Below are 48,610 nucleotides of genomic sequence, written 5' to 3'. Positions count from 1 at the left end.
TAAAATAAAGCGGTGCCTATGTATGCAACGCTTTATAAAAGAACTTTTATTTAACTAGAGGAAAAACATTAGCATTACATTTGTTGCACTCACTTAATAATCGTAGCTAACTCATGAAGGCTATGTATAGTAACGATTTCTGAGCGTGTCATGGTGTTTTTTCGATTTAGCCAAATTCCTCTCATTCCTGCTTGTGTACTAGCGATTGCGTCGGTCTCCACTCGATCCCCTATGTAGTAACACTCTTCGGCTTTTACCTTTGCGAGATTGCAAGCCTCGATAAATATCGTAATATTGGGCTTTGATATTCCGACTTTGCTAGAAGTAACAATACAATCAAAATACTTCCGTATCTTTATTGTTTCCAGTTTTTCCATTTGTTGATTCTCATCACCATTGCTTATAATCCCAAGACGTTTTCCTTGCTTCTTCATTTGCTCTAAAGAAGGAATAACATCTTCAAATACTTTCCAGTTCTTTTTATAATACGTAATATATTCATTGAATTTCTCATCTGCTAGATCGTTACTTATATGACTACCTAATAATTCTTTCATTCTCATTCTTCGCTGTTCTAAAAAGGACAGTTCCTTTTCTAAATATTTCTCAAAATACGTATCAGATAAGTGATGCCATAACGCCACAAACTCATTGGTGTTACATTTAATGTCTTCTTTGTTTTCTTCAAAGAACTCTATAGCTCCGAGCTCCTCAGCTTGTTCATGGTCCAGCAATGTAGAATCTATATCAAAAAAAATCAATGTTGGGCCTCCAAACTTTTTATATTTCCATATTATAACATAGGTTTCTTTTTAAAAATGAACATTAAAAGGAGCTTGTGTTGTACAAGCTCCTAGTCCCCGTAAGTCTTCGTGTATGATATTAGAATTCATCATTGTTCCAATTCCAATCAATCATTTCACCTAGTTGAAAGCTATGTAACCCATTTACTTCTTGTAACTTTAACAGCTCTTTTACAGGTCCTGTCACGACAGCTCCGTAAACTTGGAAGCCTTCATTTTGTAGATAATCATAGCGATCTTGAAGATGATTGGTTACTAGTAATTGTTCCGCTAAACGTTTATTTTCTCCGAGCATTTTTTCCATATTATCAAGCATGGCGATCTTGCTTTCTTCTATACTTTGCAGATCTAATAGGTGGATAAGTGAACCGCTCATAAAATCATCTTCCATTTGTCTTGCTCCAGATAAACCCCACTCTTGTGCTAACGTTATGGAATTTCCACTACCAGACCAACCCCACTCTGTGAAGTTTTGCATTTCCCCCATATACAACGGCATCCAAATCACATCAAGATCATATTCAGCAAGCATCTCTAGCATTTCTTCTGGTGAGAAATACTCAGTTGTAGAAAAGGCAAAATCAGCTACTTTACCTTCATGGACCCTCTCTAACGTCTCAAATACACCTGGAGCTTGATTTCCCACTAAGGACCGATCATTTTCAGGATGAAAAGGAAGGTAAAAATGAAACCCATTGTTTCCCGCTTTTTTTGGGTAGTTTCGATCCATCTCCATATACATTCTTGCATTTATTATTGGCTTTGTTAATTGGAGTTGAGACACAACATAATTTTCTTTTCCAATTCTTCTTTCAACAGAGAATTGTATTTTCTGTGTCCAAAACGGAGTAATCTCCCTATGAGCTTATTGCTAGATCACTAGTTAATTCTGGGTACGTCCAATCGATCGCTAACTTTTGATAAAATTCAGTACGAGGACCTATTTTACTAAAATCATAAGACACCGTTAGGACAAATAAATAAACCCAATACAAGATTACTAAACTTACAATCACTCTAATTACTTTAAATGACAATCGAAGGTTAAATCTATTTTTGTATTTATTAACCATTTTCTGGGCTTTTCCCTCGTTCCATTCCACACTGTCACCCCTTTAAAAATGTTTTCCTTGTCGTTCTGATGACGATTTAAAACGCAGACTAGTCCTATATAAATTCATTTTCACCTGTCTCGAGAGAAAGTTGTATTATTCCCCCGAGTTACTCATATGTAAATTTTTCGATGTTTATTTATTTCACCTTAAACAACCCTGTCTCAATTAAGCCAGGGTTGTTTAAGGTGAATAATATGTATGGAATCAGAAGAAGAGAGAGCTTCATCCTCTCCTTCTAAGCACGTTTCCCAAAAGGATCTTCTCTATAATCTGCTTTACGCTTATAAACAATCGTTGCTGATTCTTCACCCTTTTTAGAAGTTATGATGGTTTTAATACCTGGTACAGCTTTTCCGACTTTATAAGAATGCTTTCCTAGAATTGCCGTTTTGGCTGTTTTACTCATGATCAAACACCTCCAAAAAGATAGTTTATTATACCTAACAACTTGTGATTATCTAAGAAAATTTGATCCATTTCAGCCTCACTTAATGAGACTCGACCAGTTAAGGCAACAGTTAAAACGATTTCGTTACCAATAGGATAACATAGCACATATTTTTTATCAAAAGAGGTATTATTTTTTAAGAGCACCAATTCTTCGCTATTTAACAAACAGTCTACTACGACAATTCGTTCCGATTGATTCTTACCAGTGTTAACCCCAAAATCGTAAAATTTACCCTGACCTTCGTTTCCGGCAATTTGTCTAAGGCCTGTATAATCTTGGTTTTCTTCCTTTAACCAAACACCAATACCTTCAACGAAATAAGATGGAGGAACCATGTATGTACTTCTAACAGCTTCAGATAAGTACTCATATTTGTTTGAGGCATCTTTTAATAAATGCTTTGATAAAGTTCTCAGCAACCTTATGATCGCGTAATCCTGTTCAGACGTTTCTAATGCTTCATGCAACAATAAGGCTGGATCTTCAAATGATCCAAGTTCCTCAATAATTGTTTGTATTTTCCCACAAGCAACATTAACTGCCGCATTATAATTGTTATCGCTACGTACCTGGTAGGTTAAAACGGTTAATGCAGCTAAATCAGAGGGGATACGCAAACCTCCTACCCCATCAGTATCAGGAGTGACATCAGGTACAATAAAGAAAACTCTCTCCCTTTTTAACCTTCCCCAAAACAATCCCATTTCAAATAACGTGTTGTCTCTTGTTATAAAGGATTCAGAACCACGTATGGTAGCAACGTCATCTGGAGAAAAGACAAAAATAGCGAAATCATTTTCGTTTAATTGTCTTTCGAGCGCCTCCATAGGATACTCCATTGTGAGGAAGCCACCAGCAGACCACGGTGTGACTTCAGCACAAAAACTTAATTGTTCTTGAATCGCATTGACATAGTTTATTGATTCTCTAGCGCTTCCGATAAAAACATGTGGTTTAATAGCCTTCTCCTCCTTCCAACTTGTGTTTTCGAATATCTATGTTTCATTATACCGAACGTACATTCTGTAAATCTAGGAAAAAGTTAATCTTTTACTAAAAAGCTAGCAAATTTCACTATTTTTCTAGTAATGTCAAAATATAGTGTCGTTATCTGTTAAAAAACTCACCTTATTTTAAATAAATTTGAAACCTCGTCTGGGGCTTATGTATCTAATGAATAGATCATCACGAAAGGAGCCGTATATTGAAACAGATCAATGAAGTCAAAAAAGCGAAAAAAGGAAATGTTACCTCATTTGAAAAGCTAATTCTTATGCAAAAAGTAACCATGTACCGAGTAGCAAAATCTATCCTAGCTCGTGACGAAGACTGCGCCGATGCGATGCAAGAAACGATACTAAAAGCATTTCAAAGTATTCATACATTACGTGAACCAGCTTATTTTAAAACTTGGTTGATTCGCATCTTAATCAATGAATGTAACCAATGTATTAGAAACAGAAAGAATTTAATCCCGTTTGAAGATTTAATTGAACCATATGCAAGCGATAGCGGGTATGAAAAAATAGAAGTCGAACAAATGCTTGCTTCTTTACCAGAAGAACAAAGACAGCTCCTAAAGCTCTTTCACATTGAAGACATTTCCGTTTCTGACTTAGCACTTATTTACGATGAACCAGAAAATACGGTTAAAACAAAACTTCGTCGAGCAAGAGAAAAAATGCGTGTCATATTAGAAAAACAGGATAAGGAGGTTTCCGGATGGAAAAATGGGAACAAAAGCTAAAAAATGACGTTAACGGCTCTTTGCCAAACCATATTGATCAGCGAATCGCAGAAACGTTACAGCAACTCCCCCGCAAAAAGCGGAGAGCAACGATTTATTATAGTGTTGCTGCAGTCGTCGCTGCCCTATCTATCACCTTTGGCTTATCTGTTCTTTCTCCTGCATTTGCTGAAACGATGAAAAGAATTCCAATTATAGGTTCTGCTTTTGATTTTGTCGGGGATATCAGTGTGAAAAAAGGAACAGAAATCGGACTAACGACAACCCATGAGGAACAAGTTGAAGTAGACGGACACATCATTACCTTTACAGACAGCTTTTATGATGGGGCTAGGATCCATCTTGGCTATATCATTGAACCTGCTCATAATAGTGATTTAGGTGAATTTAACTATTTAGACGTAGAATTTACAATCAATGGCCGAACAATTGGAAGTCATGGAATGGGACAGACGGAAAAAGAATTAGAGAATGGTCTTTATGCTGGTGCCATTAGTCTTCAAATTCGTGATGATCTTCCAGATTCCTTTACGCTTGGAGTACGTCCGTTCGGGGGAGGATCTTGGTCTGTTAACCTCCCAATAGAATTGGTAGGAAACAGCCATGAGTATCCGGTTCATATCATGAAGGAAACAAGTGACTTTACGATGCACTATGAGACGATTTCCTTTTTGCCTACATCTACTGAATTAGCTCTTCAGTATGATATGACTGAGGAGAAATATGAAACGTACGCTGAACAAATCATTCAGTACCAAGTAATAGATGACAAAGGACGCGTACTACAACCAATTAGCGGAGGTGGTGGCGGGGGTGGCGCTGTTAATGGTATCATCACCTCACATTATAAGCACTACTTTGAACCTCTTGACAACATACCGTTATACGTAACAATTAAACCGTTTTCTATAGCGATGAATACAAATTCCCCTGAGAAAGTAAGAAAACAATGGGATGGAACGGAGATCGTGCTATCTCAAGGAGATCTTGGTCAGTTAACGATTTTAGATGCTAAACAGGAAAACGGTGTGATTACTTTCACTGTCGAAGCGGTTGGCCAAAATGCCCATGAACAAGCGAGTACATTTTGGCTTGAAGACACCGAAGGAAAAATGCTTGAACGCGTTGAATTTGCTTCAAGGCTAGAAGGATCCGTTAATCAATATCAAAGTTCATTTAAAGCCCCTTCAACTCAAACAGATATTTATGTAACAACCTTAAAAATGAACTCTTTGAACTACTTTGAAGAATTAGAAGTAACGATTGAACTTAAATAAATAGACAAAGGACCAGAGCTTGAAACGACAGCTCTGGTCCTAAATTATTATTTAAACGCCACTTAGCAGTATAACCATGAATTCACCTACTTAACACCATTCTTGCTGTAACAGGATAGTGGTCAGAAGCTTCACTTTCTATTACTTCCACATCATTCACGAGAAAGTCTGAACTGTGGAAAATATAATCAATTTGCCAATCTTCACTATAATACGTTTGAAAAGGAATACCTTCGTTGCTTTTTGTTAGGTGGTCATTCCAAATTTGATATTCTTGATCAGATGGAACTGAATTTAGGTCTCCAGTTAATAGGATAGGTCCATCTATTGTTTTTATTTTTTCATAGATTTGTTCAATTGCGTTAGCTCTCTCATCTCTATTTAGTCCTAAATGGGTATTGATTACATGAATGGTCTGATCTTCTGTTACTTGTAGCTCTATAACGAGTGCCGTTCTGTTTTCTATTTTATTTTTGAACGTTACCGTTTTTGTTTCGACAATCGGAAAATAAGTCAAGACGGCATTTCCATAGTAAAGGCCCGGGTACGCTAATGAAGGAGTAAAAAACGCATTCATGTTCAGCTCTTCTGCCAGAACTCTAATTTGATCTGTAAAATTAGAGCGATAACTATTTCGTTCCACCTCCTGCAAACTGATAATGTTTGCTTCAACTGATTGTAACGTCTCTATTGTCCTCTGTAGATCGATTTTTTGATCTTGCCCTCTACCGTATTGAATATTATAAGATGTAACCGTTATCAAACCGTTGTTTATTAAGTATTCGCTTTTATTATGAATTAACTTTATTTCTTTGTTAGTTTCATGGTAGAGATGGAGAGAGAAAACAATAATTCCAGTAATGAATAAATAGAAAGATATTCGTCGCATAGTTCTCTCCTTTTTAATCAATTATAACACAATATTCAGAATTATCAGGTCGGTAAATTATCCACCTCTTTTACACAAAAAAAGAGTGTCAAAATGGCCAAATGACCTATTAAGACACTCTTTAAAGTAAGTATTTATCTTATTTTCTTAAAGTTCAAAATCAACGCCAATGCTGTCGACTCTTCCTACTTCTTTAATAAATGCTGCAACTGCTTTATGTTCCTCATTGTTCACATAAGCTTCAAGTGCAGCTTGATCTTCAAAACGAACAGTCAAAACGACTTGATAATCCTTGCTTCTCTCAGCAAAGTTTAAACCAGCTTGAAGATCGACAATTCCAGTTAAATGGTTTTTTAACGCTTTGAATCGGTCAACTACCTCTTGTAATTGCTCTTGTGTCGTTGTGTCTGCAAATTTTACTAGTACGGTACGATTAATCATGACATAACCTTCTTCCTAATTTTCTTGTTCAACGAATTATATTTTAACGAACTCGCTCTCGAGAAGCAATTATTTTGGATTAACCAAATAATACACAGAAATTGGATGAAGTTTTATTTCGAGAGGCGAAATGGCTGTTTTTGTGGTACAATTTTTATATCTTTTTTAAAGGGGTTTTATACTTATGAGAATCATCGAAACGGCGATAGTTGGATTTATTGGCGGTTTTTTATTTGCATTCTTAAACATTCCTCTTCCTTGGGTTCTAGGGCCATTAACGTTTGTTATGCTTTGGCAAGGGCTATCCAAACGTCAGGCTTATTGGCCAGATTTTGTTAAAAATTGCGGTCTTGTTATACTTGGAATTTATTTTGGGATGTATTTTACTTTGCAAACATTTTCGACAATGAGCCCTTATTTCTTTTTATTTTTGCTTTTGACGCTCGGATTAATTGCAGCAAGTATCATAATAGGGACACTGATAACGAAATGGATAAATGTTGATAAAATCACCAGTGTATTTGGAGTGATTCCAGGTGGTTTAACAGAAATGGTTATCGCTAGCGAAGCCCTCCATGCGAAATCTTCATTGGTTGTCATTTTTCAAACGGTTCGGTTGGTTACTGTTTTGTTTGTTGTTCCAACAACTATTATTTTTTATTTCTCTCAATCTAGTTCAGCTTTAATTAGTGTAGTTGAAACTCCGGCGTTTAGTTTTGCTGGTTGGAGTTATTTATGGTTGATTCTACCTATCATTGCAGGAATTCTAGTTCGCGACCTTCTACCGGCTGGGATTGTTATTGGACCACTCATCATAACAACGATTTTAAACATAAGTTTTATCGAAATACCTACCGTCCCTCCTCCCTTTTTAATAGCCGCCCAAATAGCAGTTGGAATCGGTCTAGGTAAAAACATATCGTTTCGTGATTTAAAGATGGGCGGAAAGTATAGCCTTGTTTATTTCGGAGTATCAATTGGTTTGATTTTGATTTCATTTCTTTTCGGGATGGTATTAGCAAACCTAACATCATTAGATTTGGCAACAGCGATGTTAAGCTTAGCTCCTGGTGGACTGATTGAAATGGTTTTAACAGCTTCGATTGTCGGAGCGGATCCTGCTATTGTGAGCGCCTTTCAACTAGTGAGGATCATTCTAATCATTGTATTTGTCCCCCCTTTTTTAAAATGGTATTTTAAGAAAAAACAGAAAGAAAAAGCTGCCTAAAAACACCATTAGCCTATTGCCAATGGTGTTTTTATTTTTAAAAAAGGAATTTGTACTCCTCGTAGCCTTCCTTTTCGAATTGTCGTACTGGAATGAACCGAAGCGCAGCAGAGTTGATACAATATCTTCTTCCACCCTTGTCCTTTGGTCCGTCTTCAAACACATGCCCTAGATGAGAATCTCCTAGTTTGCTTTTTACCTCTTGCCTAAGCATCCCGTGACTATGATCTAATTTCTCTTTAATGTTTTGGTGAACAATTGGCTTTGAAAACGTAGGCCATCCACATCCTGTATCGTATTTGTCACGAGAAGAAAACAACGGCTCTCCTGATACAACGTCAACATAAATCCCATCCTCATTATATTGATCATATGGATTTACAAAGGGAGGTTCTGTCTTATTGTTTTGTGTTACCTCGAATTGAATGGGTGCTAATTTTTTCATTCGCGAATCATTCGATTTGATTTGCCAGTGCTTAGTAAAAAAATCTTCCCTACCCGATTTTTTGTAAAGATAACGATAATGAAACGGGATTTTCAAGAAATAAGACTGGTGCTTTTGCTCAGCTGGATAGAAATTTCGATAAGGGATTATATCCGTTACAATTGGATGTTCAAAAATGGTGCTTAGGGATGCAACGGATAAAACAGCTTCCTGTTTTTGCTGTTGATGATGATAAAAAATGGCTGGCACGAATGGGTTTCCTCTATCAGTAAATTGACCTAAATGATCAGTTGGGTCAATCGTCTTCCAATAAGCATTTAGCAGTTTTTCAAAAGAAAGAACCGTTCGGTCAAACTCTACTTGAACGACAAACCGATGCCCAGTTTGTCCTTTCAAGACCTCATCATAGGATGGGTCTATTTCTTCCCCTCCAGAATAACCAGCTGTCACCTTAAAGACACCAGGTAGGTCAACAAAAGAGGGAAACAAAAACCAAAAATGGCCCCCTGCAAATGTGGCAAGTTCTTTCATTTTCATCCCTACCATTTTAATTTTTTAATTGTTTCAATCAACAGAAGACGATCTTTTTCGTCTAATCTCCATTCATTTATTTCATTTTTTAGATCGTGCAATGTCCCAAACTCACGGACAAATCCATTTAACCGTGCTGCTATTGTTGAGTTTACAAAGTCCTCATGGGTAGAAAAGAGCTGTAGGATCATTTCGTATGCTTTCTTTGACCGTTTGAAATAATACTTTTGATGCTTATCCTCAGCAAGCGTAAATTGCTCAAAGGGTTTAATCTCTGTCTCTAATCTTTGGTTGGTCTTAGCTTCCCATTTTACTTTAACCTGATCAATGATCTTATTTTGTTTTGAATTATGAAACAACAACAGTGACATATACTGATGACCACCATATCCATCTTTGCGCGGGGTGTGGTTTCGCCAAAATGTGTCCAATAGTTGCTCGAGACTTATAAGGTCAGAGTCAAAATCAACTTGAAGCGTTTCGGTATGATCTCCCATTTGCCGGTATGTAGGATGGTCGGTTGAACCACCAGAGTAGCCGACTCGTGTACGAATCACCCCTTCTAAATGCCCGAACCGAGCATCAGGTCCCCAAAATCATCCCATTCCAAATGTAATCGTCTCAATCTGTCGGGCTTTACGCGAATAATCGTATTTCATTGGTTCCCCCCCTTTTTATGAATGGTTGAACACAAAATTTCTCATAATGAAAAGATAACATATTATCGAGTGAGTAGGTGAAAACATGTACTTTGGTAGTCATGTCAGTATACGAAACGGATACTTAGAAGCAGCAAAGACAGCTCACCAAAAAGGGGCAAATGCTTTTCAATTTTTCCCAAAAAACCCTAGAAGCATAAGTGTGAAAGAGTTTAATCAAGAAGATGCAAAAAACTGTAAGGAATATTGTGAAGAACATAACATCAAATCAATTGTTCACTCACCATACCCTACCAAACTTATTCCTGAGACCAAAGGGGCAGAAGAGCAAATCATTTCTTCTCTAGTGAACGACTTAGAAATTGCAGACGCTTGTGGTGCAATAGGGGTTGTCGTTCATTTTGGTACAACGAAGAAGCTTGAACTTTTAGAAGGATACAAGAAAATGATTCGTGTATTAAATGACGTTGTTTCAAGATTTCATGGTCAAACAATGGTCTTAATTGAAAATAACGCAGGGGCAGGATCGGATATGGGAATCACACTAGAAGAAATGGCTCAAGTTCGTCAATTAACGGACAACCGAGAGAAAATCGGCTTCTGCTTTGACACGTGCCATGCGTTTGCTAGTGGATTGTGGAATGGCGATAATTGGAATGAAGTTGAGGAAAAAGGATTAGAACTTGATTATTTTCCACACTTGAAAGCTATTCATCTTAACAATTCAAAATACCCTTTTTCTTCAAGAAAAGATCGCCATGCTAACTTAACGACTGGTCACCTTACAAGTGAACAAATTAACACTTTACTAAGTTCAAAAGTTCTAAAGGACATTCCGTTTATATTAGAAACACCAAAAGATGAAGGAATCACACATGAAGCTGAAATCCAATGGTTAAACGATTCCATTCATACATAAAGACCCCTATTTCCAAAGCTGTTACAATACAACTTAGTAAAATAGGCAAAAAAATACAAAATATATTATAAAACAGTATTGATTAATAAGTTCTGTTATAATACAATAAGTATAACAAAAACATTTGGAGGGATTAAGAATGACACCTACACCTGAAACTTTTAGAAATATTGAACCTAAAAAATGCACAGATTGTGGCACTAGCATCGTTGAAATGCATGAATCCTATTTAAACCAATGTGACAAATGTTTAAGCTTGATTGATCACAACTAATAACATAAACCTGTAATAGTACAGAAATTCTTTCTAGACTGACATTCGTCAGTCTTTCTTTATATGAGGGCACTGAACAAGGTCGGATATCAGCTTTTTCAATGCCCTCTGTTTAGATGTGGGAGGCGATAAAGAAATGGGGATTTATACAGCTGATCTTTGTGATCAACATAGTGACAAGCTTGATATTGTTGATAATATTTTTAAGCTTTATGGAGCGAGACGGTGTTTTTCTGGTACTATACATACCGTCAAGGTTTTAGATGACAACGTTCTTGTAAAGGAAGCTTTGCAAACCATCCCTAGTGGAAGTGTTCTCGTTGTAGATGGTGGTGGTTCGCGCAATTGTGCCCTTATCGGAGATAATCTGGCTCATATTGCCGTTAAGAGAAAACTAGCTGGAATCATTGTAAATGGTTGCATTCGTGATAGCGCTCAAATTAATGAGATGGATATCGGTATTTATTGCATAGGGACACATCCATTAAAAAGCATTAAGCGAGGAAAAGGAGAACGTGGGATCTCCATCCAGTTTGCTGGTGCCCTATTTGAACCTGGGGCCTATTTATATGCGGATGAAGACGGAATTGTCCTATCACAGGAAGCATTGGATTAACCAAAAAAAGAAAGCGATCTGTTAGGATCAGCTTTCTTTTTTATTTATTAACCTGGGTCGCACCATAATTGACTTTAATAAAAGATAGTAGATTCAACAGAAGGCATCCTGCGGCAAATACAGCTAAGAATACAAATCCTAAACTATATGTCCCTGTTAATTCTTTTACCATTCCCATCAATAAAGGTGGGAAGAACCCCCCGATTCCTCCAACAGCACTGATGATACCTGTTACAGCTCCTGTATTTTTTGGAGATACCTCTGGAACAAGTTTAAAAACAGCCCCATTGCCAGCACCAAGTAGCATCGCCATGATTAAGCAACTAATACTAAAATAAGAAAACTGCTCTAACGTCAAAGCCATTGTTGATGCACTTAAAATAATTCCTAAGAAAAGAAAAGCAATCACCTGGTTTGCACCAACTTTATCTGCTAAGTACCCACCTAATGGTCGAATAAGTGTTGCCGCAACAACAAAAATGGCAACATAAAATCCGGCATTAACGGCTGTCATTTGAAACGTCTGTTGCAACAAGGTCGGCAAATAAAAACCGAATGCCACAAAGCCCCCGAAAGTTAAGAAGTAATATAGAGACAACTGCCACGTAGCCTTGTACTTCGTCACGGATAATGCTTCTTTTAATGTTTTCACTTCTTTTGGACGTGGTAATTCTTTAGTTCCAAACCAGAAAATGACGGTCATTATGCTTAAGGCTATTCCCAGTCCCCAAAAAGCCCATTGTAACCCAAATACGTTTACGATTGATGGTATGGCGAATGATGCAACGGCCGTACCTAAATTTCCCATCCCGATGATTCCTAGCACAAGTCCTTGTTTCTCTTGAGGAAACCATTTTGTTACATAAGTAATGGCGATTGTAAAAGTTGTACCAGCCATACCGATTAAGAAAGCCCAAAAAAGCAATGCTGCAAATGAATTTGCAAAACCAGCAGCAATCATGGGAAATACACTGAAAAACATTGTGAATGTATAAACTTTCCTCGCTCCGTATTTATCTGCGATGATTCCCATTGGAATACGCATGATGGATCCAAGTAATATAGGAATGACAATGATTAAACTTCGTTGAGTCTCACTTAAACCGTATTGCTCCTGTATCGTAGAAGCAATCGGTGAAAAAACAGACCACACCGCGAACGAAATAATCATGGCTATTGTCGATAAAAGTAATGCACTTGTTCTTCCATTGGTTTGCACTTTTGGTCCTCCTTCAGTTGTTGAAACAGCTATTTCAAAAAGCTTAAATATGTATTTTGGATATAGCTTAGAGTTTAGTGCAAATATTTTTAATAATCTATAACCTTGTCACATAATGTGACGAGGTAATATATATTCCAAATGACGGAAATAGGAGTTATTACTTGATGTATCAGGCAATTTTCATATGGTTGAAAAGATGTATCTTAAAGATGTGTTATTTTATGTACCATTCTTTTCATAACTAAAATAAAAAAGCAATTATTAAGATGACTTAATAACTGCTTTTTTTCTATATCGTACATATTTCAACGGGGCAATCACCGCATTGTAAAAAATCCTTGAGAAATTGAAGATCCCGAATGACAATCCGGTTGTTTTCATTATAAAAGATAATGTTTTCTTTCTTTAACTCGTTCATCATCCGATTGACACCTTCACGAGTTGTTCCAATATAATTCGCAATCTCAACATTTGTTAGGTTAATGTTAATAAGAATGCCTTCCTTGTGTTCTACTCCATAGGAATTGCTGAATCGAATGAGCGTTGAGTAGAGTCCGCCCTTTTTGCCACAAAGAATCAAATCACGAAATTTAGATTGTGTAGATTGGTTTTGTATCGAAGACCATTTCATAAACGTCACTGCTAATTCTCCATTTTCCTTAAAAAGAGACTCAACTGTATCAAGATCATATCGTATTAATATGGCATCTTCTTCTACTGTAGCTGTTACAGAAACAGACAACTCGTTAAACATTCCTGTTTCACCAATTAATTCATCTTTTTGTAGAAGGCTTACTGAGAACTCTTTTCCATCAGCCGTTAGTTTGCTTAATCTGACTAACCCTGACAAAATCAAATATATATACGTAGGGGCATCTCCTTCTGAAAAAAGAACAGAACCTGTTTGCGCAGTAATCCTCGTACCCTTTGAAAGCATAAGTTCCTGGTTTTTGTCACTAAGCTGCTCAAAAAAACGTATCATCTTATGTTCTTTTTTTTCCAAAATTTAATCCCCCATTCTTAAAGCTTAGTTCATCCTACCACCGAATTTATACGAAGTAAATCGGTATTTACTATTATGACTATGTTAATGTTCTCTATAGTATGGAACAGTTATAGAAAGAGCGCAAGGAACTCATCCTTGCGCTCTTTACTGTATTATTTATACTCAATTTTTCGCCATTTAAACATCGTTGCTAATGCGATAAGTGACGAGACTAAAGCAACGGTCGTATATCTGTAGATGAGTTCGAATTCATGTCCTAAATAGGCTTCGATCGTCCATTGTAGCATCACAACATTTAAAGCGAGTGCGACAAAGATGATAATCCAGCATATGATTTTAGCCATGGCGAATCTTCCTTCCTGCTGCATACACGACTCCATCCATTACTTCTAGCTCAATTAGAGGCAATTCTCTTTGTGGTGGCCCCGCAATGGGGTGCCCGTTGTTTAGGTCGAAGTAACCTTGGTGACATGGGCAAAGCAATACTTCACTTTCCTTTTCGTAAAAAACAGGGCACATTAAATGCGTACATGCGCTGTTATATGCTTTTAGTTCACCTGTTTTCGTATGAATTAAAAGTGCTGGATCCTTTTCGGTAGGATAGTTGAATGTAACTGATGTTCCTTTTGGTAAATCATCTAATTTCACAATTTTAATCAGTTCTCTCTCTTCATCAAAATCTCCTAAAAACGCTTTAACAGAGAAAGGCAGTGTTGATAGCCTAATGCGACGGTTGCTCCTACAGCTGTCTTCAAGAACGCTCTTCGGTTAAATTTTAAATCGTCAAAACGACTTACGTTATCTGTTAAATTGATCATATCATCCTTACTTTGATGTTTTTCACGTTTGCATTTCATGTCAGACATTTTTTTGCCTCCTCTCTAATCTGAATAAACTCCAAAAAATTCAGGTACGTATTTCCATTTATCATGTTCACTTGGTTTTTTTCCTTCAATTAAATTCATTTGAGTCCGACGTCGGCGAAGGGATTGCATTTCGTCAAAATCAATGAACCGTATAGCTTCACTCGGGCAAACAGATGCACACATCGGAGCTATATCGTATTTCGAACGATCGTAGCACATGTCACATTTATACATCTTGTTCTCCTCAAAATCGAATTTTGGAATACCGAACGGACAGGCGAAAGTGCAATTTCGACAACCGATGCATTTTTCATCCATTGCAGATAAAACGACACCTTCTTCTGTAATTTGGATGGCGTTAGCTGGGCACACTCTTGCACAGGCTGGATCTTTACATTGCATACACATCATCGGGAATGTTTGTCTGCTCTCTGTAAAATCAATATATTCCACATAGTTTCGTTCTTTTGCATCATGGTCTCCGCACTCGCGGCAGGCTGCTTGACATGCGCGGCAGCCGATACAGCGTTCAAATTCGAGATACATAATTTTATTCATACGATGAAACCTCCAGTTGAATTTTTCATTAGGCTTTTTTAAGTTTACAAGCAGCTACTTTGAACTCCGGCATTCTAGAAACAGGATCTAACGCAGGATTCGTTAGTTGATTAACCGCCAACTCTTTCCCCCAGTGATAGGGAATAAAAACGGTATCCTTTCGAATTGCTTTTGTAATTCTTGCTTCGACCGTCATTTCAGAACGCGGGCTAATAATTTGAACTTTATCTTTGTTCGCGATGTTATATTGACTTGCTAATTCAGGATGAATCTCAATATATGGAAGTGGACATTGTTCCATTAAGAAATCAACTCGTCTTGTCTGAGTACCTGATAAATAATGGAAAACTACTCGGCCTGTCGTTAAGATGTGAGGATATTCTTTGGTTGGAACCTCACCTGGCTCTGCCCAATCAACGGCTGCTAAATTGGCTTTCCCATCTTCTGTACCGAACCGTTCCTTAAACATTGTCGGTGTCCCCGGGTGATCTTCTGATGGACATGGCCAAAATACACCATCTTCCTTATCGATTCGCTCCCATGTAATTCCGTGATAATCGGCTTTTCCACCTTTTGATGCAAGACGTAATTCTTCAAAAATCTGTCTAGGGTTGTCATAATTGAAGAACTTTCCTTTGCCCATTCGTTTTGCAATGTCACTCATGATTTGCCAATCTGTTTTCGATTCCCCTAAAGGTTCAGATACTTTACGGATTCGAATCACACGACCTTCTAAATTAGTTGTCGTCCCTTCATCCTCTGCCAAGTTGTAGTTGGCAGGATCACATCAGCAAACTCAGCTGTTTCGGACATAAAGAAATCGCTGACAACTAAAAATTCTAGTTTTTTTAATCCATTCCAAATATGTTCAAGGTTCGGTGCAGATACGGCAGGATTGCTGCACATAATATGCATCGCACGAATGTTCTCATTTTGAATTTCATCAAACATTTCATAAGCAGAAACCCCTGCTTTTGGCATGTCTTCTGGTTTGATTCCCCATACTCCAGCAACGTATTTAACGTGTTCTGGATTATCGATTTTGCGGTAGCCAGGAAGCGCATCTGCTTTTTGTCCGTGTTCACGACCGCCTTGACCATTTCCTTGACCCGTAATCGTTGCAATTCCTGATGCGAATTTTCCAATTTGCCCGCGAATTAAAGCCATGGACGTATAAAGAGTAACATTGTCTACCCCTTTGTTTTGCTGCTCAACACCGCGACAAAAGGTTACGATGGAACGAGGTGATTTTCCGTATATATGTGCTGCTTTGATGATTTTTTCTTTATCGACCCCCGTAATTTCTGCTGTATATTCAGGGGTGAATTTTTTCACCATTGCTTTAAGCTCTTCATAGTTATTACAGCGTTGTTTAACGAATTCTGTATCTACGTACCCTTCTTCAATAATGACGTGCATCAACCCATTTGCTAATGCTGAATCTGTTCCTGGTTTCAAATCTAAATGTACATCAGCCACTCTAGCTGTAGGTGTTTCACGCGGGTCAGCGACGATTAATTTGGCTCCTTTGTCTTTCGCTTTCCATAGCCATTGAATCATTGTCGGATGACATTCAGCAGTATTGGAACCTGCCATGAAAATACAGTCTGTATGTTCAAATTCTGGCAGTGGTAAACTTGAGCCACGGTCAATTCCTAGCGTTTTCATTAATCCTCCTGCAGCTGATGACATGCAGAATCGACCATTATAATCTAGAAATCTCGTTCCAAGTCCAACACGAGCATATTTTCCTACTAAATAGCACTTTTCATTGGTCATTGATACACCGCCAAAGACACCGACCGCATCGTTTCCATGCTTCTTTTGAAGTCTTTTAAAATTCTTTTCGATTAAGTCATACGCTTCTTCCCAAGATGATTCAACAAACTGTCCATTTTTTTTAATTAATGGTTTTAAAATTCGTTCTTTGTGATTAACTGTTTGATAGGCTGTTACTCCTTTTGGACACATCTTCTAATGTAACGGGCCAATCATAACGTGGTTCAACCCCGACAACTTTACCTGATTTTTCATTTACGCGAATGTGCATTCCGCATTGCATTCCGCAATAACAGCAGTGGGTTGTTACTAATTTCTCGCCAGGTTTTTGTAAGTTTTTCACACCATCTTTAACTAGAAATTCGCTCATTTTATTCGTCCCCCGTTTTTTCATAGTATGATTCTTCTCTTTTTTGTCCGAATCCTGGAATATGGATTCCGTTGTTCGTTGGAACTGGTCCGTTAGGAGAAGGTAGATTTGTAGAAATGTTTAATTGTTTCATAACACGAATCTTCCGACGACAGCTCGGGCAATAATCTGCAAGGTAGGAGCCATCTGCTAATTGAAGATCAAAACTTTGAGCTCCAAGTATTTCTTTAACATCCGCTATTTGATCATCATTGCTATAAGGAGCTTCACAAGACTTACAGCTTCTTGTATCTATCCCTACCACTTCTTGATAGTTCATCGGTACAGCAGTAGCCAATGGTCTGACAGGAAGGTGAAATAGTTTTCCAAATGGGAAATAGACTAAGAAAATGACGACCGTAATCTGGTGAATTAATGCTAAATAATTGTGCATCCAGCCACCTAAGAATTTATATGAAACTGTAAGCAATAAACCTGATACAGTCACCCATAACAAGATATATAAAGGAAATAAATCAAATTCAATACGCTGTGTTACCTTTACATCTTGGTTGCGAGAACGTCTGATTAGTGCCATTGTTACACCAATTAACACCATCATGGCTGTAATGTTCAGTCCATTGTAGACGAGCTCAGCGAAAATACCATTTGCTTCCATCGTAATAGTCGGAATTCCCATTACGACTATTTGATATGTTACTGGATCAATGAGTTTAAAATGCATCCATCCAAACGTTAGACCAAATGTAATAGCAAATGACCCGATACAGCCCCACGCAATTAACCAGTGCATAATTCCTCGATAAATGCCTCGTTTGAATATGAATTTCTGAAGAATAATATTGTCAAAAGCGGTTTTCGCGATGGCTTTCCAATTTCTCTTCACTCGATTTTTCTTTTTCATATTTTTGATACTTCTTTTTAATACTTGATGTGTTGCAGGTCGAACAGCCCATGCACATAATCGTATGGTCATCCCAATTGCAAAAACAAAAGATGAAATTAAGTAACCAAATAACATCATGTCAACATGTGAAAATTGCCCGGTCCCGATCCACATTAATAAAATTAAAATCATTACTACGACAAAAGAATACATACTTGCTTTAGAATAAAACGATTTTTCTATTTGGTTCATTTCTGCCACTCCTTATTCTGTAGCTCTTTGTTTGATAGGTTTATTGTAGGTTTTCTCAAAACGTTTAACTGTGAGATACGTCACATTTCCTCACATTTGATGTGACTAAGTATTGAAAACCCTCAGAAATAAAAAAGAAAATACAAAAAAACGAGATCCCATTTTATTGAACAGTAGTGAGGTATCTCGTTTTCAAGCTAATCCTATTAATAAGCATGATTGATATTTAGTTGAAGTGCTCTATCGTAATCATCTTCATTTTTTATTCGGTACGAAAAATCAATAGTATCTATTGTCGCGTGACTTTCATGTAAATTTATGACTTTAAAGGAAGCTCTTTCGATTATCTTCATCAAACTATGATTCTCTTCATCTATTAATTGCTGAGTTAATTTAAGACAAGACCGGTCATACAAGCTATGATACAGTTGTAAATCTCCACTTAAACCAGGAATTACTATTTGAACATCTGTTGTATTGTTTTTTACATTCATCATTTCAACCATAACCTCAGAATTTAGAAAAGGCATATTTGAAGTAGCAAGCCATAATGATTGATTCTTTGATAAAGATAAGGCTGCATGCATACCACTTAATGTCCCTGCTCCTCTATAATAATCTGTGATGATCCGTATGCTGTTTCCAAACAACGGCAAATATACATATGGATCATTTGTAACTAATATCACTTCATCACAAATCTTTTTCATTTCTGACACCTGTTTTTCAATGATCGTCTTCTCACCAAATGGAAGTAAACCAATTAGTTGTTCGTTCTTTAATTTATAGCTCTCACTATCTAAGATGACGCCTGTAAGCTGCATCTCTTTCACCTCCTTTGACTTTAACTATAAAACTAAAAGCAATTGAAAACTGTTAAGTCTGTCACAGTTTAAAATTTTAATCGTGGCAAGCCTAATTTAGTTAAGTGTGATTTTTATCACATTTTTCAAATTCAATTTCTTTTATAATAAGGATAATCAGTGTTAGGGGGATTTTACTATGACAAACTTAACGATAGAACGTAGCATTAACCAAAATACATTTCACCTTTCAGAAAAGACATTAACGGCTTTAACTGGTATTATGTATGAGCAACAAGTCGAAGCAGGAACGTATTTATTTTGGGAAGGCGATACAGCCGATAAGCTGTTTTATATAAAAGAAGGCAATGTTAAACAAATAAAGGGTACATCAGATGGCAAGGAATATATTTTAAACATGTTTGATCGTGGAGATTTGTTTGGAGAAATGAGTAGTTTCATGTCTATCAAATATAGTTACAATGCTGTTGCATTAACAGATTGTACAATTGGAGTTATCCAACAAAAAGACTTAGAAATTCTATTATGGCAGCATGGTGAAATTGCGGTTGAGTTTTTAAAGTGGACGGCTCTTTTAAACCAAATTACACAATCAAAATTGCGTGACTTAACGTTCCATGGCAAGCTTGGGGCATTATGCTCAACGATGATTCGAATGGCTAACTCCTATGGTGAGGAAGTAAAAGATGGAATTCGTTTAACGAAAAAGGTGAAAAACGGTGAATTAGGCGAATATATTGGTGCGACTAGAGAAAGTGTAAATCGAATGTTATCTGATTTACGTTCCAAAAAAATCATTAGTCAAGAAAAAGGGTACCTCCTTATACACGATCTAGACGCATTGAAAGACATATGTCATTGTGAAAACTGTCCGTTAGAAATATGTAGAATGTAAGCGAAAATGAGATTGACTATATGTCAGTCTCATTTTTTTGTTTCCCACTCAATTATATGTGATACTCATCACAGTTTGTTTGAAATAAACCAGTTACACTAGTAGCAAAGGAGTGATTATATGTTATCTGGAAACGTAATAGCTATCACAAGTGGAAAAGGCGGTGTTGGTAAATCAACGGTTGCCGTTAATCTCGCATTATCTTTAGCCAATCTTGGAAAAAAGGTCGCCCTGATTGATCTAGATATATATGGATACAGCGTCCCTAAAATATTAGGAATTAAGTCAAAACCAAAGACAATGAACAACAAAATCATTCCTGTTGGTCATGAAAATATAACGGTTATGTCCATGGGTTTTTTACTTAAAGGGAACGGTCCTGTCGTCTGGAGAGGACCGATGCTTGGGAAAATGATTGACCATTTCTTCGATGATGTCATATGGGGCAAACAAGACTATTTCATTTTAGATTTGCCACCAGGTACGGGAGACATTGCTCTTGATCTTCATCATAAATTACCAAAATGCCAAGAACTTATTGTGACAACTCCTCATCCTAATGCCGTTCATGTGGCTGAGCGTGCAGGAATGATGGCAAAACAAACAAATCATACGATTGTCGGCATAATTGAGAACATGTCCTACTTTGCCCCCCCTCATTCAAATGAAACTTATCACCTTTTTGGTAAGGGCGGAGGCCAAACGCTAGCAGAACGGTTGGGAACGGAATTACTTGCTAACATTCCTATAACGAATCCACAAGAAAATGGTGATCCTGCAGTACTAATTACCGAAGACCACCAATTGGCTCAAATATACAATAGTTTAGCTGAGAAGCTAATTCAAAATATAAACATGGTAAAAGTGTAATGAAAAGATAAGCCTTCCTGAGTTGATTTCTCAGGCAGGCTTATTATATAGATTCTGCCATTTCTATGAGTTGCTCTAAATGATAATTTTTTGAGCTTTTAGTACTTCCCGATAAGAGATATCCCCATCCCTTTTTTGCGAACGCTAATGTATGACCTTCTTCACTTTGATGAAAGTAAGCTTTTGTGCCGTCCTTTAGTGTGACTATTTTATCTTCAGGTGAAATGTGTTTCTCAATTTTGTTTTCTGGAGACATAATTGAAAATAAAAAGTCTTGATGAGGTTTATTCAGCACTCGTAAATAATGTAACCTCAAGTCTCCATCTTTTGTGAGTTGTCCAAATTTATGTGTTGGCCGAAAAGGCATCTTTTTTGGTAGATTTACTTTTCTTCCTTGTTCTCTTTCAAACTGCTTGATCGCTTTTTCAGCTGGGATGTATTGAGTTCCTTCAGCAACATCTTCTTTTTGGGTATGGTTTTGTAATTTGGCATGAGCATCACCATCGCTTACTAGCACAACAGAGTGAACCACAATGAGAAAGATAAGCATAGCTTTAGCTAATTTGTTCAGCATTTTCGTTACCCCCAAATTGGATTTATCTGTATTATGTGTCATTTCAATTCTAGTTATTTGTTTTTCGCGTGAATTAAAAACAGGAGCAAAGAAAAGTGATTGTACTCCACTTCCTTTACTCCTGTTATATTATTTAACGGTAGTTGATAAATTGAACATCAATGGATAGATCGGCTCCCCTTATAGCAGCGATAATAGCTTGAAGATCATCGCGTTTTTTGCCAGTTACACGAATTTGATCGTCTTGAATTTGACTTTTTACTTTTACTCCACTGTTTTTAATAATCGTATTAATTTTTTTCGCTTGTTCCTTATCAATTCCTTGAATTAACTTAGCACGTTGTCGTACAGTACCGCCTGATGCCCCTTCTATTTTCCCGTAGTCTAAATTTTTGATCGAAACATCGCGCTTAATTAATTTTGATATTAGGACATCTTTTAACTGTTCCAATTTGTATTCATCATCTGATACTAACACCAATTCCTCATTGTCAAGTGAAATGGTGCTTTTGCTTCCTTTGAAATCATAACGCGTTTGTATTTCTTTCGTTGCCATCGTTACGGCATTTGTAACCTCAGACATATCAATTTTTGATACAATATCGAATGAACTCTCTTTTGACATTATGTACCTCCACCAACTAGTATTTCCTTTATTATAGAGGAAAAGCAATTCCTGCTTCAAGCTTCTAGTACCGAGAGACTTGTATTTAAGTCGTTTCGGGTTTTAGATTAACCGGATAATTAGCATGAGTAATCCAGTCACTCCAGCTGCCACTATACAGTTTGACGTTTGAAAAACCAGCTTTTTTCAGTGCGATCACATTAGGACAAGCCGATACACCAGAGCCACAATATACAATCATTTCTTTGTCATTAGGAAGGCTTGAGAAAAGATGTTTGAGTTCTGCTTCTTTCTTCCACTCCCCCTTTTCGTTTAAAACCTCTTTCCAAAAGTAATTCAAAGCTCCTGGTATATGTCCAGCAATCGCATCAATGGGCTCTTCTATCCCTAAATACCGGTTTGGTTCTCTTGAATCAACTAAAATTGTATTTGGATCAAATAGTTTTTCTTTTACTTGACGAGCATCTACTGTACTCCACTCAGGATTTAATTTGGCTCTGAATGTCTTTGGAGATTGGGCTGGGGTGTCTGTTGTTACTGGAAATCCTTTGCTGACCCAATTGGAATAACCTCCATCTAGCAAGGCAACATGTTCATGGCCAAAATGCTTGAGTAACCAAAAAAAACGTGAAGCAACCATGCCACCCTGATCATCATAGACAACGACGCTCGTCTTTTCTCCTATCCCCCACTGCCCAAGCTTTTTCACTAACTCGTTTTTGTCAGGGAGAGGATGACGTCCACCATGTAATGTCACCTCTGAGGATAAATCTTTATCTAAGTCAACATAAATTGCCCCTGGTAAATGACCAACTTTGTACAAATTCTTGCCTGCTTGAGGATCTGCTAATGAAAAACGTGTATCAATTATTATATAATCTGAACTTCCTTTTTGTAACTGTTCATGAAGCCATTCCGCTTTAACAATATCCTCCATATGCACACTCTCCTTCTGAAAAAGAAATCTTTTTTCCTTATCCTAACTATCTCATAATCGCTCTATATTTTCTAGAAAATGTTAAAAAGGCTCAAAAGGAATTAACCTTTTGAGCCACTCTTTATTGCACATAGGACGGTATCGTTTTTTTCGCTTCAAAACAACTTAATAAATAAGCACAAAATGTCCCAGCAACAAGAGATAGGACACTTACTAGGAATAACGGGATATTCGCCTCTATTCCAGGATAAATGACTACAATTGATCCAAAAATAAACCCAATCATAACCGCATATGTGGCTATTTTAAATTTAACTAACATGATCGAAATCAATTTGCTCGTAAGAACGAGTCCTATTGCAATTCCCGACCCAATTGTTATAATAACCGGTATGTTAAAGGTAGATAATGCATTAATAACCGTTGGATATACACCTAGTAATAAGAAAATAAAAGATCCGCTAATTCCTGGCAAGATCATCGCTGAACTAGCTAGCCATCCTGCTGCAAACAATAACGCATAATCAGTCCAACCTAAATGGCTCATGACAGCTGTAAGCTCATTTCTGTTAATTAATACAGTCGATCCTACAATGACAGCACCTATAGCTAACAAAACGTAGTGAAGCGGACGAAACGATTGCCTGTATTGAATTTCCTTTAGTAGTAGCGGAATAATTCCAATAATTAACCCTAAGAAAAAGAAAAAGGTAGGTTGAGGGTATTCAGCCAACAGCCAGTCAATAACGTGGCTAATCGATAGTAAGGCAACGCCAATACCCAGCCCTAAAGGCAACAGAAATAAAACATGTTTCTTCCACTCTCTTGAAAACAAACCATTAATGGCTGAAATTAGCGAATGATAAATACCAAGTACTAACGCGATTGTTCCACCGCTTACCCCTGGAATCAAATCACTAATACCCATTGTAAAACCTCTAAGAATATTACTCCATCTAAACAACGTTCATTTCTCCTATCAGTTATACTAGTTGTTATTTGCAATGATAATCATATGTCTTAACAGAATCAAAAAGCAACAACTTTCTCTATTATCTCTAATTTTAATGCATTTTTCTACAATTGCTTTGTTTTAATTTCTTGTAGTTTTTTCAACGGGATTATTTCTTAAAAATGTTATATACTTTCAATTGGATCCGAATTTTTACTAAAGGAGTGTTTGTGATGTCAAAAATGAATGAATTTGTATTAGCATGGATGTCTCATCGTAACGTGTTGATTCAGTTGCTAGAGAAAATGGAAGACGAACAAATTAACTATAAACCATGGGAAGATGCCATGTCTCTTTCTGAACTCGTTCTACATATTTCTGGATCAATGGACATGTTTGCCAAAACAGTACAAAACGGTGTGTTTGTTCCTCCAACGGAAGTCGTGACTGTCCAATCCATCGGTGAGTTAAAAGAAATCGTCACATCTCAAACAAATGAAACAAAAACAATCCTAGAACAACTTACTCCAGCGCAATTAGATAAGCATATTGAATTTGCTGGGATGAATTTACCCGGTCATGCTTTACTCAATAGTGCAAAAGACCACGAAATTCATCATAAAGGTCAATTGTTCACATACGCACGTTTACTTGGGATCGATGAATTACCGTTCTTTGTAAGTCGTTAGTAATAATTGGCTCTTTTCATGTGAGGCCATCCATGGTATATTTAATTGGCGATGAGCTAATTTGCATAAGACGAGATTGACGCGCCTTTTAGGCAATGCACTATGTGGAGTGCTGTCTCTCGCAGCAATACGCACAAAAGACGTCCTTAAGGGCGTCTTTTTTATGTTTATTTCCTTTTTTTACTTTAGTGGTCAGAAATTCAGAAACAAGAGAATCACATTTCTACATATTCACGTTTAATTAAATCTCTCAATTTTCCGCCACTTTTCTCCGGTTATTAACGTTGTTTTTCTATTGAGTTCATTGTTGAACCTTTCGTATCGTGACCACTAGCAACCTCATTTTCATAACTATTTAAACAGAATTTCTTATGTTGATTTTGATCGTTCGTTTATATCATATACTTATTTGGCACGCAGATAGGTAAGCGTTGATGTAAAAAGAGAGCATGTGTAATTTGTTTACATGCTTTTTCATGAAACGTTTGAATGTGACAAACATCATTTTTATCATCAATTATTGGTGCTACTATTTTACTATCGGTAAAAGGTGTTTTATATAAATCTTTTTGATGAGCATTTAGAGGAGGAATTTGCTTGGTTATCCCGAAGGAGCATGGAACGTGGTTAATGTTTTTTCTACCTTTATTTTTGGGGATGTTCTTATCTAGTCCAGATTGGATGCATATCCCCTTTTTAATAGGATGGTTTTTTATTTACTTATCCTCCACTCCTTTTTTAACGATTTTTCGTAACCGAAAACAGCAAAAGAAAATGTTTCCTTGGTTATTCATTTATGGCTTTGTTGCGATTATTTTTTTAGTACCGGTCTTATGGTACTATCCAATTTTATTTTTACTCAGTTTTATCCTTATCCCTTTATCGATTAACATTTACTTTATCAAAAAGAAAAATGAGCGAACGTTGCTAAATAATTTAAGTGCGATTATGACTTTCTCCTTTGGTGGTGCTTCTGTTTTTTTAATCGGGAATGGAGAGTGGTCTAGTGAAGTGATTTACCTAGTAGCTTGGGTTGTTTTTTATTTTATGGGAAGTACGTTTTATGTAAAGTCGATGATAAGAGAACGCAAAAACCTAACCTTCAAGAAAACATCACATGTTTATCATGCCACTTTGCTAGTTATTCCTTGGCTTTTAACGGTTCCTATAATGGCTATTGCCTTTTTTCCCGGGGTGATAAAAGATTGGATCACTCCTCGTACTACAGCGCTAAAGCCCATTGTTATTGGCATGATTGAATTGGCGAATGGTGTTGTTTTTTTAGTGCTGAGCTTAATTATCTTAAGTTAAATGATCACCTAATATTATAGTAAAAAAGCTTCTTATTAGACTAAACACCTAATAAGAAGCTTTTTAATTACACCATAATTTTACAAACGTCATTTGTAAATTCAAGAGGATCGTTGATAGGGAGCCCTTCAATAAGGAGAGCTTGGTTATATAAAAGGTTCGTGTAAAGAGCTAACTTTTCTTGATCGCTCTCATGTGCTTTTTTCAGTGATTGAAACACTTCGTGGTTTAAATTGATTTCAAGTACTTTGTCTGCTTTGATATTTGGATTATCTGGCATCGACTGAAGGATTTTTTCCATTTCAATTGATACTTCCCCTTCTGTTGCTAAGCAAACAGGATGTGATTTCAATCGCTTCGAAACTCGAACGTCTTTCACTTTACCTGCCAACACTTGTTTCATCGAATCGAACAGTTCTTTGTTTTCACTTTCTTCGGATTTTGTATCTTCTTGACTGTCCTCTGTTTCAATTCCAAGGTCTCCACTTGAAACAGACTTAAATTCTTTTTCTTTATAGGACGATAACATTCGAATGGCAAATTCGTCTACATCTTCAGTAAAGTAAAGAACTTCAAAGCCTTTATCTGTTACAAGTTCAAGTTGAGGTAATTTTTCAATACGCTCTTGCGATTCACCAGCGGCATAATAAATATACTTTTGATCCTCTGGCATTCTCGATACATATTCACCGAGAGTTACTAGTTTCTTTTCTTTCGAAGAGAAGAACATGAGCAAATCTTGAAGTGTATCCTTACTACTAATATCCGAGTACACCCCGTACTTTAACTGTCTACCAAAGGCTTTGTAAAATTGATCATACTTTTCACGCTCTTCTTTTAAGAGACTTTGTAGCGCACCTTTAATTTTGCTTTTAATGTTTTTTGCAATGAGTTTTAATTGACGATCATGTTGCAAAATTTCACGAGAGATATTCAAAGACAAATCTTCAGAATCGACCATTCCTTTCACAAAGCTAAAATGATCTGGTAAGAGATCGGCACATTTATCCATGATTAATACTCCATTTGAGTAAAGCTCTAAACCTTTTTCAAACTCTTTTGAGTAGTAGTCAAATGGAATATTTTCTGGAATGTATAAAATCGAATGATAACGAACCGCTCCGTCCACACTTAAATGAACATGTTTTAAGGGCTTGTCGAACCCGTAATGTTTTTCATTGTAAAAGCTTTCATAGTCTTCTGTTGTAAGTTCGTTTTTGTTCTTTTTCCAGATTGGAACCATGCTGTTAATGATCTGTTCCTCTGTAAATTCATCCCACTCATTGTCGCTACCTTCTTTAGGCGTTCTTTGCGTAACATCCATTTTGATTGGGTAGCGAATAAAATCTGAGTATTTTTTGATAATCGTTTTTAATCGGTAATCTTCTAAATACTCATCATAACTTTCATCTTCTGTATTTTCTTTAATTTTAATGACGATTTCGGTTCCAAAAGAATCTTTAGTAGCTTGTTCAATCGTATATCCTTCAGCTCCGTCTGACTCCCATTTATATGCTTCTTCACTTCCTAATGCTTTGCTCGTTACAGTTACGACATCTGCTACCATAAAGGCTGAATAAAATCCTACACCAAATTGTCCAATAATATCGTGACCATCTTTACTTTCATTTTCTTTTTTAAAAGCAAGTGAACCACTTTTTGCGATTGTCCCTAAGTTTGTTTCTAGCTCTTCTTTTGTCATTCCTATTCCAGTATCAGTAATCGTCAACGTTCTATTTTCTTTGTCCGCTGATAGTTTTATGTAATAATCATTCTGATTAAAGCTAATGCTGTCATCTGTTAAGGCTTTGTAGTACATTTTATCGATCGCATCACTCGCATTAGAAATTAATTCTCGTAGGAAGATTTCCTTTTGAGTATAAATCGAGTTAATCATCATCTCCAATAACCTTTTTGATTCTGCTTTAAACTGTCTTTTTTCCATAGTTGAACTCCTTTCAATTTGCATTGTTAGCACTTGGATCATCTGAGTGCTAACCCTAAATTTAATTTTACATATCCGTTTTTGAATGTCAATTTAAATTGATTGTTTTTAGAGAGTTAGAACGTATTTGTTCACCAGTACAAACTCATGTAGAAAGAAAGCTTGTGAACGAGTTCGTCTCTCCCGTTGGTATAAACAAAAAAACGTACTGTTAGAAACTTAACAGTACGTTAAATGTATGTAACTACTAGGGATAAGACCCCTAATAGTAATGGTTAAACCTACAACATTCTGTATCCATAACGTTCGATAAGCCATGTTTTGTACCATTGTACTGCGAACGGTTTTACCCTCGTACTCCGGTGGTAATCATCTATCTACAAGACTGTGTCTGTCGATCTCTCCGTTGTTATTCCTTCAAGATCGTTCCCCTACCAAATTTGGGTTTCTCGCTCGTGGGGTTTACCGCGTTCCACCTCTTTCGTTTCCAAAAGAGCTTCGTCACTGTGGCACTTTCAAGGGTACTCGACCATAGCAGATGCCTTAGGTTCTTTTCCCTGCCGTCAACCTAGTCTAGACCAAGTTGCCTTAGCTTATTTATTGGCTAGGCACGAACACTACGATCATTTCAGATCGTGCGAGCATGGACTTTCCTCTACATCAAAAGATGCAGCGATTACCTGAACGTTATATCAGCTGTTGTTAAGAACAGTATAGCACAGTTAGAAATTCCGCGCAACTATTATTTGTTCACTTGTATTTATTTAAGATTTTTATTGTAATCGTCTTAAAGGTACCCTTTCAAGCAGACCTCCATCAATCAGACCAATTGAAGCTTCTATTTCCTCCACCTTGCTTAAATAATGACAGCCCATGCAATTTGTTCGTTGTCCTTCGTAAACACCTTTTTTGTCTAATGTAAAAGCTTCGGCAATGATGCCACCTTTGTCATCTTCAATCTCATATCTTAAAGATGAAAGTAACATTTTCTCGTCATCACCTATGTAAGTGATTTTCGGTTCTATCTCCACATCCGACCCTACCCGGAACAATTTATAATCAATGATCCAATCATTTGTTTGTCCCTGAAAAGAAACTGAATGGCTCTTCTTAAACACATTAGGTTGAACCATTTGTCCATGTGATAATCCTAAGCATAGAACTAGTCCTATTAAGATTGCTGCTATTATGATCATCCGCTTCACATAACTCACCTCATAATCAGTGTTTGTATCCAAACACTGATTATTCTGCAGGTTAAGTGAGCTCCCCTATTACCTAACCTTACTCACAAACTATCACTTCCCTCAAAAAGGCACTTTTTTTCGCAACGCATCGATCAACAACCTGAAAGCCGGCCGCTTCAATCACTGTATCCATGGGCTCGATCGTCACGATAACCAATTTGCGTGAAAATCGACGAGCGCTTTGAATCATTTCTAGTTTTTCTTGTGAGGTTATCACAGAACAAAGATTATAAGGCATATCGATAATCGAAACATCATACTGACCTTCGACATCACGAATGTCACCTAAAGTAACATCACCTGTCAGGCCAAAATGATCGATGTTCCCTCTTGCACCTGGGATGACAAGACGGTTAATGTCTCTTCCTACAATATCGACGCTCATAGAAAGCGCTTCTACAAGTACTGTACCAATACCGCAACAAGGATCCATCACCTTCATCCCTTCCGGATATGGGACCGCAATATTAACAACAGCTCTTGCAACTCGGGTACTAAGCGCTGTTGAATATTGGTGAGGTTTTTGTTGATGTTGAAACCAAATAGCTTCACTTTTATGATAAATGCCAAAAATCCATTTGCCATTTATGTTCATAATCGCTAATAACAACTGAGGAGTGACTAAGTCGACTTCTCCATTTATGAGGAGACCAATTGTTCGTTCCATCTGTTTTCTTTCGTTAAAGCGAACCCCGCCGACTTTTTCGTAATCAGGATTTTTGACAAAAATAACTTTAAAAGTCTCATCAATTAGTAAGTTTGCTTCAAAAATCTTTTTATGCAATTCTTCAAACGTTGGACAAGAATAAAGAACATCCACTCTTTCTCTCATAAAAGGGCTTCGGTTCGGGTTAATCGCTCTTGTGCTTTTAATAAAAAATGAATCGGTATCAACATTAAAAAAGGCGCGCTGTTCCATTTTGCAAAGTTCTTGTTCATCCTTACTGTATGAGTAGGTATAGAGGTAAGAGTCAAGCTGCTGTTTGTTAAGATTCATCAAATCATTTCACCTTTTATTCTATAACGTTTTGAATCAAGTATATCGCATTATAGCAAAAATGAAAAAGCACCCTATATAAGGGTACTTTTAAAAGGACAGAATCCAACTAAATTAGAGATATTTTTAACTGAAAAGAGAAAGTCTTTTTAGTTTTTGTATGTATGTTTTGAAGTACCAGCAAATGGATTGGTAGTATATGTAATTCCTTTTCCTGATCTTTTTTCTTCTAAATTCATTCGTTTCCCTAACGAGGCAAACATCCAAGCAAAACAAGCGAAAATGACCAAACTGCCGATAATTGTAATTAGAAGAATCAAATCATCCACGTTTAAAACCTCCACTGCTTCTATTTGTTTCATAGTACCACAGATCAATTTTAATTTGGTCAAAAAAATGGTAATTTATAGAACTTGAACAAAGCAACATCTAAATGTTAGTTACTATCCATGTTAGATGTGCGTAAAACATCTAAATCTGGATACAGTAACTAAGAAGGAGGGAAAGTTTTATGACTAGGAAAACACTCATTTTTGTTCTCTTATTTCTTTTTGCAACCATTCCTGTTTATGCTCAAAGTAATGAGGATGGTTACGTCGAAGTGTACGACCTACAACTAGATAAAATCACGAAAACGATTCCCGTTTCTGAAGAAATCCTTACTAAAGCGGAACGTTATCTTACTAATATTGATGAGCTCTACAAAAAATTTAAGCCTATGCCTCAAAAAGGAAAATTAATCAGAATCCCATTTAACTCCTCAATTCATATAAAGAACAAATGGGTTACCTCAAGCATTCAAGAAGTCATTTTTATAATACCGGAAAATGATTCTTCCCTTTTACTCGTTTTCGACGAAGAGAAAACTCCATTCTTTTTTACATTCACAGAAAATATCGATGAATTGTTAGCAGAAATAGATGATACAGCGGAATAAAAATGACATCAGGTTTTCTACACCTCAGTAGATAACCTGATTCCGCATATTATGAAGGACAATACTATCATATACTTTAATCTCGCCTCGCATTTTTATACATTTTTTTCGTGACTTTTTGAATTGGTATCAATTGGTCCTTTCTTTTTCTTTGATTCTTCCATATAATTTCCTGTTGGGAAGGAGGAAAAAGAAATGGCGGAATTAAAACAATTTATCTTTTTTGATTTCGAAATGCTTTGTTCGGATGAGGGTATGTCTTTTGAATCAATGGAAGCCATTAGGTTAGGTGCGGTAAAATATAACCTTCAAACCAAAGAAGTTTTAACGTTTGATGAATATATAAAACCTTTATCTACTAAACCTTTAAGTGAGTTCTGTAAAGAGTTAACTGGCATTGATAATCAACATTTAGCCGATGCTAGTTCATTCCAACAAGTTTTAGAACAATTTTTAACATGGGTCGGTGGAATAAAGAAATCTAGGTTCTTTTCGTGGTCTCCTAGTGATTTACATCGCCTAAAAGTTGATTCACGCATACACGGGATTCCAAGTTCGACGATAGCAAAAATCGAAAAACGTTATGTCGACTTTCAGGAGATATTTACAAAACGCGTGTCCAAAACAAATGCATCGGTTGAATCAGCTCTACAATTATATGGCCTCGATTTTATAGGGGAAAAGCACCACCCCATGTATGATTCATATAACACATTGCGCATTTATTTAAAGTTTTTAGACGAACCTATACAATCGGATTTGATTATGTTAAATCAGTTTATTTTTGAACAAGAACCTCTTCCGTTTAACAAAGTAAATGCTAAGCTCAATCATAAGATTTTAGAAGACTTTTCTCAATTGCTTGCAAATGATGTGATTCATATGAAAGAAGCTAGAAAAATCCTCAAGAAAACAAGTAAGTTAGTAAAGAAATACAACAATGTATTGATTAATCGTTCTGGATTATTTACGGACGAAAACATTAAATTAATTGAGGAGCTAGTTGCTTTTTATCACGATTTCTTAAACACTTTTAACGAACATCATTCTTTTTCATCTAAAGTGTTAATTTTAGATCATTATATCACTACGAACTCAACGCTTTACTTGAAGCAAGGTTAATTGACCTGCTTCTTACATAAAAACCACTTCACCTTAAAGTCAAACCTAGCAGTCATTTTTTGGTGCTGCCTCAGTAGTAGGAAAAGGCATGGCTAACTCAGTCTGCTGCCTTGGACTAAAACTCCCTGCAAAACAGATTAGCCTATATTCCATGCTTCTTTTAGTAATTTTACTCCTTTTTCCATTTCGGGTTCACTTAACCCTCCAAATCCAAGCAAGACCATTGGTTGATCTTTAGGATCTTGAGTCGCAAAATAAATGGATGTTGGATATACCTTTACTTTTTTTGTTTTAGCAGCATTAATTAATTCGTTTTCGGTCATTCCGTTATGAACGGATAATAAAATATGCAATCCGGAATCTGCCCCTATGACCACAACATCTTTACAAAGAAAAAAATGGATCATTTCAAGCAATTTCTTTTGTTTTCTTCGGTACGTTGTTCTCATTTTATGTAAATGTCGTTCCCAATGCCCCTCTTTCATAAAATTGAACATGGTCATTTGGTGCAAACGTGAAACCGTTTGCTTGTAAATTGTGTACCGCTCATGATAGATCTGCAAAAGAGAAGGTGGCAACACCATATAGCTTATACGAATGGAAGGAAAAAAAGATTTAGAGAACGTCCCTAAATAGATCACACGCCCAGACGAATCCAAACCTTGTAAAGCGGGAATCGGACGTCCTTTGTAACGAAACTCACCATCATAATCATCCTCAATTATAAACGCTTTCTTTTCTTTTGCCCATTGAATCAGTTCCATTCGCCTATTGATGGGCATCACAATCCCCATAGGAAATTGATGTGAAGGCGTTACATATGTAATGGAAGCATTGCTTTTATTTAATTCTTCCACATTCATTCCATGTTCATCTAGGGAAATAGGAATGGTTGTTACACCTTGATCGTAAAAAACCTCTCTTGTACGATGAAAACCCGGATCTTCAATTGAAAAAATCGATTGTCTCCCTAAGATTAGTATCAACAAACCAAGTAAATATTGCGTTCCTGCACCAATGACAATTTGGTCAGGAACACAACGTACCCCCCGTGATTGGTACAAATAATGAGCTATCTGCTCTCGTAATGAAAACTCCCCTTGGCGATCCCCGTTTATTAATAAGTAATCTTGTTCTTTTGAAAAAGTAGCATTTGCGATCTTTTTCCAAACGTTGTACGGAAATTCTTCAAGAGCAATTTGTCCGTGGCTGAAATCAATTTCATCATCGTTCTCGACATGATTTGAACGGTCCCATACATTCGGTTTTGACTGATGTATTAATAATGAATCTTGAAGTATTTCATTTACATACAGCCCCTTTCTTGGCTTACTTTCCACATACCCTTCCGCAATTAATTGCTCGTATGCCGTTTCAACAGTATGTTGGCTGATGGCCAGATGTCTAGCAAGATTTCTTTTTGAAGGGATCTTTTCTCCCGTTTTCATGTTTCCCTTCTGAATTTCATTTTTGAAATAACTGTAAAGCTGAACATATAAAGGCTCTTTTTTGTTTGTATCTAAAAACGGAGTAATTTCAATCACCAACATCCCCCCTTTATCTGGCATGGTTAATTATAACACTTCTGGATCTTTCCGAAATGCCAAACAACACGTATTGTGTATATATAATTCAAAAGGAGTGATAAATGATGAGGAAAATCACGTACAAATTGAATGAAAAAGTGGATCCCGTCGAACTATCTGCAGTTTTTAGGCAATCGGGGATTAAGAGACCTTTTGACGACATAGAAAGGTTAAAATCAATGATCCATCATTCAGATTTATTCATTACAGCGTGGGACAACCAAACATTAATTGGAGTGGCTAGAGCCATAACCGATTTTAGCTATTGTTGTTATTTATCTGATTTAGCCGTTAAGCAAAATTACCAAAATATAGGTGTCGGTACTGAACTAGTAAGACTTGTTCATGAGCAAATCACAGATGAAGTCGCTCTCATTTTATTATCAGCACCTAATGCAATGGAATACTATCCACGTATCGGGTTTGAACGGATACAAAACGGTTTTATCATTCCCAGAAAACAATAATTGCTTATCTTATAGTAGGGTTAATAGGTATTTCCCGAACGGTTTTTATAAATATGCACCTTAGTGAATGCGAAAAAATCCCGTTTAACGGATTGGTTAAGGTGCACAACGGACAACGTATACACACGTCAAAAAGCCGTTGCTTTCATTTATTAAAGCAACGGCTTTGTTATTCTGAAAAAGCATTATCATATTAGAAACATAGTAATACACACACTATAGCAAAATCCATTATGATAAACATTATTTAGTTGCTTCAAACGTAATCGTTTGATTGGCATTTGTCGGTTCTTTACCGTATTGATAATCACTCGAGATTACGATGTTCTGAAAACCTACTTCTTTTAAAATTAATTTGAACTCATCTATCCCGTACCATCGCAATGGAAATTGCTCTAATTCTGTCTGGATTAAAGCTCCATTTTTCCATTTTTCATACCTTCCAAGAGAGATCGTATACTGATGTAAGTAATCGACTTTTATCGTTTTGCTTTCGTATGTAATCAAATCACCCTGGTTCGTTCTCCATGTTTTCGTTGTTGGTTGTTCTAAGACAAGATCTGTCTGCAAAAACAGATCAATGATTACTCTGCCTCCATCAATCAGGTGCTGATAAAAGTTATTCAATGCTTGAATAGATGCATCTCGTTTATGGAGCAAAAGAAAGGAACCAGTTGGAACGATAATCGCTTCATATTTTGTAGATGATGTAAAAGATTCCATGTTGGCTTTCATAAGAGCCGGTGAGAGCCCCCTATTTTTACAATGCTTTTCACATATAGCTAACATCTCAGGTGAACTATCCACCCCTTCAACGTGAAAACCTTGTTCTAACAACGGAATCAAAATTCTTCCTGTTCCAACTGCCGGTTCTAAAATAGGCCCTGTACAACTTGCTAATCGTTCGATGTAATATTCAACATCTCCAAACGAATGACCTATTGGCTTATCCAAATCATAGACTTCAGCTGACAATGAATGATAAAAATGTGTCATAGCTCACCTCTTAAATTTTATTTTGTTTCCACAACTACATAAAAGCGAAGAGCTAGTAAAAAATATACCTGTCCTTTACTTTGATCAAAAGAGGTGATATACAATGAGTAAACGTTCTAAATCAAAGCGTAATATGATCGAGAGCAAAGATGCTGCTCAACCTAGAAATGGAGAAGAACGCACTACAATTTCAAAGGTCGATGCAGAGTTAGAAGATCATAAAAAGTAAGATAAGGAGTCCCTAACGCAGGGACTCTTTCTAATTAAACATAACCATTATTATGTAAACTAATATCCACTTAAATTTAATTAAGTTCATCATAGTTTCATTTAATTACCATGGCAAGTATTTTTTACTCCCTTCTTTTCTATTTGAAATACGAACATATATTCTGTATAATGAGAAATAAAAATGGTGGTGTGTTTTATATGCTAAATAAAAACGAAGAATTCCTGGCCAGTCAATACATCCACTTACCTTTGGTACGAAAAGTATTAGAACGTGATCTACTTTATTTAAGAAAAGCTAATTTAAAATTTAATGAACCATATATTCAGTTTGTCGAACAAATTATTACCGAAATCGGAAAAGACTTGGGGGCTGTAAAAAAAGAAATGTTCCAAAATGGATTAACCGTATATGAGCAGGGGAAGAGCGGTGAGGTTTATACGTACCTAATAGTATGTCGAGGATACCGTAGCGAGATGCGTTTTTTCCCTCATTTACTAAAGCAATCTGTGGAAGAATATATAAATAAATATTTTTCAGGGATGAAGAAAAATGCGTAAAAAACGGCGCTCTTTCATCAGAGGAAAAGGACATACAATCCATTATTTCACTAAAAATTACGTGAATGTTTTAATTTTTAATAACGGAATGTAAGTCCAATTAATATAAAAACATTTTCTAACTTAAATCCGCTTTCTAACTTCATTTCGTAATGACTCAATCATCTCATCAGACAAATTTGCTGGAAGTGATGTTTCTTCTTCAAACATCCAAGAGTTTATCACTTCAAGATCTGCTTTATTAAAAGTAACACTATATTCTTTGTTATTTTGAAAAAAGTCAGCTGTTACAGCCTCTTCTCCAGCAAATCCATCGTCGATAATCATGTTTCTAATTTCGTAACTCATGACTCTCACTCCTTTTCAAAGTACCTACCATTAGAATTTACTTTGTTCATTTGTTTATACGACTATGGTTTCATGTCGCAAAAAAGATCGAACCTGATTTATTCAGGTTCGATCTAGCTCTTTATTTTATACTCTCAGCAATCTCCAAAAATGCTTCTTTTGTTAAGTCTTCACCACTACCGGCTAATTCAAATAATAAACCGTCTTGTTCCCAACTAAGACTTATAAAGAGCCCCATATCGTAGAGAGTACCTGGTTGACCATTGACGTTTATGTCTTCACCTTCAAACATTGCCTCATTAAAAGAAGGCTCATTTTCTGTTGGAAGAACGGAAAACATGAATCCATTGTCAAAATCCTTTTCATAACTCATCATAACCATTTCCATTGATTCGTCAAATAAACTTTCTGTTAGAACATAGCCTTCTGGAAATTGTTCAACCGTTGGCACCGTAAACGGAGCACGCTTTTGAATTTCCTCAACAGTTAATTCTTCATACGCTCCAAATAATTCGTCGTCCAGTTCAAGATCAAATAATGCTTCATCTTCAGTCACTGCATTTTCCTTGACTTCGTCTGGAATTGCAATTGGTTCTATTTCATTAACATTCGAGATAAGTGCAGTCCCACTCATGGTTACTGGCATCGTAATACCCGATTCTTCAATGACCATATCAGCCTCAAATGTTTGCTTTGTTTGCATAAACGTTGTTTTATCAATATGAAGCTCTAGAAAGAAATCGTTCACTTGAATCGTCTCTAGCATGTCATCAACAGCTGGATCTTCGTTAAAATCAGCCATACCTGAACTAATATAGTTTTCAATTAATACACTATATTCATCTCCCTCACCGGAGATCGTTAACACATATACATCATCTTGCTCTTCCATTGTAAACTCTTCACTAAATTCCAATAACTTGCGCATTTCTTCTTCATTTAATTGATCAAAGTCATCTAGTCCCATCTCACTAGCATCGACTTTAATCCATTCACCAAACATACTCATGTACACGATATCATCAATGGCATATGCTTCAAAGTCCATAGACATGCCAGTCATACCCATTTTCATATTCAAATACATAGCATCAGGATTATGCGTCACATCTCCTGTAACAATCATATTTGTATCCATGCCCATCATTGAAAGAGCCATATCCATTTCAACGGAATAACTATCTAACTCTTTGACTGCCTCAACGGATCTTTTTAGCACTTCAGATTGATCTAAAGGTTCTGTACCACATGCAGCCAATGTGACAAGAGCAGAAAATAGGATAAGAAACAAACTTTTTTTCAACATAAAGTCCCCCTTTTAAATCTATGAAAATAATAACCTAACCATCATACCATAGATTTCCATTTTTTTCTTGTTGTTTGTCGAACTTTCTTTATATCTGAAATTAAAAAGGTGTTTAGCAACTCACTATTGCTAACACACCTTTAAATGACTGAAATAAAGAATATATCACAAGCACAAAAATGATCATTGTAACACCGACTACCAAAACGATCGGTTAATCTTCTTTTTAAATATCTTCAACAATTCTTTTTGAGCGGGAGGTTATTTCAAACAGCAGTTCCTCTTCATCAATTGTTAAAAGCTTGCGATTTTTCATCACCACTTTCCCGTTAATGATAGTCGTATCAACATCAGCCCCATTAGCGCTATAAGCTAACAAAGACAATATCGAATGGACTGGTTGTAGATGTGGTTTGTTTAACTGAACTAAAATAATATCTGCTTTCTTGCCCACCTCTAAAGTTCCGACATTTTCGTCAATATTTAGTAACGTTGCACCATGACGGGTCGCCATTTCTAAGACGTCAAATGCTTGAAGTGTAGTTGGATCTTCAAACCGAAGCTTTTGTAACCATGCAGCTGTTTTAATTTCTTCGAACATGTCAAGAGTGGTGGCACTTCCAGCCCCATCGGTACCTAGAGCAACCGTAATTTTCTCATTTATTAGTTCCATTATAGGTGAGATACCACAACCAAGCTTAAGGTTGCTAATGGGATTATGAGCAACACCACCATTCATTCCTTTTAAATAAGAAATGTCATTAAGGGTAAGATGAACTCCATGAGCTAACAATACATGCGTTTGTTCAAATAGCCCGTTTTCGTATAAATATTGTGTTGGAGTCTGGTTATAAATTTCTTTTATTTTCTTTCCTTCTTCTTTTGTTTCGGCTAGATGAGTGTGAATAGGAATCAACTTCTCTTTTGCGAGGGTAATGACTTCCTGCAGCGACTCTGGTGGACAGGTATACGGTGCGTGTGGTCCAAGCATCGTTGTAATTCTACCTTCAGCCTTACCTGACCAACGTTCAATTAAATCAATCGCTTCAGCTACCCTTTTTCCCCCATCATCGTCTAAAAAACCAACCCTCTCGTGAGTGAAGCTCTCATTCCAACTTCAGTGACCGCTTGTGCGATTTGATCCATCTCAATATACATGTCCGCAAAAGCAGTCGTACCGGATTTAATCATTTCGGCCATTGACAATTTTGATCCCCAATAAATATCTTCTGGAGTCATGTTCGCTTCTGCTGGTAACATCTTCTTTTTGAGCCAATCCATCAATTTCAAATCGTCAGAAAAACCTCGTAATAAACTCATTGGACTATGCTGGTGAGTATTGATAAGCCCTGGCATGGCCACCATCCCGTTTGCCTGAATGACTTCATCTGCCTGAACATGTATATGTTTTCGAATGTCAATAATGCGATCGTCAGCAATCAAGATATCCCCTTCAACTATTTCTTGATTTTGTTTCATTGTCAAAATCATTGCGTTTTTAATGAGTATTTTCATACTTATCCCTCCTAATGAATTCCTCATCTGGAGAATAAGCGTTGACGTTAAGGAAAGGTCAAGAGCTTATTTTTATAGGCACTGCATAAACGATATATACAAGCTCACTCATTTGCTGTACCTTCGTTACATATCCATGATCGTCAAACCAAATTAGCAGCTTAGAAAGATCAGCATAATGTTCCTTTTCTATTTCTTTCCTCACCTGTTCTTGTTTTGTTTGTTTCAACCTTCTCAAGTATTCCTGCCTTTTCTCTTCATGTTCAAACATTACATCAGCAATACAAATTCTTCCATGAGGTTTTAACACTCTTTGCATTTCTTTAAAAACTAATGTTTTTTGTTCGTTTGTTACATGATGAAGAGCATAACTCGTAACAAGAAAATCAAACTGTCGGTCAGCATATGGAATAGCAAGAAAATTCCCTAGTTTTGTTTCGTATTCGGGGTACTTACTTTGACATTGTTTTAACATTTCCTTCGATTGATCTACTCCAGCCATTTGAACCCCTTTTTTCAGAAAATGCCCTGCCAAATTTCCTGTACCCGTGCCAAGATCGATACCCAATTCATGTTGATCTGCTCGCACCCAGTCAACCATTTGTTGCAATGTATGTTCATAGTTTGAATGCTTGTCAAAAGGTGAATGTTTTTCCAAGACAAGTTCATCATGGAAAGAAGCGCGATCGTCAAAGTTCCAGAGATCCTGCCAACTTGCCCGAGCATTTTTTTGCCGTCTCAAGTCTTTCGTTAACTCAAACAAACGGTCCCATTTAATACCTTGTTTGTTTCTTAAGGCTTCTATCATTTCATCTGTAGTGGCAATGCTTTCTTTCAGTTCAAGTATTTGCGCAAACATCAGAGAGCGTTGAAGTTCAAGAGAATACAAAAGATCATCTTTGCCTCCAAGATCAAGGTCCTCTAATATCTGCTTTATTTCATCAATCGGGATATCTATTTCTCTTAGTGAAATAATAGCTTGTAGTCGTTTAGCATCTGCTTCTGAAAATGTTCGATAAAGATTAGTCGGATGTTTTTGAGGAGAAATAAGTCCTTTTTCTTCGTAGAACCTTATAGCTCGTGAAGTAATCCCTAGTTTTTCAGCCATTTCTTTTATTTTCAAATTCTTCATCTTATAACCTCTTAGTCTCTTATTATAAGCTGTTTCATACCTAGATTCCGTAATGCTTCAATCCCACGCTTTGGAAAAAGGTAGTAATAACACACCTTTATTATAAACATTGACGTTACGTCAATGTAAAGCTTATCCGAATAAGTAGAATTAAGACTGGGTTAACGTAGCTAATTTTATGTGATTTTCGAGGTTATAAGTGAGCTCTTTTTTCCCGTAAGACAAATGAGATCATCCAAAAAGTTCATAAACTTGACCTTTTCCAGATAACCTCCATTATGATGAAAACAGCCAATAAGAGGGCACTTACAAAGGTGAAGAACGACCTTTTTAAGTGCCCTCGACAATAGCCCTAATTTACGCAACCATGTAAGTTCAAGTTATATCGAAAGTGCCATAACCATCGCAACGATTGAGATAATTGGAAATGCAGCAACTAGACTCATACCAGTAAAAGTCATAGTTGTTAGCGTCGCTTTTGTTTGAATGGAAACGTCCTGATTCGAAATGGCTTGATTTTTAGCAAGAAAAACATTAATAACACCAAAAAGGAGTGAAATAATGACAATGAGAAGAGCTGGAAGTACCTGTGATAACGACATGGCGCCCTCCATTGATTCCATCAGGATAAAGCCAAGAATGACCAGAACGATCGGAATCACTTCAACCATCACCACACGTACAAAAAATCGTGAATTCTCTTTTTGTAAGCTTTCGGTTGTTACATTTTCATTTTGATCAATCTTTGTTTGAATTTGGACCATTAGTTTTTTAAATTGAATAACAATGCCAATAACAGCAATAACAGTAGCTAAAACAAATAACCATATAGCTGAAGTCATCTATGAATCCTCCTTTCTGTAACATACCATATATTGTAACAAAGAACCGTCGCTTAATGGGAAAAAATAGATAATCTAAAAAAGAAGCTCCTCTACTTACTAGGGAAGCTTCCTTACGATATTAGTTTAACAGTAACATGTCCTTCATATCTTCTTCAGCTGTCGTAATTAGTTTTAAATCGAATGCATCCTGGAGAACTTGTAACACACCAGGTGTGATCCATTCCGGAGGTTTTGGGCCAATTCGTATATCTTTTATTCCTAAACTGAACAATCCTAGCAAAATGGCCACTGCTTTTTGTTCAAACCAAGATAAAACGATACTAACAGGCAGTTCATTTACTTCACAGTCAAATGCATCTGCTAACGCAAGAGCTATTTTTACGGTTGAAACCGAATTGTTGCACTGTCCTAAATCAATGTAACGTGGAATGCCTGTATCTCCAACTGTTCCAAAATCATAATCGTTGAACCTGAATTTCCCACAGGAAGTCGTTAAAATAACCGTATCATTTGGCAATGATGTAGCGAGGTCTCTGTAGTATTTACCACCTGGACCCGGCGCATCACAACCAGCTATGACAAAGAAACGTTGAATCTTTCCAGCTTTTACTGCCGCTACAATTTCTGGAGCAATTCCGATAACAGTATTATGGTGAAATCCAGTTGTTAATACATCCTCACTTTCCATATGAGCTTCTGGTAGGGATAATGCTTTTTCAATTAACGGTGAAAAATCATCATCGATAATTTTCTCTACTCCTTCTAGGCCTGCAATGTCATAGGAAAAGAAGCGATGAGAGTAGCTTCCCTTAATCGGCATAACACAGTTCGTTGTTGCCAGAATCGCTCCAGGGAATTTTTCGAATAAACGTCTTTGATCAAACCAGGCTTTCCCAATGTTTCCTTTTAAGTGAGGATACTTTTTCAATTCAGGATACCCATGAGCCGGAAGCATTTCAGAATGAGTATAAATGTTAATCCCTTTTCCTTCCGTTTGTTTTAACAATTCTTCTAACGCAAACAAATTATGTCCTGTCACAATAATCGCTTTTCCTTCTACCTTGTTTTGGGAAACGGTTACAGGTTCTGGAACCCCTAATTTACTCGTGTGAGCCTGATCAAGAAGTTCCATGACTTTAACTGCCGATGTCCCTACTTTCATAGCCATATCAATATGCTCTTGCATATTAAAGTTAGAGTTTGTTAGCGTCATATATAAAGCCTCGTGTGTCGTTGCATCAACTTCTGGATCAGAAAAACCTAATTGCCTAGCATGGGTCGCATAAGCTGCAATCCCTTTTAAAGCAAAGACTAGCGTATCTTGCAAACTTGCGATGTCTTCGTTCTTACCACAAACTCCAATGACCTGACATCCTCCTGTTGGAGTTTGCTCACATTGATGACAAAACATCTACATCCCCTCCAAATTGGCGATTTATTTGTGTTTCTATAACATGTATTTTATATGTATCTTTTAAGTGTGGCTGTGATCTTTATCACATTTTGGTAAAGGTAGAAAAAAATACAGCTATTGGTTTTCCAATAGCTGTATCGCATTATCTACTTTTCAAGAGTGTTTTAGCTTCTTTTACTGATTCTTCTGATGGCGGTTCAACACCTTCTAACGGATAATCCAGTCCTAATTCCTTCCATTTATAAACACCTAGTTTATGATAAGGAAGCACTTCGACTCTATCCACATTATCTAGCTGATCGATAAACAATCGTAATTTCTTTAAATCACTAACATCATCAGAAATACCTGGTACTAAGACATGTCGCACCCAAATTGGAATTTGTTTATTAGAAAGATATTTTGCAAATGTTAAAATGTGATCGTTTCGTAAACCTGTTAATGCTTGGTGTTTTTCTGAGTCGATCTGTTTAATATCAAGTAACACTAGATCCGTTAATGTTAATAATTTATCTAGTTTTCGTAAAAATTCGGGGTGTTCTTGGAAACAGCCTCCGGATGAATCAATCGTCGTATGGATGCCTAACTCTTTACATCTAGTAAACAATTCAGTAAGAAAATCAAGGTGTAGCAAAGGCTCTCCTCCAGATACCGTAATCCCTCCACCACTGCTCTCAAAGTAAGGCAGATACGATTTTAAATCGTTTATGATTTCCTCAACAGAGATGTCTTTTCCTTCACCAATTTTCCACGTATCTGGATTGTGGCAATATTGACATCGTAACAAACAGCCTTGCATGAAGACTATATAGCGTAATCCCGGACCATCAACGGTCCCACAAGTTTCAATGGAATGAATTTTTCCAATCATGCTAATCCCTCATTTTCCTAGAAAACCAAGGTGACGAGAATGCCCCCAAATAGTTTCTATCATTTTGTTCATCTAAGTTAGGGGCATTCTGTCAATTAAAGTGACTCGTGGAACGTACGGTTAATCACATCGATTTGCTGATCTCGTGTTAATTTAATAAAGTTAACTGCGTAACCAGATACACGAATCGTTAATTGTGGATACTCTTCTGGATGTTCCATCGCATCTAATAACGTATCACGGTTAAATACGTTAATATTTAAGTGATGTCCCCCTTGTTTTGCATACCCGTCTAGAATACCAACTAAATTAGCGGTTTGATCTTCATCTTCTTTTCCTAATGCTTTTGGCACAATGCTGAATGTGTTCGATACGCCGTCGAGCGAGTACTCGTAAGGAATTTTAGCAACAGACGTTAGAGAAGCAAGGGCTCCTTTTTGATCGCGTCCGTGCAATGGATTTGCACCCGGTGCGAATGGTTCACCAGCTTTTCTTCCATCTGGCGTGTTTCCTGTCTTTTTGCCGTATACCACATTACTTGTAATCGTTAGAACAGACATGGTTGGAATTGCATTACGATACGTTTTATGCTTTTTCAACTTATTCATAAACGTTTTCACAAGCGACACCGCAATGTCATCTACACGGTCATCATTGTTGCCGTATTTCGGGTAATCTCCTTCAATTTCATAATCAACAGCAATGCCTTTCTGATCGCGAATTACTTTTACTTTTGCATGTTTAATGGCACTTAAACTATCGGCTGTTACGGATAACCCTGCAATTCCACAAGCCATTGTACGAATGACTTCTTTATCATGTAGCGCCATTTCAATTCTTTCATAACTATATTTATCATGCATGTAGTGAATGATGTTTAACGTGTTCATGTATAGTTCAGCTAACCAATCCATCACTTTATCGAAATTCGCTGCAACTTTGTCATACTCTAAATATTCATCTGTAATAGGGGTTAATGCAGGACCAACCTGTACTTTTAGCTTCTCGTCAATCCCACCATTAATCGCATACAATAACGTTTTGGCTAAGTTGGCACGCGCTCCGAAAAACTGCATTTGTTTTCCGATTTTCATTGCACTCACACAACAAGCAATCCCATAATCATCGCCGTAGCTAGCTCTCATCATGTCATCATTTTCATATTGAATCGAACTTGTTTTAATAGACATATTCGAACAATACTCTTTGAATCCTTTTGGAAGCTGATTGGACCATAAGACAGTTAAGTTTGGTTCTGGTGCTGGCCCCAAGTTATCCAATGTACGTAAGAAACGGAATGAATTTTTCGTAACGAGAGGGCGTCCGTCTACTCCTACACCACCGATTGATTCTGTTACCCACGTTGGATCTCCACTAAATAATTCATTGTAGTCAGGCGTTCTCGCAAATTTCACAAGGCGTAACTTCATAACAAAATGATCAACAAGTTCTTGCGCTTCTATTTCCGTTAACGTTCCTTCTTGTAAGTCACGCTCAATGTAAATATCTAGAAAAGTCGAGACACGCCCTAAACTCATTGCCGCACCATTTTGTTCTTTAATTGCAGCTAAATAGGCAAAGTATAACCATTGAAAGGCTTCTTTTGCTGTTGAAGCTGGCTGTGAAATATCAAAACCATAAGATAAAGCCATTTCTTTTAGCTCATGCAACGATTTGATTTGTTCCGAAAGTTCTTCACGGTCACGTATCACATCTTCTGACATAATTGAACCAGTTGAATTCAATTCTTCTTGTTTTTGTTTAATTAAGAAGTCTACTCCATATAAAGCGACTCTTCTGTAGTCACCTATAATTCTTCCCCGTCCATATGCGTCTGGAAGCCCCGTAACGATTCCTGCTTTACGAGCCATTCTCATTTCAGGAGTATAGGCATCAAAAACGCCTTGGTTATGTGTTTTCCGGTATTTTGTAAAAATTTCATCGACTTCAGAATCTAATTCAAACCCATATGCCTTTAACGAATCAGCGGCCATTCGAATGCCTCCAAATGGCTGCATCGAACGTTTGAATGGAACATCCGTTTGTAACCCTACAATCTGTTCCAAATCTTTGTTTAAATATCCTGGACCGTGGGAAACGATCGTTGAAACAAGCGATGTATCCATATCCAAAACGCCACCGTTTTCCCGTTCTTTCTTTGTTAAGTCCATTATTTGATCCCATAGCTGGCGTGAATTCTCTGTCGCACCAGATAAGAAATCGTCATTTCCTTCATATAAAACATAGTTTCGTTGAATAAAATCTCTTACATCAACATCTGTTTTCCATTTTCCTTGTTTAAACATTCTCCAATAATTCATCTAAGTCACCCTCGCTCTCATCATTTCAAGAGAGAAAACACACACTCTCAAAATGTGAATTTTTTCACAAGGTCAGGTGCATGATGAACAACCTTTTCTATCTCCGTGCACCTAACCAAAAGTAAAACGTATCTTTTATTACCTTACATATATAAGTTTAGTAGATTTCCTCTTTTTACAATGTGATAAAAATCACAATGGTTGAATGAATTAAGTGACAAATTGTTGAACCTTACACAACTAGAAATACTTGATCTCCATTCACTTCAACTTGATATGTCTTCACATGTCCTCTATCAGGCGCTTGAACTTTCCCATCTACTAGTGAAATAATCCAATCATGGATTGGGCAATAAACAAAGTCTCCACTAACAAGTCCATCTGCTAATCTTCCTCCTTTTGGGTGTGGACTTTTGTTCTCGATTGCCCGTATATCTCCATTTGTTAAACGAAAGACTGCGATCTCTTCATGATCTACAACAAAAACTTGCCCAATCTTCACTGGCAACTGATCATACGTACAAAGGTTCACACGAACACCATTAGAAATCATCATCATTTCCCCTTTCTTATTTCACTAATTCTCGTTTTCTATAATACGCCTCACGAATAGCTGGTTCTTCTATTGCTCTTGCCCAAGGCTCTTCATAACGAGCAAGAGTGGCGTTTAATCTCTCATTTAGCTCTTTTCTCTTTTTTTCATTGGCTAAAACGTCTTTCACATGATCAAGGCCTACCCGTTCTATCCAAGTAGACGTACGCTCTAAATAAAGAGCTGCTTCACGGTAATATTGTAAAAACGCGCCCGTTATTTCATAGATTTCTTCTTCCGTTTTCACTTTGCAAAGAAGATCACCGGCACGTAAATCGGTACCACCATTTCCTGCGACATATATTTCCCAGCCACCATCAAGACCGACAATTCCCACATCTTTGATGCCAGCTTCGGCACAATTTCTCGGACAAGCAGACACACCCATTTTCACTTTATGTGGGGTATCAAGACGTTCAAACCGTTTCTCTAGTTCTATACCTAAACTCATTGAATCTTGAGTTCCAAACCGACAGAACTGAGCCCCAACACATGTCTTAACCGTGCGCAATGTTTTACCATATGCATAGCCAGAAGGCATTCCTAATTCTTCCCATACAGCTGGTAATTGATCTTTTTCTAAGCCGTATAAGCCAATACGCTGTCCCCCTGTAATTTTTAATAGTTGAACATCGTATTTTTCAGCAACATCTGCAAGCTTCCGTAAATCCTTAGCTGTTGTGACACCACCATACATCCTAGGAATAACTGAATAAGTACCGTCTTTTTGGATATTTGCATGCATTTTCTCATTAACTAGACGAGAATCCCGATCATCTACATAAGCTGGGTGCACCATGCCTAAAAAATAATTAAGAGCTGGACGGCACTTAGAGCAACCTTCATCTGTTTTCCATTCAAGTACGTTCATGACTTCTTTAATGGTTGTTAACCCTTTAACTTGAATTTCTGCAACAACTTCATCACGACTTAAACTCGTACACCCACAAACCGTCTTCTTCTCTGCAGCATGTGTAAACTCATCTCCAAGTGTATATGCAATGATCTCTTGAATAACAGGCTTACATCGACCGCATGAACGTCCTGCATTTGTACAACCACCAACCTGCTCAACTGTACTTACTCCTTCCTCTTTTATCGCCTGTACGATCGTTTCTTTGCTAATCCCATTACACCCACAAACGACTTCATCATTTGGCATGCTAGCAATGTCATTGCTCTCTACAGCTTCTCCTGATTGAAGGAATGAAATGGTGGTAGATTCAGACACATCTTGCTTTTCAGTTAACATTCTATACAAACGGTTGCTATCTTTCGTATCACCATATAACACAATTCCTACGATTCGGTCATTTCGGATTAATACTTTTTTATAGATCCCTTCATATTCATTGTGTACCACAATCGATTTAGATGTTGGATCATCGTATATTTCACCAGCTGAAAATAAATCAATGTCCGAAACTTTTAATTGTGTCCCTGTAATTGACCCTTTATAGCCATTTTCTTTTTGGCCACAAAGCGTTTTAGCTAAGACTTTTCCTTGTTCATACAATGGAGCCACTAAACCATAAACAACTTCTCGATGTTCCGCACATTCACCAACAGCATAAACATGAGGAACGTTCGTCTCCATAAAGTCGTTCACAACGATACCGCGGTTAACATAAATGCCACTCTCACTTGCTAATTTCACATTAGGCTTAATTCCTGCAGCCATGACAATTAAATCCGCTTTTGCTTCAGTCCCGTCTTTAAAACGAATTCCTTCCACTCGATCTGTTCCTATTAATTCCACTGTCGCCTTTTCCATTAAAAAGTTCATGCCCTGTGTTTCTAATTCAGCCTTCAACATGTTCGATGCCACTGCATCGAGTTGGCGCTCCATTAAGTGTTCCATCAAATGGACAACGTCTACTTTCATACCAAGATGAATGAGTCCTTTAGCTGCTTCAAGCCCTAGTAATCCTCCTCCTATTACAGCGGCTTTTTTATACTTCTTAGAAGTTTGGATCATTTCCACGCAATCTTTTATATCGCGAAAACCAATCACTCCTTTTTTGTCAGCCCCAGGAATAGGTAAAATAAATGGTAGTGAACCTGTCGCTAAAATGAGTTCATCATATGATACCTGTCGACCTATATCCGAAATCACATATTGCTCATCCGTATTGATTTGAGTGACTTCTTCACCTGTGAATAATTGAA

At 36.9% G+C, this 48,610-nt stretch carries 50 protein-coding genes, 1 other RNA gene and 3 pseudogenes (1 of these 54 running past the window's edge); 15 read left to right on the top strand and 39 right to left on the bottom strand.

Translation table 11 applies throughout. From position 1 onward, the window contains the following. Window positions 1-89 precede the first annotated feature (89 nt). From JCM9140_RS05285 to JCM9140_RS05270, 5 genes are all read right to left on the bottom strand, one after another. Window positions 90-761, bottom strand: coding sequence for an HAD family hydrolase (locus JCM9140_RS05285; RefSeq protein WP_034743326.1), 672 nt, complete (start codon window positions 759-761; stop codon window positions 90-92). 121 nt (window positions 762-882) lie between these two features. Then, window positions 883-1,587 (bottom strand): anti sigma factor C-terminal domain-containing protein, encoded by a 705-nt coding sequence (locus JCM9140_RS05280; protein ID WP_034743323.1) that lies wholly within the window; start codon window positions 1,585-1,587, stop codon window positions 883-885. Window positions 1,588-1,660: 73 nt separating this feature from the next. Further along, window positions 1,661-1,906 carry a sigma factor regulator N-terminal domain-containing protein gene (locus tag JCM9140_RS05275; protein WP_034743320.1) on the bottom strand — a complete coding sequence of 82 codons (246 nt, stop codon included), beginning with the start codon at window positions 1,904-1,906 and terminating at the stop codon, window positions 1,661-1,663. A 247-nt stretch (window positions 1,907-2,153) separates the two neighbouring features. Further along, a complete protein-coding gene (locus tag JCM9140_RS23585) occupies window positions 2,154-2,324 on the bottom strand; it encodes a hypothetical protein (protein ID WP_156314777.1) in 171 nt (56 codons plus the stop codon). A gap of 2 nt (window positions 2,325-2,326) precedes the next feature. Then, window positions 2,327-3,310, bottom strand: a complete 984-nt coding sequence (locus tag JCM9140_RS05270; RefSeq protein WP_268870551.1) for a TIR domain-containing protein — start codon at window positions 3,308-3,310, stop codon at window positions 2,327-2,329. A 263-nt stretch (window positions 3,311-3,573) separates the two neighbouring features. Between JCM9140_RS05270 and JCM9140_RS05265 the strand changes: the two genes are divergently transcribed. Both JCM9140_RS05265 and JCM9140_RS05260 read left to right on the top strand, forming a co-directional pair. Continuing rightward, window positions 3,574-4,116: a sigma-70 family RNA polymerase sigma factor gene (locus JCM9140_RS05265; protein WP_034743312.1), complete on the top strand. Its 543-nt coding sequence runs from the start codon at window positions 3,574-3,576 to the stop codon at window positions 4,114-4,116. Further along, window positions 4,092-5,393 carry a DUF4179 domain-containing protein gene (locus JCM9140_RS05260; protein ID WP_034743310.1) on the top strand — a complete coding sequence of 434 codons (1,302 nt, stop codon included), beginning with the start codon at window positions 4,092-4,094 and terminating at the stop codon, window positions 5,391-5,393. The genes JCM9140_RS05265 and JCM9140_RS05260 overlap by 25 nt, the downstream gene beginning before the upstream one ends. An 82-nt stretch (window positions 5,394-5,475) precedes the next feature. On the opposite strand, the gene JCM9140_RS05255 is transcribed toward JCM9140_RS05260, so the two are convergent. Next, the gene (locus JCM9140_RS05255; RefSeq protein WP_034743307.1) at window positions 5,476-6,282 is read right to left on the bottom strand and encodes an endonuclease/exonuclease/phosphatase family protein; all 807 of its coding nucleotides are present in this window, start codon (window positions 6,280-6,282) and stop codon (window positions 5,476-5,478) included. Between the two features lie 147 nt (window positions 6,283-6,429). After that, a complete protein-coding gene (locus JCM9140_RS05250) occupies window positions 6,430-6,723 on the bottom strand; it encodes a Dabb family protein (RefSeq protein ID WP_034743304.1) in 294 nt (97 codons plus the stop codon). 184 nt (window positions 6,724-6,907) lie between these two features. Here JCM9140_RS05250 and JCM9140_RS05245 point away from each other — a divergent pair, with 184 nt between their 5' ends. Then, window positions 6,908-7,951 carry an AbrB family transcriptional regulator gene (locus tag JCM9140_RS05245; RefSeq protein WP_034743301.1) on the top strand — a complete coding sequence of 348 codons (1,044 nt, stop codon included), beginning with the start codon at window positions 6,908-6,910 and terminating at the stop codon, window positions 7,949-7,951. 37 nt (window positions 7,952-7,988) lie between these two features. On the opposite strand, the gene msrB is transcribed toward JCM9140_RS05245, so the two are convergent. After that, window positions 7,989-8,927 carry a peptide-methionine (R)-S-oxide reductase MsrB gene (gene msrB / locus JCM9140_RS05240; RefSeq protein WP_369384400.1) on the bottom strand — a complete coding sequence of 313 codons (939 nt, stop codon included), beginning with the start codon at window positions 8,925-8,927 and terminating at the stop codon, window positions 7,989-7,991. 8 nt (window positions 8,928-8,935) lie between these two features. Then, window positions 8,936-9,511, bottom strand: a pseudogene (locus JCM9140_RS05235) (peptide-methionine (S)-S-oxide reductase MsrA); the annotation flags it as partial. 160 nt (window positions 9,512-9,671) lie between these two features. On the opposite strand from JCM9140_RS05235, the gene JCM9140_RS05230 reads away from it, so the two are divergent. The 3 genes from JCM9140_RS05230 to rraA all read left to right on the top strand — a co-directional run bounded on the left by JCM9140_RS05230 (window position 9,672) and on the right by rraA (window position 11,395). Beyond that, entirely contained in the window at window positions 9,672-10,505 is an 834-nt protein-coding gene (locus JCM9140_RS05230; RefSeq protein ID WP_034743294.1) for a deoxyribonuclease IV, read from the top strand. 139 nt (window positions 10,506-10,644) lie between these two features. Further along, window positions 10,645-10,779, top strand: a complete 135-nt coding sequence (gene yhfH, locus JCM9140_RS23005; protein WP_081727567.1) for a protein YhfH — start codon at window positions 10,645-10,647, stop codon at window positions 10,777-10,779. 136 nt (window positions 10,780-10,915) lie between these two features. Beyond that, entirely contained in the window at window positions 10,916-11,395 is a 480-nt protein-coding gene (rraA, locus tag JCM9140_RS05225; RefSeq protein WP_034743291.1) for a ribonuclease E activity regulator RraA, read from the top strand. 40 nt (window positions 11,396-11,435) lie between these two features. Here rraA and JCM9140_RS05220 read toward each other — a convergent pair whose 3' ends face one another. The 9 genes and pseudogenes from JCM9140_RS05220 to JCM9140_RS05185 form a co-directional block, all read right to left on the bottom strand. Next, window positions 11,436-12,566: an MFS transporter gene (locus tag JCM9140_RS05220; protein WP_052002075.1), complete on the bottom strand. Its 1,131-nt coding sequence runs from the start codon at window positions 12,564-12,566 to the stop codon at window positions 11,436-11,438. Between the two features lie 340 nt (window positions 12,567-12,906). After that, window positions 12,907-13,620: a Crp/Fnr family transcriptional regulator gene (locus JCM9140_RS05215; protein ID WP_052002074.1), complete on the bottom strand. Its 714-nt coding sequence runs from the start codon at window positions 13,618-13,620 to the stop codon at window positions 12,907-12,909. 155 nt (window positions 13,621-13,775) lie between these two features. Then, the gene (locus JCM9140_RS05210; protein ID WP_034743285.1) at window positions 13,776-13,967 is read right to left on the bottom strand and encodes a hypothetical protein; all 192 of its coding nucleotides are present in this window, start codon (window positions 13,965-13,967) and stop codon (window positions 13,776-13,778) included. Then, complete coding sequence (locus JCM9140_RS24375; RefSeq protein ID WP_235715281.1) at window positions 13,960-14,271, bottom strand: QcrA and Rieske domain-containing protein; 312 nt, start codon at window positions 14,269-14,271, stop codon at window positions 13,960-13,962. The genes JCM9140_RS05210 and JCM9140_RS24375 overlap by 8 nt, the downstream gene beginning before the upstream one ends. A 35-nt stretch (window positions 14,272-14,306) precedes the next feature. Beyond that, complete coding sequence (locus JCM9140_RS24370; RefSeq protein ID WP_235715280.1) at window positions 14,307-14,489, bottom strand: twin-arginine translocation signal domain-containing protein; 183 nt, start codon at window positions 14,487-14,489, stop codon at window positions 14,307-14,309. 15 nt (window positions 14,490-14,504) lie between these two features. Continuing rightward, entirely contained in the window at window positions 14,505-15,047 is a 543-nt protein-coding gene (locus JCM9140_RS05200; RefSeq protein WP_034743282.1) for a 4Fe-4S dicluster domain-containing protein, read from the bottom strand. A gap of 28 nt (window positions 15,048-15,075) precedes the next feature. After that, window positions 15,076-17,196: pseudogene (fdhF, locus tag JCM9140_RS05195) on the bottom strand (formate dehydrogenase subunit alpha). 1 nt (window position 17,197) lies between these two features. Then, window positions 17,198-18,334 (bottom strand): MFS transporter, encoded by a 1,137-nt coding sequence (locus tag JCM9140_RS05190; RefSeq protein WP_034743279.1) that lies wholly within the window; start codon window positions 18,332-18,334, stop codon window positions 17,198-17,200. 206 nt (window positions 18,335-18,540) lie between these two features. Beyond that, on the bottom strand, window positions 18,541-19,158 hold the full coding sequence (locus JCM9140_RS05185; protein ID WP_034743277.1) for an NTP transferase domain-containing protein: 618 nt from the start codon (window positions 19,156-19,158) through the stop codon (window positions 18,541-18,543). A 178-nt stretch (window positions 19,159-19,336) separates the two neighbouring features. Here JCM9140_RS05185 and JCM9140_RS05180 point away from each other — a divergent pair, with 178 nt between their 5' ends. Together JCM9140_RS05180 and JCM9140_RS05175 are read left to right on the top strand one after the other, a co-directional pair. Next, entirely contained in the window at window positions 19,337-20,053 is a 717-nt protein-coding gene (locus JCM9140_RS05180) for a Crp/Fnr family transcriptional regulator (RefSeq protein WP_034743274.1), read from the top strand. A gap of 120 nt (window positions 20,054-20,173) precedes the next feature. Then, entirely contained in the window at window positions 20,174-20,923 is a 750-nt protein-coding gene (locus JCM9140_RS05175; protein ID WP_052002073.1) for an Mrp/NBP35 family ATP-binding protein, read from the top strand. A gap of 43 nt (window positions 20,924-20,966) precedes the next feature. Here the strand turns inward: JCM9140_RS05175 and JCM9140_RS05170 are convergent, their stop codons facing one another. The 4 genes from JCM9140_RS05170 to JCM9140_RS05155 all read right to left on the bottom strand — a co-directional run bounded on the left by JCM9140_RS05170 (window position 20,967) and on the right by JCM9140_RS05155 (window position 24,023). After that, complete coding sequence (locus JCM9140_RS05170) at window positions 20,967-21,497, bottom strand: hypothetical protein (RefSeq protein ID WP_034743272.1); 531 nt, start codon at window positions 21,495-21,497, stop codon at window positions 20,967-20,969. A 133-nt stretch (window positions 21,498-21,630) separates the two neighbouring features. After that, window positions 21,631-22,122, bottom strand: coding sequence for a YajQ family cyclic di-GMP-binding protein (locus JCM9140_RS05165; protein ID WP_034743270.1), 492 nt, complete (start codon window positions 22,120-22,122; stop codon window positions 21,631-21,633). An 85-nt stretch (window positions 22,123-22,207) separates the two neighbouring features. Beyond that, window positions 22,208-23,059, bottom strand: a complete 852-nt coding sequence (locus JCM9140_RS05160; protein WP_034743267.1) for a sulfurtransferase — start codon at window positions 23,057-23,059, stop codon at window positions 22,208-22,210. A 121-nt stretch (window positions 23,060-23,180) separates the two neighbouring features. Continuing rightward, window positions 23,181-24,023 (bottom strand): DUF368 domain-containing protein, encoded by an 843-nt coding sequence (locus JCM9140_RS05155; RefSeq protein ID WP_034743265.1) that lies wholly within the window; start codon window positions 24,021-24,023, stop codon window positions 23,181-23,183. 221 nt (window positions 24,024-24,244) lie between these two features. Here JCM9140_RS05155 and JCM9140_RS05150 point away from each other — a divergent pair, with 221 nt between their 5' ends. Together JCM9140_RS05150 and JCM9140_RS05145 are read left to right on the top strand one after the other, a co-directional pair. Then, the gene (locus JCM9140_RS05150; RefSeq protein WP_034743262.1) at window positions 24,245-24,700 is read left to right on the top strand and encodes a DinB family protein; all 456 of its coding nucleotides are present in this window, start codon (window positions 24,245-24,247) and stop codon (window positions 24,698-24,700) included. A 597-nt stretch (window positions 24,701-25,297) separates the two neighbouring features. Beyond that, a complete protein-coding gene (locus JCM9140_RS05145; RefSeq protein WP_052002072.1) occupies window positions 25,298-26,011 on the top strand; it encodes a YwiC-like family protein in 714 nt (237 codons plus the stop codon). Window positions 26,012-26,078: 67 nt separating this feature from the next. On the opposite strand, the gene htpG is transcribed toward JCM9140_RS05145, so the two are convergent. The 5 genes from htpG to JCM9140_RS05125 form a co-directional block, all read right to left on the bottom strand. After that, complete coding sequence (htpG, locus tag JCM9140_RS05140) at window positions 26,079-27,956, bottom strand: molecular chaperone HtpG (RefSeq protein WP_034743256.1); 1,878 nt, start codon at window positions 27,954-27,956, stop codon at window positions 26,079-26,081. 305 nt (window positions 27,957-28,261) lie between these two features. Further along, an RNA gene (gene rnpB / locus JCM9140_RS23000) (RNase P RNA component class B) lies at window positions 28,262-28,644 on the bottom strand. A gap of 85 nt (window positions 28,645-28,729) precedes the next feature. Beyond that, window positions 28,730-29,161 carry a hypothetical protein gene (locus JCM9140_RS05135; RefSeq protein ID WP_034743253.1) on the bottom strand — a complete coding sequence of 144 codons (432 nt, stop codon included), beginning with the start codon at window positions 29,159-29,161 and terminating at the stop codon, window positions 28,730-28,732. 79 nt (window positions 29,162-29,240) lie between these two features. Continuing rightward, complete coding sequence (locus JCM9140_RS05130) at window positions 29,241-30,200, bottom strand: TRM11 family SAM-dependent methyltransferase (protein WP_034743251.1); 960 nt, start codon at window positions 30,198-30,200, stop codon at window positions 29,241-29,243. Window positions 30,201-30,349: 149 nt separating this feature from the next. Beyond that, on the bottom strand, window positions 30,350-30,529 hold the full coding sequence (locus JCM9140_RS05125; RefSeq protein WP_034743247.1) for a hypothetical protein: 180 nt from the start codon (window positions 30,527-30,529) through the stop codon (window positions 30,350-30,352). 182 nt (window positions 30,530-30,711) lie between these two features. Between JCM9140_RS05125 and JCM9140_RS05120 the strand changes: the two genes are divergently transcribed. Together JCM9140_RS05120 and JCM9140_RS05115 are read left to right on the top strand one after the other, a co-directional pair. Then, window positions 30,712-31,137, top strand: a complete 426-nt coding sequence (locus JCM9140_RS05120) for a hypothetical protein (protein WP_034743245.1) — start codon at window positions 30,712-30,714, stop codon at window positions 31,135-31,137. A gap of 195 nt (window positions 31,138-31,332) precedes the next feature. Next, window positions 31,333-32,259: a 3'-5' exonuclease gene (locus JCM9140_RS05115; RefSeq protein ID WP_034743242.1), complete on the top strand. Its 927-nt coding sequence runs from the start codon at window positions 31,333-31,335 to the stop codon at window positions 32,257-32,259. 137 nt (window positions 32,260-32,396) lie between these two features. Here JCM9140_RS05115 and pdxR read toward each other — a convergent pair whose 3' ends face one another. Further along, window positions 32,397-33,809 (bottom strand): MocR-like pyridoxine biosynthesis transcription factor PdxR, encoded by a 1,413-nt coding sequence (pdxR, locus tag JCM9140_RS05110; protein ID WP_439644269.1) that lies wholly within the window; start codon window positions 33,807-33,809, stop codon window positions 32,397-32,399. A gap of 101 nt (window positions 33,810-33,910) precedes the next feature. On the opposite strand from pdxR, the gene JCM9140_RS05105 reads away from it, so the two are divergent. After that, on the top strand, window positions 33,911-34,312 hold the full coding sequence (locus JCM9140_RS05105) for a GNAT family N-acetyltransferase (RefSeq protein ID WP_034743236.1): 402 nt from the start codon (window positions 33,911-33,913) through the stop codon (window positions 34,310-34,312). A 243-nt stretch (window positions 34,313-34,555) separates the two neighbouring features. Here JCM9140_RS05105 and JCM9140_RS05100 read toward each other — a convergent pair whose 3' ends face one another. After that, window positions 34,556-35,308, bottom strand: a complete 753-nt coding sequence (locus JCM9140_RS05100) for a class I SAM-dependent methyltransferase (RefSeq protein ID WP_034743234.1) — start codon at window positions 35,306-35,308, stop codon at window positions 34,556-34,558. A 103-nt stretch (window positions 35,309-35,411) separates the two neighbouring features. Between JCM9140_RS05100 and JCM9140_RS24825 the strand changes: the two genes are divergently transcribed. Both JCM9140_RS24825 and JCM9140_RS05095 read left to right on the top strand, forming a co-directional pair. After that, entirely contained in the window at window positions 35,412-35,537 is a 126-nt protein-coding gene (locus JCM9140_RS24825) for a hypothetical protein (RefSeq protein WP_268870550.1), read from the top strand. Window positions 35,538-35,737: 200 nt separating this feature from the next. After that, on the top strand, window positions 35,738-36,097 hold the full coding sequence (locus JCM9140_RS05095; protein WP_034743230.1) for a YhjD family protein: 360 nt from the start codon (window positions 35,738-35,740) through the stop codon (window positions 36,095-36,097). Window positions 36,098-36,220: 123 nt separating this feature from the next. On the opposite strand, the gene JCM9140_RS05090 is transcribed toward JCM9140_RS05095, so the two are convergent. The 10 genes and pseudogenes from JCM9140_RS05090 to nirB form a co-directional block, all read right to left on the bottom strand. Continuing rightward, window positions 36,221-36,445: a hypothetical protein gene (locus JCM9140_RS05090; RefSeq protein ID WP_034743228.1), complete on the bottom strand. Its 225-nt coding sequence runs from the start codon at window positions 36,443-36,445 to the stop codon at window positions 36,221-36,223. A 121-nt stretch (window positions 36,446-36,566) separates the two neighbouring features. Beyond that, complete coding sequence (locus tag JCM9140_RS05085) at window positions 36,567-37,751, bottom strand: DUF4367 domain-containing protein (RefSeq protein WP_034743225.1); 1,185 nt, start codon at window positions 37,749-37,751, stop codon at window positions 36,567-36,569. A gap of 226 nt (window positions 37,752-37,977) precedes the next feature. Next, window positions 37,978-39,266 (bottom strand): annotated as a pseudogene (locus JCM9140_RS05080) (amidohydrolase). Window positions 39,267-39,324: 58 nt separating this feature from the next. Beyond that, window positions 39,325-40,398: a MerR family transcriptional regulator gene (locus tag JCM9140_RS05075; RefSeq protein WP_235715279.1), complete on the bottom strand. Its 1,074-nt coding sequence runs from the start codon at window positions 40,396-40,398 to the stop codon at window positions 39,325-39,327. Between the two features lie 380 nt (window positions 40,399-40,778). After that, window positions 40,779-41,240, bottom strand: coding sequence for a hypothetical protein (locus tag JCM9140_RS05070; protein WP_034743223.1), 462 nt, complete (start codon window positions 41,238-41,240; stop codon window positions 40,779-40,781). Window positions 41,241-41,361: 121 nt separating this feature from the next. Beyond that, the gene (gene hcp, locus JCM9140_RS05065) at window positions 41,362-42,654 is read right to left on the bottom strand and encodes a hydroxylamine reductase (RefSeq protein ID WP_034743220.1); all 1,293 of its coding nucleotides are present in this window, start codon (window positions 42,652-42,654) and stop codon (window positions 41,362-41,364) included. Between the two features lie 145 nt (window positions 42,655-42,799). Next, window positions 42,800-43,528 (bottom strand): pyruvate formate-lyase-activating protein, encoded by a 729-nt coding sequence (gene pflA / locus JCM9140_RS05060; RefSeq protein WP_034743217.1) that lies wholly within the window; start codon window positions 43,526-43,528, stop codon window positions 42,800-42,802. A 95-nt stretch (window positions 43,529-43,623) separates the two neighbouring features. Further along, a complete protein-coding gene (gene pflB, locus JCM9140_RS05055; RefSeq protein ID WP_034743215.1) occupies window positions 43,624-45,849 on the bottom strand; it encodes a formate C-acetyltransferase in 2,226 nt (741 codons plus the stop codon). 232 nt (window positions 45,850-46,081) lie between these two features. Beyond that, window positions 46,082-46,405, bottom strand: coding sequence for a nitrite reductase small subunit NirD (gene nirD, locus JCM9140_RS05050; RefSeq protein ID WP_034743212.1), 324 nt, complete (start codon window positions 46,403-46,405; stop codon window positions 46,082-46,084). Between the two features lie 13 nt (window positions 46,406-46,418). Next, on the bottom strand, window positions 46,419-48,610 hold the 3' portion of the coding sequence (gene nirB / locus JCM9140_RS05045; protein WP_034743208.1) for a nitrite reductase large subunit NirB. The gene runs 220 nt beyond the window's last position; only the last 2,192 of its 2,412 coding nucleotides appear in the window; the start codon falls outside the window, past its right edge — the gene reads right to left on this strand; it ends in the stop codon at window positions 46,419-46,421.

It is taken from the genome of Halalkalibacter wakoensis JCM 9140, from assembly GCF_000513095.1.
In the GTDB taxonomy this organism is placed as follows: domain Bacteria; phylum Bacillota; class Bacilli; order Bacillales; family Bacillaceae_D; genus Halalkalibacter; species Halalkalibacter wakoensis.
The sequence above is the reverse complement of the archived record's forward strand: the minus strand, read 5'-3'. Positions and strand labels throughout refer to the sequence as shown.

Bases quoted from the DNA above. Each gene is read 5' to 3' on its own strand.
- JCM9140_RS05115 (WP_034743242.1), top strand. From the start codon at position 31,333: ATGGCGGAATTAAAACAATTTATCTTTTTTGATTTCGAAATGCTTTGT.
- htpG (WP_034743256.1), bottom strand. From the start codon at position 27,956: ATGGAAAAAAGACAGTTTAAAGCAGAATCAAAAAGGTTATTGGAGATG.
- msrB (WP_369384400.1), bottom strand. From the start codon at position 8,927: ATGAAAGAACTTGCCACATTTGCAGGGGGCCATTTTTGGTTTTTGTTT.
- JCM9140_RS05200 (WP_034743282.1), bottom strand. From the start codon at position 15,047: ATGAATAAAATTATGTATCTCGAATTTGAACGCTGTATCGGCTGCCGC.
- JCM9140_RS05150 (WP_034743262.1), top strand. From the start codon at position 24,245: ATGTCAAAAATGAATGAATTTGTATTAGCATGGATGTCTCATCGTAAC.
- nirD (WP_034743212.1), bottom strand. From the start codon at position 46,405: ATGATGATTTCTAATGGTGTTCGTGTGAACCTTTGTACGTATGATCAG.
- JCM9140_RS05070 (WP_034743223.1), bottom strand. From the start codon at position 41,240: ATGACTTCAGCTATATGGTTATTTGTTTTAGCTACTGTTATTGCTGTT.
- JCM9140_RS24825 (WP_268870550.1), top strand. From the start codon at position 35,412: ATGAGTAAACGTTCTAAATCAAAGCGTAATATGATCGAGAGCAAAGAT.
- JCM9140_RS05210 (WP_034743285.1), bottom strand. From the start codon at position 13,967: ATGGCTAAAATCATATGCTGGATTATCATCTTTGTCGCACTCGCTTTA.
- pdxR (WP_439644269.1), bottom strand. From the start codon at position 33,809: ATGTTGGTGATTGAAATTACTCCGTTTTTAGATACAAACAAAAAAGAG.
- JCM9140_RS05245 (WP_034743301.1), top strand. From the start codon at position 6,908: ATGAGAATCATCGAAACGGCGATAGTTGGATTTATTGGCGGTTTTTTA.
- hcp (WP_034743220.1), bottom strand. From the start codon at position 42,654: ATGTTTTGTCATCAATGTGAGCAAACTCCAACAGGAGGATGTCAGGTC.
- pflB (WP_034743215.1), bottom strand. From the start codon at position 45,849: ATGAATTATTGGAGAATGTTTAAACAAGGAAAATGGAAAACAGATGTT.
- JCM9140_RS05180 (WP_034743274.1), top strand. From the start codon at position 19,337: ATGACAAACTTAACGATAGAACGTAGCATTAACCAAAATACATTTCAC.
- JCM9140_RS05160 (WP_034743267.1), bottom strand. From the start codon at position 23,059: ATGGAGGATATTGTTAAAGCGGAATGGCTTCATGAACAGTTACAAAAA.
- JCM9140_RS05105 (WP_034743236.1), top strand. From the start codon at position 33,911: ATGAGGAAAATCACGTACAAATTGAATGAAAAAGTGGATCCCGTCGAA.
- pflA (WP_034743217.1), bottom strand. From the start codon at position 43,528: ATGATTGGAAAAATTCATTCCATTGAAACTTGTGGGACCGTTGATGGT.
- JCM9140_RS05230 (WP_034743294.1), top strand. From the start codon at position 9,672: ATGTACTTTGGTAGTCATGTCAGTATACGAAACGGATACTTAGAAGCA.
- JCM9140_RS05100 (WP_034743234.1), bottom strand. From the start codon at position 35,308: ATGACACATTTTTATCATTCATTGTCAGCTGAAGTCTATGATTTGGAT.
- JCM9140_RS05085 (WP_034743225.1), bottom strand. From the start codon at position 37,751: ATGTTGAAAAAAAGTTTGTTTCTTATCCTATTTTCTGCTCTTGTCACA.
- JCM9140_RS05190 (WP_034743279.1), bottom strand. From the start codon at position 18,334: ATGAACCAAATAGAAAAATCGTTTTATTCTAAAGCAAGTATGTATTCT.
- rraA (WP_034743291.1), top strand. From the start codon at position 10,916: ATGGGGATTTATACAGCTGATCTTTGTGATCAACATAGTGACAAGCTT.
- JCM9140_RS05260 (WP_034743310.1), top strand. From the start codon at position 4,092: ATGGAAAAATGGGAACAAAAGCTAAAAAATGACGTTAACGGCTCTTTG.
- JCM9140_RS05075 (WP_235715279.1), bottom strand. From the start codon at position 40,398: ATGAAGAATTTGAAAATAAAAGAAATGGCTGAAAAACTAGGGATTACT.
- JCM9140_RS05185 (WP_034743277.1), bottom strand. From the start codon at position 19,158: ATGCAGCTTACAGGCGTCATCTTAGATAGTGAGAGCTATAAATTAAAG.
- JCM9140_RS23585 (WP_156314777.1), bottom strand. From the start codon at position 2,324: ATGAGTAAAACAGCCAAAACGGCAATTCTAGGAAAGCATTCTTATAAA.
- JCM9140_RS05090 (WP_034743228.1), bottom strand. From the start codon at position 36,445: ATGAGTTACGAAATTAGAAACATGATTATCGACGATGGATTTGCTGGA.
- JCM9140_RS05095 (WP_034743230.1), top strand. From the start codon at position 35,738: ATGCTAAATAAAAACGAAGAATTCCTGGCCAGTCAATACATCCACTTA.
- yhfH (WP_081727567.1), top strand. From the start codon at position 10,645: ATGACACCTACACCTGAAACTTTTAGAAATATTGAACCTAAAAAATGC.
- JCM9140_RS05175 (WP_052002073.1), top strand. From the start codon at position 20,174: ATGTTATCTGGAAACGTAATAGCTATCACAAGTGGAAAAGGCGGTGTT.
- JCM9140_RS05250 (WP_034743304.1), bottom strand. From the start codon at position 6,723: ATGATTAATCGTACCGTACTAGTAAAATTTGCAGACACAACGACACAA.
- JCM9140_RS05165 (WP_034743270.1), bottom strand. From the start codon at position 22,122: ATGTCAAAAGAGAGTTCATTCGATATTGTATCAAAAATTGATATGTCT.
- JCM9140_RS05220 (WP_052002075.1), bottom strand. From the start codon at position 12,566: ATGATTATTTCGTTCGCGGTGTGGTCTGTTTTTTCACCGATTGCTTCT.
- JCM9140_RS05120 (WP_034743245.1), top strand. From the start codon at position 30,712: ATGACTAGGAAAACACTCATTTTTGTTCTCTTATTTCTTTTTGCAACC.
- JCM9140_RS05170 (WP_034743272.1), bottom strand. From the start codon at position 21,497: ATGCTGAACAAATTAGCTAAAGCTATGCTTATCTTTCTCATTGTGGTT.
- JCM9140_RS05130 (WP_034743251.1), bottom strand. From the start codon at position 30,200: ATGAATCTTAACAAACAGCAGCTTGACTCTTACCTCTATACCTACTCA.
- JCM9140_RS05255 (WP_034743307.1), bottom strand. From the start codon at position 6,282: ATGCGACGAATATCTTTCTATTTATTCATTACTGGAATTATTGTTTTC.
- JCM9140_RS24370 (WP_235715280.1), bottom strand. From the start codon at position 14,489: ATGTCTGACATGAAATGCAAACGTGAAAAACATCAAAGTAAGGATGAT.